This is a genomic window from Nocardia caishijiensis NBRC 108228, from assembly GCF_001612825.1.
Lineage (GTDB): Bacteria > Actinomycetota > Actinomycetes > Mycobacteriales > Mycobacteriaceae > Nocardia > Nocardia caishijiensis.
On record NZ_BDBE01000054.1, the window covers coordinates 1 to 56861 of the forward strand.

Here is a 56861-nt window from a genome sequence, read left to right on the forward strand (position 1 = left end):
AACAAACACAGCCCAATACCTTTGTGGTGCACAAAACACCGAGGTAGTGCGGTGTGGCTGGGAGTGCGGTAGGTGGCGCACTCGAGTGATGCTGTGTGGCCGGGAATGCGGTAGGTCGCGGACTCGAGTAGCGCCGTGTGGCCGGGAATGCGGCAGGTGGCGCACTCGAGTAGCGCCGTGTGGCCGGGAACGCGGCAGGTGGCGCACTCGAGTAGCGCCGTGTGGCCGGGAACGCGGCAGGTGGCGCACTCGAGTAGCGCCATATGACCGGGAACGCGGCAGGTCGCGGACCCAAGTGAACCGCACGACGGCAGCAGACCCGAGCGGCCACTCGACTGGCAGTGCGGTAGGTGGTGCGCACCAGCAGCCCCGGGTGGCTGGCAACACCGCCACCCACAGGCAACGCACCCTCTCAGCGAATGACCCCCCGATACACCTCGACCGTCTGCTCCGCGATCCTCGCCCAATCGAACTCCGCGATGGCTCGCGCACGACCCGCCTCGCCATAGCGCCCAGCCAGGTCCGCATCCCCCGCCACCGCGTTCACCGCATCGGCGAGGGCGCGTTCGTACTCACCCCCGGCGACAGGGTCGTAGTGGACCAGCCGCCCGGTGACACCGTCGGCGACCACCTCGGGGATTCCGCCCACATCCGAGGCGACGACGGCAGTCGCGCATGCCATCGCCTCCAGGTTCACGATGCCGAGGGGTTCGTATACCGACGGGCACACGAAAACTGTTGAGGCAGTGAGGATTTGGCGGACCTGTTCGGTGGGCAGCATTTCCTTCACCCAGTACACGTTGCCGCGACGGCGCTGCAGCTCGTCGACAGCCGCGGCCACCTCCAGCTCGAGTTCCACGGTGTCGGCCGCGCCTGCGCACAGCACCAGCTGGATGTCGGGGTCGAAATCGGCGGCGGCGGCCAGCAGGTGGCCGACGCCCTTCTGCCGGGTGATACGGCCGACGAACGAGACGATCGGTAGGTCGGCGCGCACACCGAGCCGGTCGAGCACCGGTTGTTCGGCGCCGACGGGCTGGCCCGGATGCCATACGCCCGCGTCGATGCCGTTGTGCACCACGTGGACTCGGGTGGGGTCGATGGCGGGGTAGGCGTCGAGGACGTCGTGGGCCATGCCTTCGCTCACCGCGATCACGGCGTCGGCCTGCTCCATGGCGTTGCGCTCCGACCACGACGAGAGGCGGTAGCCGCCGCCGAGCTGTTCGGCTTTCCACGGCCTGCGCGGTTCGAGCGAATGCGCGGTGAGCACATGCGGGATGCCGTACAGCGCACCGGCGAGGTGCCCGGCCAGGCCCGCGTACCAGGTGTGCGAATGCACCACGTCGACCGCGCCGACGGCATCGGCCATCCGCAGCTGGGCCGACATCATCTGCAACGCGGCGTTGGCGGCGTACAGCTCCGGGTCGGGCCGGTGCACCACCGCGCCCGTGCGCGGCGCGCCCATGCAGTGCACGGTGACCTCGCTCAGCGCGCGCAGCCGCGCGGTGAGTTCGGTGACGTGCACGCCCGCACCGCCGTACACCTCGGGCGGATACTCCCGGGTCAGCATGGCAACCCGCAACGGATCCGCGATCGCTCGTTCCCCGTCGGTGCCATCACTCACGCGGTCCAAATTAGACGCTCGGGTCGACATGGGCCACCGGGTGCGCGTGGGGCCTGTACTTTGACAGGGTGAGGAGCCAGCCGCACGTACTCGGGATCGTGCTCGCCGGTGGCGAGGGCAAACGACTGTTTCCGCTCACGGCCGACCGCGCCAAGCCCGCGGTTCCGTTCGGTGGGGCCTATCGGCTGATCGATTTCGTGCTCAGCAACCTGGTCAACGCGGGATACCTGCGCCTGTGCGTCCTCACCCAGTACAAGTCGCACTCCCTGGACCGCCACATCTCCCAGACCTGGCGGCTGTCGGGTTTCACCGGCGAGTACATCACCCCGGTGCCCGCGCAGCAGCGGCTCGGACCGCGCTGGTACACCGGCAGCGCCGACGCGATCATGCAGTCGCTCAACCTGATCTACGACGAGGACCCCGATTACATCGTGGTCTTCGGCGCCGATCACGTGTACCGGATGGACCCCGAGCAGATGGTGGCCAGCCACATCGCCTCGGGCGCGGGCGTCACCGTCGCGGGCATCCGGGTGCCGCGCAGCGAGGCGAGCGCGTTCGGCTGCATCGATTCCGACGAGTCCGGCCGCATCACCCAGTTCCTCGAGAAACCCGCCCATCCGCCCGGTACACCGGACGACCCGAACATGACCTTCGCGTCCATGGGCAACTACGTGTTCACCACCCGCGTGCTCGTCGACGCGATCCGTGCCGACGCGGAGAACTCCGATTCCGATCACGACATGGGCGGCGACATCATCCCGTCGCTGGTCGCGGGCGGGCAGGCGGCCGTCTACGACTTCGCCGACAACGACGTACCGGGCGCCACCGAACGCGACCGGGGCTACTGGCGCGATGTCGGCACCATCGACGCCTTCTACGAGGCGCACATGGATCTGGTGTCGGTGCACCCGGTGTTCAACCTCTACAACAAGCACTGGCCCATCCGCGGCGCCGCCGAGAACCTGCCGCCCGCCAAGTTCGCTCGGGGCGGGCTCGCGCAGGAATCCATCGTCGGCGCGGGCTCGATCCTGTCGGCCGCCACCGTGCGCAACTCGGTGCTCAGTTCCAACGTGATGATCGACGACGGCGCGACGGTCGAGGGCAGCGTGCTGATGCCCGGTGTGCGCATCGGGCGTGGCGCGGTGGTGCGCCACGCCATCCTCGACAAGAACGTGGTGGTCGGCGAGGGCGAGATCATCGGGGTGGATCTGGATCGCGACCGGGAACGATTCGCCGTGAGCAACGGTGGGGTGGTCACCGTCGGCAAAGGGATCTGGGTCGGCTGACCTACCCGCGCGACGCGCAGAGCAGTCCGTCGCCGATCGGGATCAGGACGCTGGTGAGCTCGGGATTCTCCGCGATCGCCCTGGTCGCGGCGCGCACGGCCTGGGTGGCCGGGTCGCGCTGGGTCGGGTCGGGGACGCGTCCGCCGAGCAGCGCGTTGTTCAGGATGAACGCACCACCCTCGCGCAGTAGTCGCACACCCTGCTCCACGTAGAGCGGGTGTTCCATCGGGGAAGCGTCGACGAATACGAGGTCGTAGGCGCCGTCGGCCAGTCGCGGCAGCACATCGAGGGCGCGACCGTTGATGAGGCGGGTGCGCGCGGGCGCGATCTCGCCGGTGCGGAACGCCTCCTTGGCGGCCCGCTGATGCTCGGGTTCGGAGTCGATGGTGGTGAGGGTTCCGTCCTCGCGCATGCCGTCGAGCAGCCACAATCCGCTCACACCCGCGCCGGTACCCACCTCGACGACCGAGCGGGCACCCAACATCTGCGCGTACATGCTCAGCAGCGCGCCGACCGAGGCGGGCACGGGTGCGGCGCCCAGTTCGGTGGCCCGCTCGCGCGCGTCGAGGAGGACTTCGTCCTCGACGACGGACTCCTCCACATAGGCCAGGTTCCGCTCCACGTTCGATGCCACAGCTAAGAGGCTATGTCACCGACCGGGTCTGTGTATTCAGCGAAGCCGCCGACCCGGGGTGAGTGTCGCCGCGCGCGCCAGGATTCTCAGGCGCCACTCAGGGTCTCCACACCTGCGCCATATCGCGACAGGAAATAGTTGCCTCACCAGCCGATCACGGCGGGTACGAGACGCGGGAACAACCACAGACATCCGCTGGTTGACCCGAAGACAAGGTTCGCTGACCCGGACCGGATCGGTCTCGTGCCGGCGGTCCCGAGTAGGAGGTGTCCCATCCCGATGGTCGACACGGCGCGTTCCGACGCCACACTGCCCGCCCAGCCTCTGCCCACCGACTTTCCGCCGCCCGTCGAGGACGATCTCGATGCCGAACTCACCGGCACCGCGGCCTTCGACGCCACCGGTGACCGCACGGTGATGCCGTCGTGGGACGAACTGGTCCGCGAGCACGCCGACCGGGTCTACCGCCTCGCCTACCGGCTCTCCGGCGACGCCCAGGACGCCGAGGACCTCACCCAGGAAACCTTCATCCGGGTGTTCCGTTCGCTGCAGAGCTACCAGCCGGGCACGTTCGAGGGCTGGTTGCACCGCATCACGACGAACCTGTTCCTCGACATGGTCCGCAGGCGCAACCGCATCCGGATGGAGGCCTTACCCGAGGACTACGACCGGGTGCCCGCCGAGGGACCGACGCCCGAGGACGCCTACCACGACTCCCGCCTCGACCCCGACCTGCAGAAGGCGCTCGACGCCCTCGCGCCGGAGTTCCGCGCGGCCGTGGTGCTGTGTGACATCGAGGGTCTGTCCTACGAGGAGATCGGTGCCACGCTCGGCGTCAAGCTCGGCACCGTGCGCAGCCGCATCCATCGTGGGCGCCAGGCACTGCGCGACTACCTTGCGCATAATGGAATCGAGCAGCGATACTCCGCTGACACCTTCGCAGGGTGACGGCCGCGAGCGGCCACACCCGGCCTGGTCGGGTCGATGTCGGTCGGAAGGAAGAACTCCGCATGAGCGTGGATCCAGCATCCTCAGGTCGCGCACCGCGCTTTCAGCCCACCGAGCATCTGGCCAGCGAGGCGATCGCGGCCTACGTGGACGGCGAGCTGCGCATGAACGCCTATCTGCGCGCCGCCCAGCATCTTTCGGTGTGCCCCGAATGCGCCGCCGAGGTCGACGCCCAGCAGCAGGCGCGGATCGCGCTGCGCCGGGCGGGCGAAGTCGCGGTTCCGCGCAGCCTGCACGACAGTCTCAGCCGCATCCCGCTGGCCGAACTGCCCACCGGCACACCCGAACCTCCCCGCCGTAACGAGGCATTTCTCGGATTCCTGACCGATTCGTTCCCCGCAGCCCGGTGGACTACGTGGCGGCGCAAGTAGAGTCACGGGCGTGACAGGCGAATCGACGAATCCCGGATCGACCGACAACTCGGATTCGGCGGCGTCACGGGGGAATCTGCGGCCCTCCGACGCGCCGACCCTCGGCCCGCGTCCGGTGTACCGGCCGCACATCGACAGCCATACCGCACACGCGTTCCGCCGCCCGAACGGTCAGACGGGTTCGTTCGCCCCGCACGACCCGCTGCGTGCCGGTAACCGTGCCGACGAGGGCGAACTGGTCGATCGTCGCCCGCCCGACGGCGTGCTCGCGGAGGCGTTCGCCCGGCCCGAGGACTCCGACGAACTGTTGCAGCGCGAACCCGGATCCGGGGAACGCAAGATCGTCGTTGCGGGTCCGGTCGACCCGTGGCGCGATCCGGCCGCGGGCGCGCGCCTCGGCGCTCCGGCGATCGAGACCCCGGAGCCCGCCCCGCTGCCCGTCGCGCCCAAGCTGTCGGCGCGTGAGGTGCTGTTCGGTTCCCGGGTCGCGCCGAAGGCGCTGGCCCTGCTGGCCGTGATCGCGCTCGGCATCGCCGTCGTCGGCGGGCTGGTCGGGCGGATCACCGCCGAGACCGCGTCCACCCTCACCTCGCGCAAGGTCACCCTTCAGCAGAGCGAGAGCTCCGATTCCCCGCACGGCAAGATCGCGGCGGTCGCCGACGCGGTGCTGCCGTCGGTGGTGTCGATCCAGGTCATCATCGGTGACGGCGGCCCGTCCGGCTCGGGTGTCGTCCTCGACGCCGAGCAGGGCTACATCGTCACCAACAACCACGTGATCTCGGCGGCGGCCACCGACAAGTCCGGCAACGCCAAGATCCAGGTCGAATTCTCCGACGGCACCCGGGTGCCCACCCAGATCGTCGGGCGCGATCCCAAGACCGATCTCGCCGTGCTCAAGGTCGACGCCGACAACCTCACCGAGGCGAAACTCGGCCGCTCCGACGACGTCCAGGTCGGCGACGACGTGCTGGCCATCGGCTCTCCGCTCGGCCTGGAGAAGACCGTCACCTCCGGCATCGTCAGCGCGCTGCACCGCCCGGTGAGCCTCGGTGGTGAGGGCACCGACACCAATGCCGTGATCGACGCGGTGCAGACCGACGCGTCGATCAACCCCGGCAACTCCGGTGGTGCCCTCGTCGACATGGAAGGCAGGCTGATCGGCGTCAACACCGCGATCAAGAGCAACACCGGTAACTCGGTCGGCCTCGGGTTCGCCATCCCGATCGACGTGGTCACCTCCATCGCGCAGACCCTGATCCGCGAGGGCAAGGTCAACCACCCGCAGCTGGGGCTGAGCGCGCGCACCAAGGCCGTCGCCAACGAGTTGCGCAGCGGTGCCGCCGTGGCCGACGTGGTCGCGGGTGGACCGGCCGCCAAGGCGGGCATCGTCGAGGGCGACGTGATCGTCAAGGTGGGTGATCGCGAGGTGGAGGGCCCCGACGAACTGGTCGTCGCGGTGCAATCGCACAAGATCGGGGAGCGGGTGAACGTGCAGTTGATCCGCGATGGCAGGCAGGTGGACGTGCCGGTCACCCTCGAATCCGACTGAGCTGCGGCAACGCGCGACGGGTAACCTGGGATCGTGTTCAGCAACATCGGGTGGAGCGAGATGATGATCCTGCTCGTCGCCGCCCTCGTGATCCTCGGCCCGGAGCGCCTGCCCGGGGCGATCCGCTGGACCACGTCGTCGCTGCGTCAGGTGCGCGACTACGCCAGCGGGGCCACCTCCACCCTCAAGAAGGAGCTCGGCCCGGAGTTCGACGAGCTGCGCAAACCGCTCGCCGAACTCAACGAGCTGCGCGGGATGACGCCGAGGGCCGCCGTCACCAAGCACCTGCTCGGTGGCGACGACACGGTGCTGCGCGACCTCGAGAAGGCCGTGCCCGACCGCAAGGAACTGTTCGGCACGAACAGCGGGATGCCGGGCGGCGGGCCGTCGCTGCCGAAGCCGTTGGAGCACAACGAACGCCCGCCGATCGACTCCGACGCCACCTAGCAGACCGCACGGTCGTCATTTGCCACCGGATCGCGCGCGCGGCCGATGTCCGTGTCGACCTCGCGGTCTTTGTGGTTGCCGACATGACGGACCCGATCGGCGTTGTGCGGCAAGACATTCGATGTCAATCGTTATAGACACGATTCGCCGTCCAGCTGTCTAGACTTCGCACATGTCGGCCGATGACGTGGCACGAGTCTTCGCGATCGAAGACAAGGTCGAGAGACTCAAAGCAGCCACCGATGGGGTGGCGGCTGCCCAGCAGACCATCAACGAACTCACCAGGATCCGCCGCGCCGTGATCCGCGAACTCCACGCCGAGGGCTGGACGTTCGCCCGCATCGGCGCCGCCGCGGGCTTGTCGCGGGCGCGCATCCACCAGGTGAGCACCCAGGGGCCGGTACCCGAGGGCCTGTTCTTCGGGCACGGCACGCTCACCGTGCTCGCCCCGGAAGTCCGTACGGGAAGACTGCTCGGCGCGCCGGATCCGGCGGCCGCGCAACGACTGGCCGAGTTGCTGCGTCAGCTCGGTTTCGTGGCGACGGTCGAGACATTCCTGCCGGGCAGGCCCCTCGACCTCAACCGCGACGGCCTGGTGGTACTCGGCGGCCCCGAGCTGTCGCCGAGCCTGCGTCAGCTGGTGGTGGCCGACCCGCGACTGCGCCGCACCGTCACCCGCGCGGGCGACACCCGGCGCGGTATCGAGGACCGGGCCGCGCGCCGTGTGTACCGTCCCGGCGGCACCGAACCGCACGATATCGCGTACCTGGCCCGGCTGCCCCGCCCCGACCGGCGCGGCACCGTGATGCTCATCGACGGGCTGCACCCACCCGGCTCGCTGGGTGCGATCAGGTTGCTGGCCACCCGGCTGGCGACCCTGCACGAGCGGGCGAGCACACACTTGTTCTCGGTCCTCATCGCCGTGCGATACGACCGCACGACAGGTGAACCGGTCGATGCGGACCTCCTCACCCCGGTTTATCGCCATGAAACCGACCAAAAGTCCGCTGCGAACCGGACTCGCCCATAACTGCATCTAAACTACGGACACTTTGTGACTTGCATCACGATAATGTTATGGATCACAACCTGAGCCCGATGGTTAGATTGCTAGCGAGTAACCGAATGTGAGTAGGTGAGCTTCACATGTTCTCGTCTCCCGAGGCCAACGCCTGCCGGGTGCTGCCCGTGCGCGCGGCAGGCACCGCGGGCCCCCGTCCCGTTTCCGCGTCCGACATCGAGGCCGTCGGCGGCGAGGTGGTCGTGACGACCCACCGCGTCACCTACAGCGACCGTCTGAAGGTCTTCATCGGCCCGCACGAGGACGTGGACAGCTTCCTGCGCCCGTTGCGCCGGATGGACGGTCATCAGCGCTTCGCGCTCGATCTGACCGTGCTGCCCGAACCGATGCCCGCCACCGAGGTGACGTCGTCGGTGAGCGCGGCTCGCGGTGATCTCGCGCTGCGCTGCGCGGGCTCGGCCGACGCGATGACGCTGCAGCTGCGCACGACGGTCGACCACGTCACCCACCGCTACACCCTCGGGTTCCCCGGCAGCCGCCTCGGCCTCCCGACGGTGTACGTCCCGCACGGCGACGACGACACCTACGTCTACCCGGAGGAGGTCTTCACCGCCGAGCACGCGGCGCAGATCTTCCACGAGTTCTTCCACGCGGGTGTGGTGCCCGCCGGGCTGCGGCACCGCGAGATCCTCGACTGAGTTTCTCGCCGCGCCGGGATGCTCGCGGTTAGCTAGGCTGGTCCGAAAGGTCACAGTCGGTGGAGAGGCCGGTGGGCGATGCGCGATCTGCTCGGACAGGTGCTCGACCTGCTCGCCGACGGGCCGGTGGCGCTGGCCAGGATCGTCGACCGGAGCGGAGCCGGGCCGCGCGACACCGGGGCCGCGATGGTGGTCACCCCGGCGGGCCGGGTCCTCGGCTCGCTCGCGGGCGGATGCGTCGAGGCGGCCGTCCTGGCGACCGCCGAACAGGTGCTCACCGACGGCACGTCCTGTACGGAACGGTTCGCGGCGGCCGACGAGCTCACCGTCGGACTGCCGTGCGGCGGGGAGATCGAGGTCTTCGTCGAACGGCTCGACCACGCCGACCTGCCGCTGTTGCGCGAGCTGCGGTCAGCGCTGGACGCACACCAGCCGATCGCCTACGCGACGACTCTGGAAGCCACCCCCGATCGTCGCCTCCTGCGACCCGGGCAGATCACCCCGTGGCGCGATCTCGATCAGGATGCCGCCGCCCTGCTCACCGCGGGCCGCAACGGCTCGGTCGGCGCCGAGGACTGCACCCCGGCCGCCGCGACCCGCCCCCGAACCTTCGTCCAGGTCTTCCGTTCCCCCGCCCGGATGATCCTGGCGGGCGCCAACGACTACACCCGCGCCCTCGCCACGGCGGCCACCCAGCTCGGCTACCGCGTCACCGTGGTCGATGCCCGCGAGACCTTCACCACACCGGCGCTCTTTCCCGCCGCCGACGAGGTGGTCGTCGACTGGCCACACCGCTACCTCGCCGCCGAGGCCGCGGCGGATCGCGTCGACGACCGTACGGTCGTGTGCGTCCTCACCCACGACCCCAAATTCGACGTGCCGATGCTGACCGCCGCGCTCGCCCTTCCCACGATCGGCTTCATCGGCGCCCTCGGCTCCCGCCGAGCTCACACCGATCGCGTCGCCCGCCTCCGCGAACAGAACCTGTCCCCCGCGTCCATCAGCCGCATCCACAGCCCCCTCGGCCTGGACCTGGGCGCGCACACCCCGGCCGAAACCGCCGTTTCGATCCTCGCCGAGATCCTGGCCGCCCGAACCGACGCCTCGGCACGCCCCCTCTCCACCCTGACCGGCCCCATCCACGCCGAGCCGAGCACGCGACCACCACGCGAATGACCGCCACGTCGGCCGCTCAGTTGCGTGGTCCGACGCAGACGACGAAATCGCGTTCGGTGTGGGCGTGCAGCGTCGTCGGCAGCCCGGCGCAGTCGGAGGCATCCGCGGGATCCGACGCCGAGCCGACCACTTTGCGCAACACCCGTCCCGCCGCCGCAGGGTCGGAGCACGCGACCTTCTGCCAGCGAACCTCGTCACGGAACCAACCGACCGTCATCGGGCCGACACATTGCCCGGCGGTGACCCGCTGCATCGACTCCTCGACAGCGACCTGGTCACGCAGGTACACCGTGTACACGATTCCGAGCACGGCGAGAAACGGGATGGCGAACCCGAGAGCACCGACCCGCCGGAACAGTGGTTTGCCCGGGTCCATCGGCCGCTGCCCCCACGCGGTCTCGGGCGGGGGCAGAGCGGCGATATGACGACGGGTCCTGGCGTTGACGACGAATCCACCCAGGTTGTAGAACAGCGATTGCACGCCCCACCACCCGAACCACGCGCTGCCGACGGTGATCTCGCGGTAGGTCGCCAACCCGCAGTCGCGACAGAACGGGCCTTCCTCCGTCGTTTCGACTCGGAAGAGGAGCAGACCCCAGTGCCCGACGAGATCCACATCGATGGCCGGTGACGCTCCGCAATGCCGACACCGGACGCAGCCGTTCCACTGAACCTCCGACACCACTGAACTTCTTCTCCCGCACGCTGATTCACCAGAACCGGCCAACAGTACGGATCAACAGCGGCGTGAGCAAGGGGCCCGCCTCTTCGTCGGACGAGGAGGCGGGCCGGGTGGGTCAGGCGGCGACTTGTTCGGGGCGAAGGGTTTTCATCGGGGGGCGGTCGTCGAGGGAGACCTCGGTGGTGTGGGGGATGAATTCGCCCGCGATGAGGGGGAATTGGGTGAGGGGTGCGCCGGAGTCGGGGACGCCGCTGCGGCGCAGGGCGGTGCCGAGGATCTGGCGACTCATCACACCCAGGTCGGACAGGGGGCGGTTGCGGTGGGTGCGCACGCCGAGGTTCACCTGGGTGATGGCGTCGAGGCCGAGGCGGTCGTAGGTGTCGAGCAGCAGGCCGATCTCCACGCCGTAGCCGGGGGCGAAGGGGACGGCCGTGAGCAGTTCGCGGGTGCCCGCGTATTCGCCGCCGAGCGGTTGCAGCACCTGGACCAGTTCGGGACGCAGCGCCGCCAGCAGGGGCCGGGCGACCAGCTCGGTGACACGGCCGCCGCCGTTGGCGTCGACGGACTCGCCCTGCCGCAGCGGGCGCCGGTAGTAGGCCTTGGACAGGTGGGTGCCGGGCATGGTGAGCAGCGGACCGAGCAGCTTGGGTACGAACGCCGGGTCGGGGTCGATGAGATCGGAATCGACGAAGGCGATGAGATCACCGGTGGTGCAGGCCAGCGACCGCCACAGCGCCTCGCCCTTGCCCGCGACGGGTTCGAGTTCGGGTACGGCCTCCTCCCGGCTCACCACCTCGGCGCCCGCGCGGCGGGCCCGTTCGGCGGTGGCATCGGTCGACCCGGAGTCGAGCACGACCAGTTCGTCGACCAGGGTGCCGAGCAGCGGCCGGATGCTGGCCACGACGTCGGCGACGGTGTCCTGTTCGTTGAGAGCGGGCAGCACGACCGAAACCGTGCGTCCCGCTTTGGCGGCGACCAGGTCGCCGACCGTCCAGTCAGGGGTGTCCCAGGTGTGGGTAGTGGCCCAGGCGGGCTCGCGGTGTTGGATTTTCATGCCAGACCTCGCAGAGTTCGTGCGGGGGGCCGGATGCCCTGGATCGCGGCGATCATGTCCACGACCCGCCGGGTTTCGGCGACTTCGTGGACCCGGAAGACCCGAGCGCCCGCGGCGGCCGACCATGCGGTTGCCGCCAGTGTGCCCTCGACCCTTTCCGTCAGACCTACCCCTAGAGTCTCCCCGATAAAGTCCTTGTTGCTCAGGGCCATCAGGACTGGCCATCCGGTTTTTACGAGACTGTCGATTCCGCGCAACAACTCGAGCCCGTGATAGGTGTTTTTTCCGAAATCGTGGGTGGGATCGATCACGATTCCGTCGCGGCGCACCCCGGCGGCGGCCGCGCGGTCGGCCGCGGCGGCCACGGTGGCGGTCACCTCGGCCACCACGTCGGCGTAGCGGACCCGGTGCGGGCGGGTGCGCGGCACGGCGCCACCGGTGTGGCTGCAGACGATGCCGACGCCCAGCTCGGCGGCCACGTGCACGAGCTCGGGGTCGGCTCCGGCCCAGGTGTCGTTCACGAGGTCGGCGCCTGCCGCCACGGCGTCCCTGGCCACCGCGCCGCGCCAGGTGTCCACACTGATCAACAGGTCCGGGTACTTCTCGCGAATCGCCGCGACGAACGGAACCACCCGTCGCGTTTCCTCGGCGGCGTCGACGGTGTCACCCGGCCCGGCCTTCACACCCCCGATGTCGACCAGGTCGGCGCCTTCGTCGACGGCGCGGGTGACGCGGTCCATCGCGGCCCGGTCGGTGAAGGTGGCGCCCCGGTCGTAGAACGAGTCGGGCGTGCGGTTCACGATCGCCATCACCAGCGCGCGATCGGTCGGCACGGGCCGACCACAGAAGGTGGTTTCCGGCATCGCTATCGCGGAGCTCTACCCGCGGCGACATCGTCGGCGTAGTCGTCGTAGGCCGGAACGTAGCCCTCGGTCGGGCCGCTGAGCACATACAGCTGCCCTTCGGCGTCGGCGGCGTAGCCCTGCTTGCGAAGTTCTACCTTGCGGCTCTTGAAGGTGGAGGTCTGCTCGAGTTCGGCGACCACCCGCACGAACAGCGGGACCGCGTAGAGCGGCAGCCGCTCGTAGACGGTGCCCGCCAGCCCCTTGCCGTCGAACTCGGCGTCGGGGCGCAGGGTGATCGCGGCCATGCCCGCCTTGCCGTCGGTGCCGGGGATGTCGACGCCGAACACCACCGCCTGCTCGACGCTCGGGTGCTGATCGAGCGCGCCCTCCACCTCGGTGGTCGCGACGTTCTCGCCCTTCCAGCGGAAGGTGTCACCGAGCCGGTCGACGAACGCGATGTGCCAGAAGTGCTGATCGCGCACCAGGTCGCCGGTGTCGAACCAGCAGTCGCCCTTCTTGAATCCGTCGCGGACCAGCTTGGATTCGGACGCTTTCGCGTCGGTGTAGCCGTCGAAGGGCTGACGGTTGTTCACCTTCGCCAGCAGCAGTCCGACCCCGCCGGAACGCACCCGCCGCAGTTTGCCGTTCGCGCCCCGGCGCGGCTCACCGGTCTCGTCGTCGTATTCGACCACCGCGTACGGCAGCGGGCACAGCCCGGCCGTGCGGTCCACACCGAAGGCGTTGACGAACGCCAGCGGCGCCTCGCTCGACCCGTAGAACTCCACCACCCGGTCGATGCCGAAGCGGCGCCGGAACTCGTCCCACAGTTCCGGTCGCAGCCCGTTGCCGACGACGAGCCGTACCCGGTTGTTCTCCTCGCCGGGCCGCACTGGCTGGTTGAGCAGGTAGCGGCACAGCTCACCGATGTAGATGAAGGCCGTCGCCTTCTCGCGGTCGATCTCGGCCCAGAATCCCGAGGCGGAGAACTTCCGCGCGAGCACGTAGGTCGACTCGCCCGCGAGCACCGCCGACAGCGCCACCGTGAGCGCATTGTTGTGGTACAGCGGCAGGCAGCAGTACAGCGCGTCGTCGGCGCGCAACCGCACGCCGAGCCCGCCGAGCCCGGCCATGCTCTTGGCCCAGCGCAGATGCGTCATCACGCTGGCCTTCGGCATGCCGGTGGTGCCGGAGGTGAAGATCAGGAACGCGCGTTCGCCCGCCGTCACCTGCTCACAGACCGCCGGGTCGGAAGCCGTTGCGCCACGCGCGGATTCGGCGAGCTCCTCGGACATCAGCACGTTCGCCGGTGCCTCGGGCAGCGAATCGAGCGCTTCCAGGCATTCCTCGCCGACCACGACCAGCACGCTGTCGAGCAGACCGATGCTGTGGGCCAGCACCTGATCGCGCTGGTTGTAGTTGAGCAACCCGACGGTGGCGCCGAGTTTGAGCATCGCGAGGACCGTGAACAGCGTCTCGGGGCGGTTGGTCATGAGCACGCCGACCACGTCACCGCGATCGACGCCGCGCGCGGAAAGCACTGCGGCGTACCGGTTCACCTCGCTGTTGGCGGCGCGGTAGGTGTAGGAGCGGCCTTCGAAGCGCAGGAACACCCGGTCGGGGCGCCGGTGGGCGAGCCGCTGGAAGTACTTGCCGATGGACGCTTTGTCCTTGGGCCCCACCAGCATTCCCGGCGCGTTGCGCAGCATGCGCGGTGCGTCCATCGCCATCCCCGGCAGCTTCTTGGCCAGGTCGAACACGCTGACGGTGTCGCGGGCGTCGTTGCTCACGTCGATCTCCTACCCTCGGGCCGCGGCCGGTGTCAACGCGGCGAACGCGGCTGGCAGGTCGGCGGCCACGACGATGCGGTCGCGCGCCTGCTGTGTGACAATCTTGCGCTCGAACAGCTCGTCCAACCAGCCGAACAGGCCACCGTAGAAGCCGCCCGCGTCGAGCACGACCACGGGTTTGGTGTGTTCACCCAGGTAGCCGCCGGTCCAGGTTTCGAAGAACTCCTCGAGTGTCCCGACGCCGCCGGGCAGGGTGAGGAAGGCGTCGGCGCGTTCCTCCATCAGCTGTTTGCGCTGGCGCATGGTGTCGGTGACGAGCAGTTCGTCGGCGTCGACATCGGCGACCTCGCGGTGCACCAGATGCTTGGGGATCACCCCGACCGTGTGCGCGCCGCCCGCCCGCGCGGCCACCGCGACCGCGCCCATCATCGACACCCGGCCGCCGCCGGACACCAGTTGCCAACCGCGACGGGCGATTTCGGTACCGACCTGGGTGGCCAGGTCGATCAGTTCCGGTTCGGTCGTGCTTGCCGAGCAGTAGACGCAGATCGAGTAGCTCACCACTGGTCCTCGGTGCCGAGCCGTTCGATGTCGGCGCCGCGCCCGCCGGTCGCCTCCTTGACGATGCGCACCACGTCTTCGACGCTGTCGGTGACCTGGATGAGGTCGATATCCTCCGGCGAGATCTTGCCCGACCCGGCCAGCGAAGTACGCATCCACTCCACCAGCCCGGACCAGTAGGCCGTGCCGAACAGGATGATCGGGAAGCGGGTGATCTTGCGGGTCTGCACCAGGGTGAGTGCCTCGAACAGTTCGTCGAGGGTGCCGAAACCGCCGGGCAGACAGACGAAGGCCTGCGAGTACTTCACGAACATCGTCTTGCGGACGAAGAAGTAGCGAAAGTTGATCCCCAGGTCCACCCAGTCGTTGAGACCCTGTTCGAACGGCAGCTCGATGCCGAGCCCGATCGAGTACCCGCCCGCTTCCGACGACCCACGGTTGGCGGCTTCCATGGCACCGGGGCCGCCGCCGGTGATGATGGCGAAACCGGCGTCGGTGAGCGCCGAGCCGATCGCCCGTCCCGCCGCGTACTCGGGGTGGTCCACCGGCGTGCGGGCCGAGCCGAACACCGTGACGGCGGGCGGCACCTCGGCCAGCGCGCCGAAGCCCTCGACGAACTCGGCCTGGATCCGCAGCACCCGCCACGGATCGGTGTGCACCCAGTCGCTGTCCTGCCGGGTGTCGAGAAGATTGCGGTCCGCGGTCCGTGCTCCCGGCTTGCGTTCGCGCCGGAACATCACCGGCCCCCGGAACTTCGGTTTGGCCTTCCCCACCTGTTCATCCACGGAATCGCTCGACATGCCCTCCACGCTACTGGGACCGCCCGGTGAGGTAGGTGCGCAGCATGGCGGTGACGGCGGTGATCTGGCTGAGCGGGACGTGTTCGTCGCGCTTGTGGGCGAGGTTCGGGTCGCCGGGGCCGAAGTTCACGGCGGGAATGCCACGGGCGGCGAAGCGCGAGACGTCGGTCCAGCCGTACTTCGCGCGCACGCCCCCGCCGCCGTGGGCGTTGACCGAGTCGATGAGGCTGCGGGCGGCCGGTGCGGTGAGCCCGGGCAGTGCGCCGGGCGAGGAGTCGGTGACCTGGAAACCCACGTCGAGCCCGTCGAAGACCTCGCGCACGTGGGCGACGGCCTGCTCGACGGTGCGGTCGGGGGCGTAGCGGAAGTTCACGTCCACCTCGGCCACGTCGGGCACCACATTGCCCGCGACGCCACCGGAGACGCGCACCGCCGAGAGCCCCTCGCGATAGACGCAGCCGTCGATGTCGACCTGACGTGCCTCGTAGGCGGCCAACCGTTCCAGTACCGGCGCCAGCGCGTGAATCGCGTTCTCCCCCAGCCACGCCCGCGCCGAATGCGCCCGCACACCCGAGGTGCTCAGCCGCACCCGCAGCGTGCCCTGGCACCCCGCCTCGATCCAACCGCCCGACGGTTCGCCGAGCACGGCGAGGTCGCCGTCGAGCCAGTCGGGCATGTCGCGTTCGATGTGGTTGAGGCCGTTGAACTCGGCGGCGATCTCCTCGCCGTCGTAGAAGATGAGGGTGAGGTCGTGGGCCGGGTCGGTGATGGTGGCGGCCAGGTGCAGGAACACCGCGTCACCGGACTTCATGTCGACGGTGCCGCAGCCGAACAGCACCGGCTCGCCGTCCACCTCGGCGGGCCTGCTCGGCACGTTGTCGGCGATGGGCACCGTGTCCAGGTGCCCGGCCAGGATCACCCGGGTCGGCAGGCCGAGGGTGGTGCGCGCCAGCACCACATTGCCGTGCCGCTTGATCTCGAAGCCGGTGGTCTGATCGCGCAACGCCTGCTCGACCAGATCCGCGATGGCGGCCTCGTCGCGGGAAACGCTCGGGACATCGACCAGGGCGGCGGTCAACTGGATCGGGTCGGCGCGCAAATCGAGAGTCACATATCGAGACTAGTACGCCGGTACGACACTGTGTCCTGGTGCGGGAATCGGACCGGGTGGTCCATCGCACAGCCCCCGCGCCACCTCGACCTGGACCGAGACGGCAAAATGTGGTCCCGTGAGCACTCAAGGAGCAAGCGCAGTCGGTATCGCCACCATCACCTCGGACGGCACCGTCCTCGACACCTGGTACCCGAGCCCGGAGCTGGGCGAGTTCACCGAGACCGGCTCGCGGCGCCTGGACGCGGCCGACGCACCGGAGTTCGCCGACCTGCTCGGCCCCGACAAGGCGCGCGGCGTCGAGGTGGTCGCGGTGCGCACCACCATCGCCGACCTGTCGGCGGCCCCCACCGACGCCCACGACGTGTACCTGCGCCTGCACCTGCTCTCGCACCGCCTCGTCCAGCCGCACGGCCTGAGTCTGGACGGCCAGTTCGGCCTGCTCAGCAATGTGGTGTGGACCAACCACGGTCCGTGCGCGGTGGAGGGTTTCGAGCAGACCCGGATCAAACTGCGCGCCCGCGGCCCGGTCACCGTGTACAGCATCGACAAGTTTCCCCGCATGGTCGACTACGTGGTGCCCTCGGGCGTGCGTATCGGCGACGCCGACCGTGTCCGGCTCGGCGCGCACCTGGCCTCGGGGACAACCGTCATGCACGAGGGCTTCGTCAACTTCAACGCGGGCACCCTGGGCAACTCGATGGTCGAGGGCCGTATCTCGGCCGGTGTCGTGGTCGGCGACGGCTCCGACATCGGTGGCGGCGCCTCGACCATGGGCACCCTGTCCGGTGGCGGAACCACCGTCATCTCGGTCGGTGAGCGCAGCCTGCTCGGCGCCAACGCCGGTCTCGGTATCCCGCTCGGCAACGACTGCGTGCTCGAGGCGGGCCTGTACCTGACCGCGGGCACCAAGGTGACCGCGCCCGACGGCACCGTGGTCAAGGCCGCGACGCTGGCCGGACAGAACAATCTGCTGTTCCGTCGCAATTCGACCACCGGCGCGGTGGAAGTGGTGCCGCGCTTGGGCACCGGTATCGAACTCAATGCCGCGCTGCACGCCAACGACTGAATTCCGCATTCGGCAATATCGCATATATTGCGGTTTCTTGACGACGGGTATCCCGGTGCGGCAAGGCATTTCACGTCCGATAGCTTGAATTCGCCACCCCAGCCGGGGGGCTTTCGAATGTGGAGGGATTCAAGAATGAAGTTCGGAAAGTTCACTACCGCTGTTGTGATGTCGGTTGTCGCGGTGGGCATCACCGCGGCCACCGCCAACGGTCAGCCCGCCGTGGCGACCGAACAGCCCGCGGTGGTGGCTGCGGGGGGCGTGACTTCGGGTGTGAGCAACGGGATCAACTACACCACCTCGGTGTCGCCCGCCGACAAGACCATCACCTGGGCGGTCGACAACGGTCGCTTCGAGCTGGCGGCCGACGGCTCGGCCGTGCTGCTGCGCAACGCCGAGGGCGTCACCGTCGACCAGACGGCGCTGCGCTCGGAGGTCGCCGGTCTGCCGATCTCGGTGAGCCCCGAGATCGCCCAGGACGGGCGCAGCGTGAAGCTGGCCGCCTCGATGACGCCCGCGGATTCGGCGAAGCTCGGCGATATCGCCGAGCTGAAGGACATCAGCTCCTACGACCGCCTGATGGCGCAGGTCAACAAGAACCTGCCCGGTATCGCGATCGGCGGCATCATCGGTGCGTTCTTCCCGTTCCTGTGGCTGATCACCATCCCCGCCGGGATGCTGATCGGCGGTTACGTGATGGGTGGCCAGGAGTTCCTGGACGCGGTGATCGCGTTCGCGACCGGCCAGCCCTGATCCACTGATTCGACAGGCCCCGCACTCCACCGAGTGCGGGGCCTTTTCGTTGTCCGGGTGACGAAGCCGATACTCGACGCCGCTGTCGACGCGGGGTACCGTCAGCTGTTATACGGAGCCGTATAACAGGAGGATCGGTATGGCACTTCTTCCCCCGGGCCAACGCGCCGTCGACGGGTTTCCCCGCTTCGGCACGCACCTGCACCACCCACCGCCGTCGGTCCCCCAGCATCCGGTGATCGACGTCGGCGGCGCGGTGGTCGAGCCCGTCACGGTCCCGCTCACCGAACTCGCGCGGCTGCCGCGTCGCGAGCAGACGGCCGACTTCCATTGCGTCGCCGGGTGGTCGGCGACCGGTCTGCGCTGGGAGGGCACCCCGTTCCTGGACTTCTACCGACTGGTGATCGAGCCCGCGCTCGCGCCGGGCGCCACGATCACGCACCTGAGTTTCGAAGGGCTCGACGGGTTCCGATCGGTCGTGCTGCTCGAGGACGCGCTCGGCGACGACGTGCTGATCGCCGACCGGCTCGACGGTCGGCCACTCGACAGCGACCACGGCGCGCCGGTGCGGCTCGTGAGCCCCCAGCAGTACGGCTTCGTCAACACCAAACACCTGTGCCGCGTCGAGGCGCACACCAGCGCCCCACCCGACCCGGACAAGTGGTCGCCGCTGGCCTCACACGCCCGGGCGCGGGTGTGGGCAGAGGAACGGCACCGGTACCTGCCCGGGCGCGTGGTCCGCCCCGTGTACCACGCACTGATCGGACCGATCCGGCGGCTGAGCGCACGCGGCAGTCGGGAGCGTTAGGTCAACGACTTCTTCTGGACCTTGCCCATGGCATTGCGCGGCAGCGCCGCGACGAAGCGGATCTCGCGGGGGCGTTTGTGTACCGAAAGCTGTTCGGCCACATGGCCGGTCAGCTCGGTCGCGAGATCGTCGGTGCCGGTGTCACGGGCGACGACGAAGGCGACGATCCGCTGCCCCAGATCGTCGTCGGGCAGCCCGACCACCGCGACCTCGGCGACCGCGGGATGCCCGAGCAACGCGGTTTCGATCTCGCCCGCGCCGATCCGGTATCCCCCGGACTTGATGAGGTCGATGGACTCTCGGCCGACGATGCGGTGGAACCCGTCGGCGTCGATCACGGCGACATCGCCGGTGCGGAACCAGCCGTCCTCGGTCCACTCGCGCGCGGTGGCCTCGGGACGACCGAGATAGCCGTCGAACAGCATCGGGCCGCGTACCTGCAGGGCACCGATGCTCTCGCCGTCGTGCGGGACCGGATCGCCCGCCTCGTCGCGCAACCGGGTCTCGACGCCGCGGACCGGCGTACCGACCCAGCCCGGCCTGCGTTCGCCGTCGGCCCTGGTCGACAGCGTGATCATGGTTTCGCTCATGCCGTACCGCTCCACCGGCGCGTGCCCGGTGAGTTCGGCCAGCTTCTCGAAGACCGGGACCGGCAGCGGCGCACTGCCCGACACCAGCAGCCGCGCCCGGCTCAATTCCTTTGCCGCTTCGGGCTTCTCGGCGATGCGCGACCAGACCGTCGGCACGCCGAAGTACAGGGTTCCCTCGGCGGCGGCATAGGCCTCGGGGGTCGGCTTGCCAGTGTGGATCAGGCGGCTGCCGACGCGCAGGGGCCCGAGCAGACCGAGGATCAGGCCGTGCACGTGGAACAGCGGAAGCCCGTGCACGAGGGTGTCTTCGCGGGTCCAGTTCCAGGCCCCGGCCAGCGCGTCGAGCCCGGCGGCGATGGCGCCGCGACTGAGCAGCACCCCTTTGGGGGCGCCGGTGGTACCGGAGGTGTAGAGGATGAAGGCGATGGCCGCCGGATCCGGCTCAGGATAGGTGTGCCAGGACCTGGCGTGCAGACGCACCGGAACCACCGGGAGGTCGGTGTCGGCGGGCGCGGCACCGAGCCAGGCCTGGGCCCCGGAATCACGCAGAATGTGTTCGCGCTCAGCGGTTCCCGCGTCGGGCGGCACGGGCACGACCGTCACCCCGGCGATCAGGCAGCCGACCACCGCGAGCACCGTCCGCAGGGTCGGCTCGGCCAGCACCGCGACCCGCTCGGCCCGCCCGATCCGTTCGGCGACCGAGGTGGCCGCACCGAGCAGGTCACCGCGCGAGACGGTGGCATCATCGATGGTGACGGCGTCGGGAAGGTCGTCCCCGGCGGCGACGGCGAGCGGATTCAACGAGGCGAGCAGCAGCGGCGGACCGTAGGGCATCCGTCCACGCTAGCCCGGCGCGTCCCGTCGGCCCACGCCACCGCCCGTTGACACCCTGACGACAGAGTGAGACATTCAACCTACAAGTCTCTCACCGACGAATTGGGGTCAACGATGACCAGCCTCGCGCATTCGCGGTCCAGCCACGCCGGACCCGCAGAGTTCGACATCCGGGATCACGTGGACGGCTCATCCGTCTTCTTCGGCGCAACGGCGAATGTGATCATGCAGCTCAGTCTGGCTCCGGTCGGCTACGGCGTGGCGGAATCGCGCGTGCACAGCGGCAGCATCATGAAGCACCCCTTCAAACGGACCAGGACGACCATCACCTATCTGTCGGTGGCGATGATGGGCACCGACGAGGACCGGGCCGCGTACCGCGCCGCGATCAACGGCGCGCACCGGCACGTGCACTCCACACCGCAGAGCCCGGTGAAGTACAACGCCTTCGACAAGAACCTGCAGCTGTGGGTGGCCGCCTGTCTGTACTGGGGCTCGGTCGACCTGATGGAGCGCCTGCACGGCCCCGCCGACGACGTCACCGCCGACACCTACTACGACTACGCCCACCGTTTCGGCACCACCCTGCAGGTGCCGCGCGAGATGTGGCCCGCCGACCGCGCGGCCTTCGCGGAGTACTGGACCGCGAACCTCGCCGCGACCCACGTCGACGACACCATCAAGGCGTACTTCGACGACCTGCTCGACCTGCGCATGCTGTACCCGCCGCTGCGCCTGGTCTTCGCCCGCTTCCACCGCTGGTTCACCACCGGCCTGCTCCCGCAGCACCTGCGTGACGAACTCGGCCTCACCTGGACCGAACACGACGAACGTCGCCTCAACCGCCTCCTGCGCACCACCGGCGCGGTCTGGGGCCGCCTGCCGCGCCCCCTCCGCAACTTCCCCTTCAACGCCACCCTCGCCGACATGCGCCGCAGGCAGCGCCGGGGCAAGCCACTGATCTGAGCACAGCGCGAGCTGCCCGTCACCGGCAGCTCGCGCACTGTCGGATGCCCTCGGTGATGATCCGTTCGACGAGGGCGGACGTGGCGGTGGTGACACTCAGAACGGGGCTTGTTCGAACCAGGAGGCGTAAGTCTCGTCGAAGGTGTGGCCGGGCCAGGAGACTTCGATGAGGATCTCGGCGGTGGCGCTGTGACCGCGCTCCCCGACCGCAAGGGTGAACGGGGCGCCGGGGTCGTTCGGGCGGGCGACGGCGATGGTCGAGTTCCGGTCGGGGCGGGTCCGCGAATCGTGGGCGAGGGTGTGGCGCGCGAGATAGTTCTCGACGTCGGCGGCGGACCCGTAGGCGGTGAACCAGGAGACGACGCCGTCGGCGTCGGTGCACGAGATCTGACGCACGGGCGTGGGATCGCCGGGAGCGACCACGAACGTAGACGTCGGCGCACAGGCGGCCTCGCGCCAGCCACGTCCGACCGGTGTCGTCGGGATCAACCCGGGGAACGCCGTCGCGATCGCGGCATGCTCACCCCAGGTCGGGGCCGGTGGAACTCGATGGGGGCGAATGAATTTCCAGTAGACCGCCCCCACGCCGACCACCCCGACACCGGCGATCATCGCCAGCACGAGCAGGCTCACGGCGAGCGCCCGCCATCGCGACGAGACAGCATTACCCGCAACCTCGGTCGCGTGCGGACGCGTCGCGCGCGCACCCGGCGGAGCAGCGACAACCGTTCGCAGGTCGACTGGAGTGGTGGAAGTTCCGGCGGGAGCACTCGACGGTGCGGCGGACGCACTCATGGCCGGTTCCCTGGTCGACAGGCCCGGTCCGGTGCGCTGTGGGGCGCCGATCAGCGCCGGGGCGACAGCCGCGCCGTCCGATGCCGCAGCCGCCGCCTGACCGAATTCGGCGCAACTGCCGAACCTTTCAGCCGGGTCCTTGGCCATGGCACGGCCGATCACCGCGTCCAGGCCGGGCGCCAGACCGCTCACCCGGTCGGAGGCCCTCGGCACGGGCTTGGTCAGATGCGCGGCGACGACAGCACCGGGATTGTCTGCGGGAAAAGGGCTTTCGCCAGTGAGCAAGGTGTACAGGGAACAACCGAGCGAATATTGGTCGGATCGGTGATCCACAGTCGCACCGGACAATTGTTCGGGCGAGGCGTAGGCCAGGGTGGCGAGGAAGTCGCCGGTGCGGGTGAGCTGACGGGCGTCACCGCGCAGGCGAGCGATCCCGAAATCGGTGAGCAGCACGCGATCCCGACCTCGGCCCGCGGCGAGCAGGATGTTGGCGGGTTTCACGTCCCGGTGCAGCACGTCGCGCTCGTGGGCGTAGTCGAGCGCGTCGGCGGTCTGGGCGATGATGTCGACCGCGCGGGCCGGATCCAGCGGGCGACCGCGGAACACCGAGGCGTCGGTGCCGTCGACGTACTGCATGGAGATCCACATCAGCCCGTCTTCGACACCACGATCGAGCACCGACACGATGCCGGGATGGTCGAGGCGGGCGGCCACGTCGGCCTCACGTTCGAAGCGGGCCCGCACCTCCTGTTCCGCGTACAGGTCGCGATTCAGCAGTTTCAGCGCCACCTGCCGGGGCAGGCGTGGGTGCGCGGCCAGGTACACGGTGCCCATTCCGCCGCGCCCGAGCAGGCGCTCGATCCGATATCCGGCGAACACCGTGCCCGCGACCAAACCCACCCCGTGCATGTGTTGCGAGCCTTCCGATCCTGTTCGCGCCGAATTCGACTGTGCGGACACTAACCGATTCGCGGGCGAGACAGGATGCGGGGCAACCGGACCCGGCGTCTCAGGCCAGCCGGGCAACCGCTTCGGCGATGCGCTCGTCGGTGGCGGTGAGGGCGATGCGGACGTGTTCGGGGGAACGGGGGCCGTAGAAGTCGCCGGGGGCGGCGAGGATGCCGCGCTCGGCGAGCCAGTCGAGGGTGACCCGGCAGGCTTCACCACGGGTGGCCCACAGGTAGAGGCCCGCTTCGGAGAAGTCGATGCGGAAACCCGCCTGCTCCAAGGCATTTCGCAGGATGGTGCGACGGGCGCGGTAGCGCTCGCGCTGTGCCGCCTCGTGGGTGTCGTCGGCGAGGGCGGCGGTCATGGCGGCCTGGATGGGGAAGGGCAGCATCATGCCGGAGTGTTTGCGCACCTCGAGCAGTTCGGCGACCAGGGTCGGGTCGCCCGCGACGAAACCGGCGCGGTAACCGGCCAGGTTCGAGGTCTTCGACAGCGAATGGATGGCCAGCAGGCCGGTGTGGTCGCCGTCGCAGACGCGCGGGTCGAGGACGGAGACCGCCTCCCCCTCCCACACCAGGCCGAGGTAGCACTCGTCGGAAGCGACGATCGCACCGCGTTCCCGCGCGAAGGCGACGACCTTGCGCAGGTGTTCGATCGGGAGCACCTTGCCGGTGGGGTTCGACGGCGAGTTCACGAAGATCAGCGCCGGGTTCTGCGGGCCGATCTGGGTGAGGCCGTCGGCACGCCACGGCTTCGCACCGGCCAGCAGGGCGCCCACCTCGTAAGTGGGGTAAGCGATCTCGGGGATGACGACGAGGTCGTCGGCGCCGATGCCGAGCAGGCGCGGCAGCCCGGCGATGAGTTCTTTGGTGCCGATCACTGGCAGCACGGCGGCCGGGTCGACACCGGCGATGCCGAATCGGCGCGCCAGCGCGTCGACCGCGGCGGCGCGCAGCTCAGGGGTGCCGTGCGTGGTCGGGTACCCGGGGACGGCCGCGACCGAGCTCAGCGCGGCCTGGATCAGCGGGTCGACCGGATCGACCGGCGTACCGACCGACAGGTCGACCAGCCCACCGGGATGCGTCGCGGCCTTCTGCTTCACCCCGGCGATGGTGTCCCACGGGAAATCGGGCAGCAGACTGCTCACCCGGGCACGGGTCGGCACCCCTGCGCTCATTCTTCGGCCATGGGGGGCAGCGCCTTGATGAAGGCCGGGTCGTAGTCGACCTTGCCCACCTTGGTCGCGCCGCCGGGCGAGCCCAGCTCGTCGAAGAAGTCGACGTTGGCGTTGATGTAGCCGCTCCACTGGTCCGGGGTGTCGTCCTCGTAGAAGATCGCCTCCACGGGGCAGACCGGCTCACACGCACCACAGTCAACGCACTCGTCGGGTTGGATGTAGAGCATGCGGCCACCCTCGTAGATGCAATCCACGGGGCATTCCTCGATGCACGCCTTGTCCTTCACGTCAACGCACGGTTCAGCGATGATGTACGGCACTGCCGTTCTCCTAGTCTGTCCACTGCTGCGGGGGCCAACTCCGCCCCCCGAACCCTATCCCGAACTACACGCTACCCCCAGGTCAGCCTGCCCTAACTAGTTCATCGAACCTGCTCAGGCCCATGGGTCCACCACCGGCACTCCGGCCGCGACGAACGGAGAGCCGTCCCGGGTGGCGACAGACATTCCCGCCGCGGTGGCGATTGCCGCGATATAGCCGTCGGCCGCCGCGATCGCACATCCGCGTGTGCGAGCCGTCGCCATGAGCTCGGCGTACGCCGCCGACGCGGAGAGGTCGAAGGGCAGCACGCGACCGGCGAACAGCGGCAACACCTTCGACTCCACCCGTTCCGCCAGAAATTCGCGACGACGGCCCGCAGGCATGGCCGCGATGCCGAAGCGCAGTTCGGCGACAGTAACCGCCGAGAGGTAAAGGGTGTGCAGCCGCTGGGTATCGAGCCACTTGACGACTCGCGGATCGGGCGCGGCGCGCAGCGGCTCGGACACCACGTTCGTGTCGAGGACGATCATCCGAGTTCCAGCGGAGTGGCGGGAGTCCGGTCTCGCGCGGCGAGCCGGTCGACCTCGTCGTCGGTCAACGTCGCTTCGCGGCCGATGTCGGCGAGCAGCGAACCGATCTGCACCTGGGTGCCGGGAAATACCACGTCGATGAGGATCTGACGCACTTCGGCCTCGGTGCTGCGCCCGTGCTGCGCCGCGCGCACTCGCAGCGCTTCCCGGACATCGTCCGGTAGATCGCGAACCGTCAATCTCGCCATCGCAACCTCCCCGAGATGCAGTCATTGGCGCCAATGTGGTCGTTGACGCCAAGACTACTCCCCGTGCGTACCTTTGACCAGCGTCAGCTCACTGTCAGTGGGAGGGCGTGGGGCGTGTGGTCGACGGCGCCGTAGGTGGTGGTTCGTTCGCGGACCGGGCGGTCGATGCCCGCGGCGATCTCGGTGAGTTCGGCGACGGTCTTGGCGGAGCCGTGCTGGGAACCCGCCATGCGGGAAATGGTTTCCTCCATCAGCGTTCCGCCGAGGTCGTTGGCGCCGCCCGAAAGCATCATCTGGGTGCCGACGGTGCCGAGTTTCACCCAGCTGGTCTGGATGTTGTGGATGCGGCCGTGCAGCATGACGCGCGCGAGGGCGTGGACGGCGCGGTTGTCGCGGTTGGTCGGGCCGGGGCGTGCGGCGCCCGCGAGGTAGAGCGGGGCGCTCTGGTGGACGAACGGCAGCGGCACGAACTCGGTGAAACCTCCGGTGCGGTCCTGGATTTCGCGCAGCACCCGGAGGTGACCCACCCAGTGTTTCGGGTTGTCGACGTGCCCGTACATCATCGTCGAGCTCGACGGGATGCCGAGCTCGTGCGCGGTGGTGATCACCTCGATCCACGCGGAGGTGGGCAGTTTGCCCTTGGTGAGCACCCAGCGCACCTCGTCGTCGAGGATCTCGGCGGCCGTGCCGGGGATGGAGCCGAGTCCGGCCTCCTTCAGCGCCGCGAGCCAGTCGCGGATGCTCTGCCCACCACGGGAGGCACCGTTGACGATCTCCATCGGACTGAACGCGTGCACGTGCATCGACGGGACGCGGGCCTTGATGGCGCGGACGAGGTCGGCGTAGCCGGTGACGGGCAATTCCGGGTCGATGCCGCCCTGCATGCAGATCTCGGTGGCACCGTCGACGTGGGCTTCCCAGGCGCGGTCGGCGACCTCGTCGGTGCTCAGGGTGAAGGCGTCGGCATCGCCCTTGCGCTGGGCGAACGCGCAGAAACGGCAGCCGGTGTAGCAGATGTTGGTGAAGTTGATATTGCGATTCACCACGTAGGTGACCTCGTCGCCGGACACGTCACGTCGTAGCTGATCGGCAAGGGCCGCAACGGCATCCAGTGCCACACCGTCGGCGGTGGCGAGGGCGAGGTACTGGTCGTCGGTCAGGCCCGCCGGGTCGTTCTCGGCGGCGCGCAGCGCGTCGAGCACCTCGGAGTCGAGCCGCTCGGGGGCGGTGACGGCCAGGTCGCGGGCGTGTTCGCGAATGGTCTCCCAGTCGCCGAACGCGCCGACCACCTCCTGGCCGAGGCCGGAGTCGCTGCGGCTGTCGGTGATGCGTCCCTCGGAGTCGATGGCGGTGTTGAGGTCCACCCGGCCCGCCGAGTCCCACGACTCGTCGGGTTCCTGCCAGGCGAGGCCGACGGGCATCGCCTCGGACCTGGCCAGCCCGGTGGCCGGATCGGTGAGCGCCGCGACGTGCGCGCCGATGCGCGGATCGATCCACGGATGGCCCGCGCGCACATACTTCGGATGGGCGGAGGTGCGTTCGGCGAGGGTGAACCCGGCCGCCTCGGTGATCTCGCGGAGCGTGTCGAGATTGGGCCAGGGACGTTCGGGGTTCACGTGGTCGACCGTCAACGGCGACACGCCACCCCAGTCGTCGATTCCCGCGTCGATCAGGGCGCGGCAATCGCTGTGCGACACCAGGTTCGGCGGCGCCTGCACCGGAACATCCGGGCCGAGCAGCAGCCTGGTCACCGCGACCGTGGCGAGGAACTCGGCCACATCGGCATCGGGCGCGTCGCGCATAGCGGTGTCGGACTTGGCCCGGAAGTTCTGCACGATCACTTCCTGGATGTGCCCGAACTCGCGGTGCAGCTTGCGGATCGCCATGATCGAGTCGGCGCGTTCGGCCAGTGTCTCACCGATACCGACCAGGATGCCGGTGGTGTAGGGCACCGAAAGCCTGCCCGCGTCGGTGATGGCCCGCAGCCGCACGGCCGGGTCCTTGTCGGGGCTGCCGAAATGGCAGGCACCCTTCTCGGTGAACAGCCGGGTGGCGGTGGTCTCGAGCATCATGCCCATCGACTGGGCGACCGGCTTGAGCCGCGCGATCTCGTTCCAGCTCATCACGCCGGGGTTCAGGTGCGGCAGCAGGCCGGTCTCCTCGAGCACGAGGATCGACACGGCGCGCAGGTAGTCGAGGGTGGAGTCGTACCCGCGTTCGTCGAGCCACTGGGCCGCCTCGGGCCAGCGGTCCTCCGGGCGATCGCCCAGCGTGAACAGTGCTTCCTTGCAGCCGAGCGCCGCGCCCTGACGGGCGATCTCCAGCACCTCGTCGGGTTCGAGGAACATCCCCTTGCCCTCGGCCCGCAGCTTGCCCGGCACAGTGACGAAAGTGCAGTAGTGACACTTGTCGCGGCACAACCGGGTGAGCGGGATGAACACATTGCGCGAGTAGGTGATGGTGCGTGGCCTGCCCGCCGATTCGAGACCGGCGTCGCGGACCCGGGCGGCGCTGGCACACAGGTCGGCCAGGTCGTCGCCGGTGGCGTGCAGCAGGACGGTCGCCTCGTCGACGTTCAACGTGACGCCGTCGCGGGCCCGTCGCAATGCCCGGCGCATGGCCGAGGCACTCGGCGGGTTCGGCGGAACGCTCGGCAGTGGAAGGTCGCTCACCCCGTCGATCATGCGCTACTTTTCTCCCGAACGTGTGGTCGGCTGGTCACGCCGCCCGTTGCGGGCGCGCGAGGGTCGTGCTTCTTGGCCACAACCTCGGCGGCGCGGGCACATATTCCCGAGCCGGGCGAACTCGTCGGACCCACGTGTCACGATGGCTGCATGTCGTTGCCGCGTTCAACCATCCTCGCCGAACCGGCCTGGCGGCCGAGCCCGAGGGCGAAACTGCTCTGGGCACTGGAGAACGCTGTCGGCGTCGTCGTGCTCGCGGTGGTGCTCGGCGTGTGGATGTTCGTCGACGACCGACGCGGCTGGCAGGCGGTCGCCGGGCTGGCGCTGCTCGCGCTCGCCGTGCTGGGGTCGGTCGTCGTCCCGCTGTGGCGGTACGCGGTGCACCGGTGGGAGGTCACCGACGAGGCCGTGTACACGCGGGTGGGCTGGCTGGATCAGGAATCGCGGGTGGCGCCGATCTCGCGGGTGCAGACGGTGGACACCGAGCGCGGCCCGCTCGAGCGGATGCTCGGATTGGCCACGGTCACGGTGACCACGGCGTCCTCGGCCGGGGCGGTGAAGATCAGCGCGTTGGATCTCCCGGTCGCCGAACAGACAGTGCTGCGGCTGACCGCCATCGCCGCCCAGCATCGCGGCGACGCCACATGAGCGAGACAGCCTGGCAGCGGCTCGACCCGCGCATGCTGCTGGTGTACCCGGTCACCGAGATCGTGAAATACATTCCGGTGCTGATCGGTTCGGTGATCGTCGGCACCACCAGCGGCAATCCGCTGTGGAGCTCGATCCCGGTGCTGCTCGTCGCCGCATTCGGTGTCCTGCGGTGGTTCACCACGACCTACCGCATCGATGCCGATCATGTGCAGTTGCGCACCGGCATCGTCGGCCGACGGACGCTGTCGGTGCCGCGGCCGCGCATCCGGTCGGTGGATGTGGAAGCCGATCTGCTGCACCGGGTCCTCGGCCTCGCCGTGCTCACCATCGGTACCGGGACCGACGCCGCCAAGGACGAGGAGTTCAAACTCGACGCGCTCGACACGAGCCGCATCCCCGCCTTGCGGACCGAATTGCTCTCCCACACCACGCGATTCGACGAGCAGCCCACCGGCGACCTGGCACCGACACCGGAATCCGGTGTCGAGATCGGGCATTGGCGAGCCGCGTGGGTGCGGTACGCGCCGCTGTCGCTGACCGGGCTGGCCATCGTCGCCCCGATCGCTGGCTTGGCGGCGCAGTACGGTGTGCTCGAGTGGATCGTGAAATCCGATCCGGTCCAAGGGATCGGGCACGACAGCGTCGCCGCGATCGCGGTGGTGATCGCGGCGATGATCGTGCTCACCCTGCTGCTGGTGAGCTTCGCCGCCTGCGGGCAGTACCTGGCCACCTGGTACGGACTGCGCGTGCTCGACAACGGCTCGACCCTGCACCTGCGCCACGGGCTCTTCACCACCCGCCAGATCACCCTCGACCTGGCCCGCTTCCGTGGTGCCACACTCAACGATCCCCTGCTGTTGCGCGCCGCCGGTGCCGCACAGCTGGAAATGATCATGACCGGCGAGAATTCGCGTCAGAAGGTACTCCCCCAGGCCCCACGAGCGGCCGTCGAACGCACCTTCGACGAACTCCTGCGCACCCATCGGCGACCGAAGGACATCGACAGCAGCGCATTCGAAAAGACTTGGGCGCCAGCATCAGCCGCGGAGACCGGCATCGCACAGCACGAGCAGACCGGCATCGCCGCACCCGAACAGACCGGCATCGCCGCACCCGAACAGACCGGCACCACGCAACACGAGCACACCGGCAACGTCCCACCCGAACAGACCGGCACCACGCAACACGAGCACACCGGCAACGTCCCACCCGAGCAGACCGACATCGCCCCGCCCGAGCAAGGAGGCCTCGTCCGACCCGGACAGGGAGGCACGGCGGCGGCGGTGGATGCGCCGGATGCCGAGCACAGGACGAGCGGTGGCGAGGAGCTCACCACGACGCGCTCGCCGCTGAAATTGTCTGCGGTGCAGTCTATTTCGGGTACCACACTCGGAACGATCGGCCTGATTCCGCACGGTCGCGCGGCACGCCGACGGCGGTATGTGCGGGCGGCGTGGCCGGTGGGCATCCTTCTCGTCGCCATGATCGTGTCGGCCGCACTCGAAAGCCCTCTCCCCGCGTGGATCTGGGTGGTTCCCGTGCTGTTCGCCGCACTGATGGCCGCCCTCGCCGAGGACCGCTACCGCAGCCTCGGCCACCGTGTCCTCCCCGCCGACAACGGCCCCACCTGGCTCATCACCCGCCGCGGCAGCCTCGACCGCAATCGCGACTGTCTCGAAGCTCCCGGCATCATCGGCTGGACCATCCGCCAGACCTTCTGGCAACGCCGCTCCGGCCTGGCAACGGTGGTCGCCGCCACGGCCGCGGGCAAGAAGGCCTACCTGGTGGTCGACATCCCCCACGACGACGCGGTCGCCCTGATCGACGCCGTCACCCCTGGCCTCCTGGGCAGCCGCTGACCTTTGCGACGCCGCGCGGTACGTCGCGGAGACAGCCTGATGGCGACAGTGGTCGCGGCCACCGCCGCAGGCGAGAAGGCCTACCCGGTGGTCGACATTCCCACGACGACGCGGTCGCCCTGATCGACGCCATCACCCCTGGCCTCCTGGGCAGCCGCTGACCTTTGCGACGCCGCGCGGTACGTCGCGGAGACAGCCTGATGGCGACAGTGGTCGCCGCCACGGCCACGGCCGCAGGCGCCAGGCGCAGGCGCCCGGCGAGAAGGCCTACTCGGTGGTCGACATCCCCAATGGCGACACACTCGCCCTGATCGAGGCCGTCACCCCGGCCTCCAGGTCAGCCGCTCAACCACTTGTGACGTCATGCAGCCCGCTCGGAGAACTCCTGAGCCGTAGGCTCACCTGACTTCACTGCCCGACGGCAGCCGGAGTCGCGAGCCTTCCCCGGCACGGACGCAAGCACACCCGCCCTGCCCAGGTACCGCGCTTGAAAGCACAGCGCCAGGGGTGCAGCGGCTCAGGCCGCGAGGCGCTACCCAACTCTGATGGCGCCACACCGGCCGGGAGTCGAGAGACTCCCGGCCGGTGGTGTTGTCAGGCGCCCCGAGGTGGCGACCGCGGCCGACGGCGCGGCCGGACCGGGCTGGCCCCGCCGCGGGCGAAACATCGGTCCGCGATGTCAGACGCCCACCGCCTCCTCAGCCGAATCCGCTTCCCCAGCCGAATCCGTCTCGGCAGCGGATCTTTTCACATCACGCATCAATACCACTGCCAACACCGCCGCAGCGAGCGAGGCGAGCGCGCCCACGCCGAAGGTGACCTGCATGGCGGTGCAGAAGGCCTCGCGGGCCAGGCCGATCACCCCGGTGTCGCCGGTACCGAGCGCACCCGCGATGGATTCCCGTGCCGCCGTCGGCGCGGAGTCGGGCATGGCGCCCGCGAAGGTGCCCGCCAGGATCGCGCCGAGCACTGCTACGCCGAGTGCGGCGCCCGCCTGCTGAATGGTGTCGTTGAGCGCCGAGCCCACCCCCGCGTGGTCCTCGGGGACCGCGCTCATCAGCGCCCCGATCGCGGCGGGCATGGCCAGACCGCCACCGGCACCGAGCAGCGCCATCGCCACGGCGGGCAGGGTGAAGCTCGCACCGGCGTCGAGGGTGGCGAGGACCGCGAATCCGGCGGCGACCACGACGAGTCCGGCGATGGTGACGATCCGCGCCCCCAGTTTCCCGACCAGCACCGCGCCGATTCCGTTGGCCACCAGCAAGGTCACCGCCATCGGGGTGAAGGCGAGCGCGGTGCGCATCGGGGTGTAGTCGAGCACGAACTGCAGGTACTGGGTGAGCACCAGGACGAGTCCACCGTTGGCGAAGGTCACCAGTACCAGCGAGAAGCTCGACCCGGTGAAGGTGCGGTCGCGGAACAACTGCAGCGGAACCATCGGCGAATCGGTGCGCAGCTCGCGCACGACGAAGGCGCCGAGGGCCACGACCGTCACGGCGAAACCGGCGAGCACACCGGAATCGGTCCAGCCCGCGTGCGGCACCGAGATGATGGTCCAGACCAGCGCCGTCATACCGACGATGGAGGTGAGCATGCCCGGGAAGTCGGGCGTGCGCCACGGACCCTTCGACTCGGGCATGAGCACGAGCGCGGCGGCGAGCGCGACGACGACGATCGGCACGTTCATCACGAAAACCGAACCCCACCAGAAGTGTTCGAGCAGCACACCGCCGACCACCGGCCCACCGACCAGGCCGACGGTCGCCACCGCGCTCCACGCGCCGATCGCCTTGGGTCGTTCGTCGTCGTCGAAGACGGTGATCAGGATCGACAGCGTGCTCGGCATGATCAGTACCCCACCGATGCCCATCAGCGCACGCCCGGCGATCAGCATTTCCGGGCTGCCCGCATAAGCACCGAGCAGGGAGGCCGCGCCGAAGATCACCAGGCCGATCACCATCACCAGCTTGCGGCCGAATCGATCGGAGAGGCTGCCGGAGGTGAGCAGCAGTCCGGCGAAGACCAGCAGGTAGGCGTCGATGATCCATTGGATCTGCTGGGCGCTGGCGCCGAGGTCGGTGGCGATCTGCGGAATCGCGACCGTGAGCACCATGTTGTCCACGACCAGCACCAGACTGCTCAGGCACAAGACGATCAGGATCAGCCAGCGGCGCGGATCGCGCACTTTCGTGAGCGTTGACATCGTGCTCCCCTTCCCGAAGCTTTCCGCACAGTGTGCGGTTGATGCGCACACTGTACGGTCTATGGAACAGCGTGCGCAATAGGGACGATGTACGGCAGCCGAACACTGTTCAGGAAGCGGCTATGCTTGACGAGACCCGCCACAGATGAGGAGGCAGCGATGGCAGCGAGCCCGACCGGGATTCCGTCGGTGTGGACCAAGCCGCCCCGTGAGCGACGCGACCAACCAGCGCTCAGCCGCGACCAGATCGTGGCCGAGGCGATCCGCCTACTCGACGAGGAGGGCTTCGACGCGCTGAGCATGCGCAAACTCGGCGCCAGGCTCGGCGCGGGCGCGACCTCGCTCTACACCCACGTCGCCAACAAGGACGAGCTCCTCGAGCTCGTCGTCGACCAGGTGATCGGCGAGGTCCCCGTCCCCACTCCCGACGGCGACCGCTGGCGCGAGGTCATGCACGAACAGGCCGCGGGCGTGCGCACGACGCTGCTCGCGCACCCCTGGATCACCGTCGTCCTCAGCACCGCGGCGCTGATGTACCTCGGTCCCAACATGATGCGACTCACCGACTCGATGATCGCGATCCTCGATGCCGCGGGCCTGCCCGACGACGTGGTCGACATCGCGGGCAACGCGGTCTTCCAGTTCGTCGTCGGTTCCTGCGGCGGCGAGGCCGCCATGCTGATGACCATCGCGCAGAGCGGCCTGTCGAGCGAGCAGTGGGCCACCCAGGTACTCGCCGCCAGCGAGGCCGCCGCCCGCCCGTTCCCCCGCCTGCACCAGCGCTACACCGACCAGCTCGCGCGGCTGCGCGACAACCCCGACCCGGCCGTGTTCGACAAGTTCACCCGCGAACTCGACCTCATCCTCGACGGGATCCAGACCCGCCGCAGATGATCAGCCCGGCTGCCGGGCGCGGGGCGAATTCGCCCGGAAATACAGATAACCCATGGGCGCGAGCACCCCGCAGGCCAGCAGCAACAGGGTGCGCCCGTCGTCGCCGAGCATCACGTCACCGCCCGGGCCGCGCGAGGCGCACAGCAGAAAACCGAAGAGCCACAACACGATCGGCGCGAAGATGAAACCGAGCCGGTCGGTGACGGTCGCCATCCCGTACACCAGCCCGACATTCACCACCCCGGCGACCGGCGCCGCGATCGGCAGCGGGACCGAACCGATGTACAGCGGCAGGAACAGCACCTCGAGTGCGAGCGTGATGAGCGCGTCGACCAGCAGCAGCACGACGATGAGCCCGGCCACGAGCGGATCGGGCGGCGCGGGCAGACGAACGCCGCGACGCACAGCGGTCGGCGGGGCTGCGGACTGGTCGGAGTCGGTCACCATAGGGGCGAGTCTATTCGGGCGGTCAGCTCATTCGAGGCCGGCGAACAGGTCGTGCTCGAAGCCGTCGTCACCGACCGGCCCCCGGGTGCCGCGCACCAGGGTGAAGTGTTCCTCCGGCAGCACCGGAAGGGCGATGTTGTTCGACAGCGCGAATTCCCGGCCGCTCGGCGCGAGGGTCACCTGGGTGGCGTGCGCGCGCAGGGCCGCCCGCTTGGCCGCGAGCACATCGGAGACGTCGACCACGGTGCTCACCCCACCCGTCGACATCGCCGCAAGCTCGGCCTCCACCGGCAGCCGCCAGCCCGCGGGCAGAGCGCCGGGCAGCCCGTCGACGGTGCGGCGGGCGAGGGCGGCGGTGTGCTGGCGCAGCAGGTCGGCATCGGTGACGGTCCAGTAGAACTTGGGCACGTCGAAGCCCTGTTCGGCGGCCACGGCCACGGCGGCGGTGGTGACGTGATGTGCCCGGATGTGGTCGGGATGGCCGTAGCCGCCGCGCGGGTCGTAGGTGACGACCACGCGCGGGCGCAGCTCGAGCAGCACCGCGACGAGCTCGTCGACCGCGGCGTCACCGGAGTTCACGAACGCGCGCGGGTGCTCGGCCGACGGCGTGCCCGCCATCCCGGAATCGCGCCAGCGCCCCGGCCCACCGAGGAACAGCGGCTCAGCCACGTCGAGCGCGGCGAGGGCGGCGGTGAGTTCGCTGATGCGATACCCGCCGAGCTGGTCGGCCTCGGCGGCGACCAGGCGGGCCAAGCGCTCGCCGATGACCTCGCCTTCCTCGCCGAGCGTGCAGGTCACCACCGTCACCGGCTCCCCGCGACGGCGATAGTGCGCGATGGTGCCGCCGGTGGTGAGGGTTTCGTCGTCGGGGTGGGCGTGCACCAGGAGCAGGCCGCCGATCTCGCGTGTCATGGGATCCTCCGCCACTGTGCCGTGTCACCGAAGATGCCGACCTGGATGGCGCCCGACAGGGACACGCCGTCCACGCGCGGGCCCGCCGCCGCGACGACGTTGTCCTGCACGATCGGCAGCACGGTGGACAGCTCCCACAGTTTCGGTTCGGCTTCGGCCACGATCCGGCCGACGTCGATCCCCCGCAGCGCCTCATCGATCGACGGTTGCACGCTCGGATCGCAGACTCCGCCGATGTTGCTCGGCGCCTGTCGGTAGGCCTCGGCCGCGGCGAGCACCGGCCCGTCGGCACCCGGCGGCTCCACCGGCGGGCAGCCGTACCGGGAGGCCAGGACCGTCGCCGGATCGCCGCCCGCGAGTTCCCAGCCGACGATCGCGTCGACCGCCGACTCGGTGAGCTCGCGACCGTACAGTTCGTCGGCGGCCACCCCGCGCACGGTGGCATCGATTCCGGCACTGCGCAATTGGTCGGCGGCGGTATTGGCCACCGCCAACGCCGCCTCGTCCTCGGCGACCGCACCGATGCGCACCGAAAGCCCCTTGCCGTTGCGGGCAACCGAACGTGGTTGCGGTGCAGGCGAAGTGGGCGAACTCGTCTGCGGCGCCTCTGGGGCGCGGCCGAAACCGGCCTCGGCCAGCAGCGCGAACGCCTCGTCGGCACTGAGCCGGGGCGGAGCGGTCGGCAGATAGCCGGGGCTCGACGGCGGAAGCACCTGGGCGCGAGCGGGTTCCACCCAGCCACCGCTCTGCGCGCCGACCGTCGCGAGCAGCGCGGGATCGAGCAGGGCGAGCAGCGCTTTGCGCACCCGCACATCAGTGAGGTCGCCGGAGCGACCGTTGAGGGTGAGTTGCAGTTCGCGTGCCTGCGGCATGATCGTCGTTCGCACCGACGGAATCGCCGCGAGCTGGGCCTGGGTGGCGACACCGCCGTGCACCAGCGCCATCTGCGCGTCGCCGGTGCGCAGTGATTCGGCGAGTTGGGATGCAGATCCGCCGCGCCGCAACAGGATCTGATCCGGTGCGGCGGGGGTGCCCCAGAAACGGTCGTTGCGTTCCAGCAGGATCTCGTCGCGGCCTCGGTCGACGGACTTGATCGTGAAGTTGCCGCCCGACACCGGGATCCGGTCCACGAGCCCACTGGTGAACCCGCCCGGCGAGTCCTTCACCAGGTGCGAGGGCAGCAGGTTCGTGAACAGCTCACGCCACGCCGGGTACGGCTGGGTCAACGTCACAGTGACCGTTTTGCCGCCACCCGAGGACGCCACGTCCGAGATCAGCCGGTACCCCGCCGGATCGACCACGCCCGGTTGGGAGATCATCTGCTGCCACAGGAACCGGAAGTCCTCGGCGGCGATCGGCGCACCGTCGGACCAGTTCGCCTGATTGCGCAGGGTATAGGTGATGGTGAACGGTTCCTGCACGGTCACCTCGGCCGACACGATCAGCGCCGAATCGGGCACGAAATCCACCACGCCGGGGTGCGCGGGGTTGGGCACCGGCCGGAACGGGCTCGGCAACACCATCGAACTCACCGCGTTGGTCGCGGGCGACTGATCCGACCGCAGATGCGGATTGAACCCGATCCCGATGTCGTCGATGGCGACGACCACCGTGTTCTTGCCCGGCTTGGCCTGGGTGGTCTTCGGGGAATCGGTGCTCTCGATCGGCGGGGGCGGATTCGCGGTGCACCCGGCCACGACCACCGTCGAGGCGATCATCGCCAGCACCGACACGCGCACCCTTGCGCACCACCCCGGACTCACCACGCCCCGCACTCTACCTTTCTGATTTGCGGCTGGCGCCGCGGGTTTCGGGCCTGAACCCCCACCTCTTCCCTCCTTCCGGGCACTCCTTCGTCGCACCCTCCGGTCAGTCCAGAGGTGGGGGACGGCCCGAAACCACAAAAGTGGGGCGACACCGAGATGTCGCCCCACTTTATTCTTGCGCCTTAGTTAGAGGCTGCGGCCTTGTCTCGGGCTTTGCGGCGGGACAGGTCGCGGGCGCGCTCGTTGGCGCCGAGGACGACCTTGCGCACGCGGACCACCTCGGGGGTGACCTCGACGCACTCGTCACCGGCACAGAACTCCATCGCCAGCTCGAGGTCGAGCTGCAACGGCTTGGCCATGGTCTCGAAGGTGTCCGCGGTGGCGCTGCGCATGTTGGTCAGCTTCTTCTCGCGGGTCACGTTGATGTCGAGATCCTCGGCGCGCGGGTTGATGCCGACGACCATGCCCTCGTAGGTGTCGGCACCCGGCTCGACGAAGAACTGACCGCGGTCGGCCAGCTGGATCATCGCGAACGGGGTGACGGTGCCCGCGCGGTCCGACACCAGCGAACCGGTGTGGCGGGCGCGGATCTCCCCGGCCCACGGCGCGTAACCGTGCGAGACGGCGTTGGCGATGCCGGTGCCTCGGGTCTCGGTGAGGAACACGGTGCGGAAGCCGATCAGGCCACGCGAGGGGACGATGAACTCCATGCGCACCCAGCCCGCGGCGTGGTTGCTCATCTGCACCATCTTGCCCTTGCGGGCGGCCAGCAGCTGGGTGATCGCGCCCAGGTACTCGTCGGGGCAGTCGATGGTCAACTCTTCGAACGGCTCGTGCACCTTGCCGTCGACCTGCTTGGTGACCACCTGCGGCTTGCCGACGGTGAGCTCGAAGCCCTCGCGGCGCATCTGCTCGACCAGGATCGACAGCGCCAGCTCACCGCGGCCCTGCACCTCCCAGGCGTCGGGGCGGCCGATGTCGAGCACGCGCAGCGACACGTTGCCGATCAGTTCCTGGTCCAGGCGGGCCTTCACCATGCGGGCGGTGAGCTTGTGGCCCTGCACCCGGCCGACCAGCGGCGAGGTGTTGGTGCCGATGACCACCGAGATGGCGGGCTCGTCGACGGTGATGCGGGGCAGCGCGACCGGGTTCTCCACGTCGGCGAGGGTGTCGCCGATCATGATGTCGGGGATACCGGCGATGGCGACGATGTCACCGGCGACGGCCACCTCACCGGGCTGACGCTCCACACCGACGGTCTGCAGCAGTTCGGTGATCTTGACCTGCTTGGCACCCTCGGCATTGATCCAGGTGACGTTCTGGCCCTTGCGCAGCTCGCCGTTGTGCACGCGGACCAGGGCCAGACGACCGAGGAAGGCGGAGGCGTCGAGGTTGGTGACGTGGGCCTGCAGCGGCGCCTCGGGGTTGCCCTTGGGCGCCGGGATGTTCTCCATGAGCACCTCGAACAGCGCGTCGAGGTTCTCGGCGTCGGGAGCCGAACCGTTCTCCGGCTGCTCCTTGGACGCCTTGCCCTCACGGCCGGAGGCGTAGAGGACCGGCAGATCCAGTGCCAGCTCGGCGGCTTCGGCGGCCTCGTCGTCGAGGTCGGAGGCCAGGTCGAGCAGCAGATCGTGCGACTCCTCGACGACCTCGGCGATACGAGCGTCGGGCCGGTCGGTCTTGTTGACGACCAGGATCACCGGCAGCTTGGCCGCGAGCGCCTTGCGCAGCACGAACCGGGTCTGCGGCAGCGGACCCTCGGAGGCGTCGACGAGCAGCACGACACCGTCGACCATGGACAGGCCGCGCTCGACCTCGCCACCGAAGTCGGCGTGGCCCGGGGTGTCGATCACGTTGATGACGGTGACGGAACCGTCGGAATGGTGCCGATGGACGGCGGTGTTCTTGGCGAGAATGGTGATGCCCTTCTCGCGCTCGAGGTCACCGGAGTCCATCACTCGGTCGACCAGTTCGGCTCGCTCGGCAAACGCGCCCGACTGACGAAGCATGGCGTCGACCAGCGTCGTCTTGCCGTGGTCGACGTGGGCCACGATGGCGACGTTGCGAAAATCGCGTGTAGACGACACGCCTCAATCCTCCTGCTGTTGATGTATTTGGCGCGCATTCATCTGGCATCGCGGCCTGTTACATCCTACGGGTACCGGTGTGGCACGCACGTGTCAGCCTTTGTACTTAGGGTAAGCTAACCCGCGTGGGCAAGGTAAAGGCGAAGAAGGTCTCCAGCCTCAAGCCGAAGAAAAAGTGCTGCAGAAAGAAGACGCGCTGCTTCAAGTGCCCCGTCGTCATCATGCGTATGAAGAAGGCCGAAGCCGCCGGTCTGAGCGGTAAAGATCTCAAAAAGGCCCTGAAACAGGCGCGCGCCGCCTGAGCATCCGACGACGGGCGATGCGCCGTGCCCCGAGGAGGCGTAGAACTGCAGTCATGGGTACCCCGCTGCTCTCCGATCCCGAGATCACCATCGCCCTGGCCACCCTGCCGGACTGGTCCCGCGACGGTGACGCCATCACCCGCACGGTGCAGGCACCGACCTTCCTCGACGGAATCGAACTCGTCCGCAAGGTCGCCACCGCCGCCGAGCAGGCCGATCACCATCCCGACATCGATATCCGTTGGCGCACAATACGTTTCACCCTGAGTACGCATTCGGCCGGTGGTCTCACCGGACAGGACACGGCGATGGCGCACGTGATCGACGACCTCGCCGCGGGCTGAGTCAGCCCGCCGGAACCTCCGCCGCGCGACGGCCACGCACCTGCGCGGCGAGCGTGTCGCGGCCGCGCCACACCAGCCAGCCGAGCAGTACGAACACCCCGATCACATCCACCGCGCCGAGCCAGGCGAGCGGCCACGGGCGCGGGATCTCCCAGATCGTCGGCTGCGCGAACGACAGCACCCACGGCACGCCGATCAGCATCGTCGCCACCCAGAAGCCCGCGAGCACGCGTGCCACGCGTTCGGCCTTCAGCGGGCCGTAGAGCAGCCACAACACGGTCGGGATCAGCCACACCCAGTGGTGGGACCAGGAGATCGGCGAGATCATCAGGCCGAAGAGCTGCACCAACACCAAGGTGCCGAGCCGGTCGTCGGGTCCGAGCGTGCGCCAGGCCAGGAACGCCAGCACCGCGGTGACCAGCACGCCCGCGATCCACCAGGGACCGGACCCCACGTCGTCACCGAGGATGCGGCTCAACGCCCCGCGCAACGACTGATTCCAGACCGAACCCACCGGACCGATCCGGTCGGCGTCACCGAGCAACGTGCCGAAATACCGCTTCGCCTCGTGGGCATTGATGAGAAAACTCACAGCAACCGTCAGGCCGAACGCCGCCGCCGACCACAGCACGGTCGCCCAGCGCCGCCGCGCGACGAAATAGAGACCGGTGATCGCGGGCGTCAACTTGATCCCGGCGATCACCCCGACCAGCCCGCCCGACACCCACCACCGGGAACTACGCACCGCGAGCATGGCACCGAACACCAGGAACACATTCACCTGGCCGTAATCGATCGTCGTGCGCACCGGCTCGAGCCAGACACCGAGCGCGGTCCAGCCAACAGCGGCGGTGACCCAGGTGGTCTCCCCGGCCGTCTTCGCACCGAGCAGCAACTGGAAACTGATCGCGATAACGCCGTAGAGCGCGGCGACCGTCGCCAGCATCCAGCCGACCGCGACGAGCGGAAACGGCAGATAGTGCAGAGGGAAGAAGACCAGCGCGGCGAACGGCGGATAGGTGAAAGGCAGCGGAAAGTCCGGTGTCTTCTCCGCATAGGTGAAGTCGTAGAGGCGATCGGTGAGCAGCGAGGCCGAACCGTCGACGTACACGTGCAGGTCGACGACATTGAGCCCGTTGGGCGCGAACAGCATCCAGGCCAGCCGGGCGAGCACGGACAATCCGAGCAGAGCGAGAGCCCATCGGAGGTGTCGGTTCAAGGCCGTGCTTTCGGTCGTATGAAATGGCGCGTGCGCGGTGCCAGATCACAATAGCTGTGTTGGATTGGCGGCTGGCGCCGCGGGTTTTCGGCCCTGGCGGGCCTCGATTCTTCACTCCTCCGCTCAGTCGCTTCGCTCCTTCGCTCCGTCGCTCCAGAATCGAGGCGGGCCGAAAACCGGGAGTCGGCTGGGCGCTGTGGCGCGACACTGCTGGTCACAGTTGCATCAACGTCCCCACGTGTAACACGTCACAGGGTTAGCTTCGGGGCAGAGTATTTTCGGCCGGGACGCCCGCACGGGCCCGGCGGCTGTACAACACGGCAGCGTTGTCCTTAGAGTGACCCCGTCATGGGGACCGACAACCCTCGCCCATCGCAACACCGAGGTAAGGACGGCTGGACCAGTGCTTCGTAGCCGAGCATCGCGGATCGCAACGACCGCTCTCGCCCTCGCGGCAGGCGCCATGCTCGCCGTGCCCGCGTCGACCACGGCCGCGCCCGCCACGCAGGCGGCTCCGATCAGCGTGCCGATGGTGCCCGAGGGCGTCCCGGTCGACGCGCTCGCCGCTTTCGCGCCCGCGGTGACCGGCCTGATCGCCGGACCCGCCGACGTCGCGAGCCCACAGACCGCCCTGCTCGACCAGGCGCGCGTCCTGCTGGCGACCGTGAATCTGCCACCCGCCATCAAGGCGACGCTCGAGCGGATCATCACCTTCCTCGACGGCAGCGGCGGCGGTGGCCCCGAACTGCCCGAGGACGGCCCGGTCATCGCGCAGTTCCTGTACCCGACCATCGGCAAGGCCTGCATCGGCGACAGCGCCGACTCGGTGGGCACCGCGCTCGCGGTCGCCGGTCCGGCACAGCTGCCCCCGCCCGGCCCCGCCGCCGGACAGGCCGGTTTCGTGTTCACCGCGCTCGGCACCAAGGCGCCGACCGCCGAGCAGAACCCGCCGATGACGGTGCAGTGGCTCAACCTCGACACCCGCCAGTCGGGCGTGCAGACGCTCACCGACGAGGCGAAGATCAACCCCGGCGGGCCCGCCACGCTGTCGACCATCGCCGACACCGGTCACGGCCGAGTCGTCGCGGTGGTCTCCGGCTCGCTGACCACTGCCGCCGAGGGCGCCGCACCGCGCACCTGCAACTTCATGCCGACCCTCGGTTTCTTCACCGTCTAGGTACGCAGCACTCGAGCCCGGTCCCGTTCTCGCGAACGGCGCCGGGCTCGAGTTCGTTCAGGGGGTCACCACTGGCCGTAGTCCGAGGCCAGGACGGTGTTCACGTCGACGCCGACGCCGTCGATGGCACGCTTGTCGATCTCGAACTGGTGCAGGTGGGCGTCGTCGTGCACGAAACCTCTCGGGGTGCCCCAATTGTGCTGCCAGAACCAGGAACCGAGGCCCGCGTCCAGGGCGCGGTCGATCGTCGGCGTGTTGGCGTAGATTCCGACGAGGTCGGGGCCGAGTACCGACTGCCAGCCCTCGATGTAGGGCGCGATCATCTCGTCGAACTCCTGCTCGGAAGGGTTGTCGTCGATCGAGGCGTAGATCGGGGCCGTATCGGGGCCACCTGCGGCGGTGTGCAGTTCCCAGCCGCGCTCGGCGTGCTGTTTGCCCGCTTCGAGCCCACCGCGCCAATCGGCGGTCGGTCCCTTGCCGAACTGGTAGTTCGACACGATCGACAACCCGTGTTCCCACAGGTCTTCCACCTCGGCGGGCAGCAGCGGTTTGCCCGCCATCCACTCGGCGCCCGGCCTGCGGTCGGAGACGTAGCGGATCACCCCGATATGGCCCGCGGCTCTGATCGCCTCGGCGGACGGGACACCGGCCGCGTAGTCGACGAGGGTGCCGTAGGACTGCGCCGCGGCGGGCGCGGCGGCCAGCCCGAGGCCGAGAGTTGTCGCGGCGGCGGCGAATCCGAAGAACTCACGCCGGGTGACCGAAACCGAACGCATCACAGGACTCCTTCGCGCAACCCGACCACAACCGGCAAGCGAGCCCGGCGCGTCAACCCCGTACGCGCCGGGAGCCTAGAACGTGCGACTCATTTCACCACAGCCCACAGTGGTACCGCTAGACCCACTGTTCACAGCAGCACCAAAGGCCACAGCTCAGGCGGCACCGTCGATGGCGGCGCCGACGTCGATGGTCCGGCCCGTCGGGTCGGCGAGTTCGGTACTCACCACGGCGACGACCTGGGCCATCACCTGCTTCTTGATGCCCGCCAGCCGACCGAGCGTCGCGGCCCGCAGACCCTTCGCGGTGAACTCCATCGAGATGTCCTCCACAGCGGGCGGCGGTACCTCGATGACGATCTGCAGCGGTTCGGCGGCGCGCGCGGTGAGGACGAGGGGGATCTCGAGGTCGGCGCGGTAGTGGTTGGCCTTGAGCACGTCGACGGTGATGTCGAGGCCAACCGGCAGAGTCATGTCGAACACCCGTAGCTCGCCGGGCACGGCCGCACCGCGCTCGACCACACGCGGTTGCTCGATGGCGCCGCGCACGGTCACCGTCGCGGCGCCGCGCGGGCCTTCCGACAGCGGCCCGATCGCGATCTCCCCGCCCGCCATCTGGGCGACTACACCGTGCACGCGGTCGCGGGTGACGATCTGGGTGAAGAAGCGCAGACCGAATTCGCGGTGGTCGATCCAGTCGAACACGGTGTCGTTGCGGTGCGGGGAACGGTATCCGTCGAGGATCGCCTCGATGTCGAACACCCGCTCGGCGCGCGCCTTGGGGTCGCTGATGATGGCGTTCACCCGGCCCGCGACCTCGCGCTGAACGAGTCCGGCGATGGGGTCGAGCAGCATCTCCCAGGCCGTGTCGACGGCCTCGGCGCGCAGGGTGAAACTCACGTCCTTGGCCGTCACCGGGGCGACGTCCATGACGAGCAGCAGCGGTGCGGCGGTGCGGGCATGCAGGGTGAGGGCGATCTCGACGAGGGCGGCCACGCCGAGTTTGCGACCACCGATGGTCAGGTTCACCGCGAGTTTCAGCGGCACCTTCACCCCGAAGGTGACCGCGTCACCGGAATTGCGGGTGACCACAGGAGTACCGAGGGTGCCTTCGGCGGCGAAGCCCGCCAATCCCGCCGGTCCGAGAGAGAACGGTCCGATCTGCACACCACGCCCCGTCATGCCCGCGACGGCGGCGGCGATCCGGTCCTCGGTCACCGCGTACCGGACGAATCGCTCGCCGAAATCGGCGTACTCGATCCACTTCGGGTCACGACGTGCTTCTCCGGTCACCTTCACACGCACATCGAACACGGTACGTGATCGGAATCGGCACCCAGGCCTCGGCGCGACTCCCCCGTCCTGCCGATGAGGGGGAAGCAGGACGGAGGGTCGCCTGCGACGCTGCCGGGCGCCGCCTGCTCCATCGTACGTGCACCGGTCGGGTCGCGCCGCCCCGACGGGATCGGTTGCCTTGCGCGACAGCGACTTTCAGAATCTGCCGTACCCCACGAGGTCGGGTGTTTCGCTCACCTTGATCGTGCGGACCCGGATGGTTCCCATCTCGTTGCCGCCGATGGTGGTGATCGAGTCGCCCTCGGCCTTCAGAACGATGTTGGTGTGCTGACCGAGCGGGCTGTCGGGACCGTAGAGCACCACGTCACCGGTGCGCGGCCGGTAGCCGACATCGGGCCGGGTGAACCGGCCGACGGTCTCGTAGTACTCCTGCAGCGTGTACACCCCGGGGATCCGCCAGGAACCGGAGTTCGGGTTGCTCAGCGGCCTGCCCGCTTCGCGCATGGTCCAGCTGACGAAGTCGGCGCACCACGCCTCCTTCACGCCCTCGGCGTACTTGGGGCCGTCGCCGGGCTTCTCGAATTCGCGACGCAGCACGTCGACCAGCGCGATCTGCTGTTCGTCGAGGCGCTCGCTGTCGAGTGCCGGGAACTGCTCACCCCAGTCGTGCTGCCACCACACCAGCCCGACGACCAGCACGGCCGTGGCCGCGAGCACGCCGGAAATTCCCAGAGTCCATGCCGAGGCACGCCCGGTCCGCCTGGTTCGAAGCTGCGTCATCGCCCCCCACTTTCTTCGGTCTCTGCTTCATTAGACGAATCGGGAGTGGCGGTGGTTCCCGCTGTGCGCGAGAATCTCGCGGTGTGGTTCCGGAGCGGACAGGAACCGTGATCACCGGGTGGACCCCTGCGCCACCCGGGTACCTACGGTCGGGACCCGACGATGCTCTCGGCGCGCGCGGCAACCGCGCGTGCCGTCCCCTCCGGCGGCCGTTCCGCTCCGGAACTACTAATTGGTAGCCCGACGCTGCCCCGCCTGGCTGTACGAATTTTCGCGAACACCGTACGGTCGGTCAAGCTAGACGACTGTCCCAGTTTGTCCCACTGTTCGAAAGAGGAAAGCGACGTGGAAGACCCGCACCTGCCGATCGCCCGGTACCTGCGCGAACGTCGTGAATCGGCCGGACTGACCCGCGCCGCGCTCAGCGTCGCGGCGGGCATCTCCCCCGCCCTGATCCAGAAGATCGAACAGGGTTCGCGCACACCGACTCTGGAGGCGCTCACCGCACTGTTCGACGCCCTCGACGTACCCGCGCTGTTCCGCGATCACCTGGTGTCGTTGTCGCTGGCCGATCGTTACGGCAGCCCGGCCGCCGACCTCCCCGTCGACATCCCCACCGCCGATCTGGTGCTGCTCAACTCGATCTCGTATCCGGCGAGCCTGCAGATGTACACGACCTACGACGTGGTCGCCACGAATTCCGCTTGGACACGGTACTTTCCCGGCCTCGACACCAGCACCACCCTGCTCGAATGGATGCTGCTCGACCCACGCTCGCGCGAGGTGATGCTCGACTGGGACAAACAGGTCCACCTGTGCGTCTACGGATTCCGGGTGATGAGCCCCGGCGTGGTACCCCAGGAAAGGATCGATCGCCTGTTCGCGGTGTGCTCGGTCGCCGATGAATGGGAACGGTTCTGGACCACCGAACCGGACGTCCCCTCGCACCTCGACCGGCCCGTGCAGCGGATCCGACACCCCGACACCGGCGCCGCCGTGGCGATGACCATGCAGGTGCACGACTCGATCGTGCCCCGGCGCGAGTGGTCGCTTGTCACCTTCTGCCCACTTCTCGACGGCTCGGTCCGAGACACCGCAAACCGGTAGCTGATTGGGTTAAGCTGCGGCCGTGGCCACGCAACGGACAGCGCGCCCAGGCTGGTTGGCCTGGGACAACTACTTCGTCGGCGTCGGCGGGCTCGTGCTCGGGCTGTGCTTCGGAACGTGCGCGGCGCTGATCGCCGGTCCCGGCCGCAACCTCGCCGCGATCATCCTCGTCGTCCTCGCCGCGCTCTGTGTGCTGCCCGCGTTGTTACGCGCGCTCGCCGAACTCAGCGTGTGGGTGCGGCTCGCGGTGCTGGCGGTCGGGTTCGCCCTGCTGCTGCCCGCGATCCTGGTGAGCCCCGATGTCCGCGACTGGGCCGCCGAGCGCTGGGAACGAGCCTGGAAGTAGTCGCTAGCGCAGGTTTCCCTGCGGCAGCGACAGCAGGAACCGCAGGGTGTTCTGCAGGAACTGCGACGACTGCCAGGCGAAGTAGCCGCCCGCGGCACCCGTGTCCGACGACCCCGCCGCCGAACCCGTGGCCAGGTGGGCCGACCCGGTGGCCGACCCCGTCGCCAGATCCGCCGACCCGCTCGCCGAACCCGAGCCGGGTAGCGCGGCCGCCTGACCGGCCGAACCGAGCACTCCGATCGTCACCGCCGCCGCGACGAGCGCGACTCGAACGGCATACGGCTTGGACGTTTCACGACCGGACAACATCTGATGAATCCCACTCTCCGAAAACGACTGCGAAAGCCCAGTATTCACACCTGAGCACGACACCAAACCCGATTTGCCGGGATTCCCCGATCTCCCGTGCGAGTTCCATGCTCCGCCATGCGGGATGCGGCGGACAGACCACGGATATCGGGGCAGGTATTTGTGGGGATCTCCAAGGTCTACCGGCTTGCGGCCCGATACGACAACCGCCGCACCGGCTGGATCCCGGTGCGGCGGTCGAGTTCAGTCGGGCTATCGGCGGGCCGAACGCTCACGGACGGCGGATGCCGTGGTGGACGTGGTCTTTTCGACGAGATCCGCGAGATCGGCCGCGGCGGCGGGGAGACGGCGCTTGCCGTTGGTCAGCTCCGAGCCGCGTTCGCGGGCCAGCTCGGCGGCGTACTTGCCGCGAAGCTTCGCTTCCTCGCCGCGTTCACGGGCGAGCTTGGCGGCGTACTTGCCGCGAATCTTGGCCTCCTCACCACGGTCTCGCGCGACCTCGGCCGCTCGCGCCCCACGATCACGGGCGACTTCGGCCGCCTCCGCACCGCGTTCCCGCGCGACTTCGGCCGCCTGCGAACCACGTTCGCGCGCGACCTCGGCCGCCTGCGTCCCACGGTCCTTGGCGATTTCCGCCCAGTGCGCGCCGCGTTCCTTGGCGACCTCGACCAGGTGCGAACCGCGTCCGCGCGCCTCGTCGGCCACCTCGGGTCCACGGTCGCGGGCCACCTCGGCGAGGTGGGCACCGCGTTCACGGGCGGCTTCGGCGATCTGCGGGCCACGCTCCCTGGCCAGTTCGGCCAGTTGCTCGCTGCGGGCGCGGGCCAGTTCCGCGAGCTGGGGGCCGCGTTCCTTGGCGACCTCGGCCAGTTGCGAACCGCGCGTCTTGGCGGCGTCGAGAACGACGACCCCTTCGTCGCGCACCTGCTCGGCCAGGCTCGGGCTGCGGTCGATCAGCTTGTGCGCGGCGCGGCGGCCGCGCCAGCCGAGCGACGGCTTGCCCTCGGTGTCGGCCGCCGCGATCAGCAGGCCGCCGAGCAGACCGAGGTCCTTGAGGAACCCCGCCCGCTTCACCGCCTTGCGATCGGGATCGGACTCCGACCAGAAGTCCTGTTCGGTGACAGTGCCGGGCACGACGGTGGCCGCGAGCAGGAACGCGGCGGGGCGGGGTGCGCGACCGCTCGCGAGCAGCAGACCGCCTGCCACCTGCACCATCGCATTGATCTGCACCATCTTGCCCGGGTCGTCGGGGACCTTGGCGGCCAGTGCGTCCGGCAGACTGTCGCGGCCCTTGTCGGCGAGGGCGGTGGCCGCCTCGGCACGTGGTTTCGGATTCATCAAACCGTTCACACCGGTGGCGATGAACGTCGTCCCCAGCAGTGTGCGGGCTATGCGGCGGACAGGCCTGATCGGCATCGTCGGGTCCCTTCGTCTGGCTTGTCGGTTCCTCGCTTCCCGCCTTACCCTGTCCCCCTCGGCACAAACGGACAACAGACCGTTCACCCTGTTTCGCGTTGCTACGGTCACAGGGTGGTAGACGACACCGTCCGCGCGGCCTACAGCGACCTGCACGAGCTCTACATCGAGGTCTGCGGCTTTCCCGCCGCCGTCGATCCCGTCGACTCCGGCTTCGTTCTCCGTCATCTCACCGAGGGTCCCGTTCTCGATCTCGGCTGCGGGCCGGGACACTTCACCCACATACTCACCGAGGCGGGGATCGCGGCCAGAGGCCTGGACATGGTCCCCGAATTCATCGAGCACGCTCGCGCGACCTACCCCGGCATCGCGTTCGACATCGGGTCGCTCCGCGCGGTCGACGCACCGGACGGGTCCGTCGCCGGTCTGCTCTCCTGGTTCTCCCTCATCCACCTGCCACCGGACCAACTCCCCGCCGCCCTCACGGAATTCCGACGAATCCTTCGCCCCGGCGGACGGCTCGTCGTCGGCTTCTTCACCGACGAGACCGCCGTCGAACCGTTTCCGCACAGGGTGACCACCGCTTACCGATGGCCCGTCGACATGTTCGCCGATGCCCTCACATCCGTGGGCTTCACCGAACTCGACAGGCTCACCTTCGCTTCCGACACGTCTCGCCCCTACGGAGCCCTGGCTGTCACATAACACTCGGCGGACACTCACCAGCCGGCCACGTTCTCTGGCCAGTACACCTTGGTGGCGAACACGAACCCCCGTGTTCAGCGCGAACCACCCTCAGGTCCGTATCCCCGATCGCTCCCACGACGTTGGATCGATGTACCCCCCGATCCCACCCGCAGGAGCCCCGATGCCGATCACGAAACTCGCGACGACCACCCTGTTCATCGCCGCCCTGACCGCCCTCGCCCCCACAGCGCACGCCACCAACGGCGTCGACGGCAGCATCACCAGCCCGGCCCCCGGCACCGTCACCCTCAGCTGGCAGGTCTACATCCCCGCGGGCAGGACCGCCGCGTGCGGCATGTCGGTCGAGAACAGCGCGAACACCACCGGCACCTACCGCGAATTCGACTACACCGCCATCGGCGGCTCCCTCAACCACCAGGGCCGCTGGGTCAGCGACTCCTTCCAAGCCCCCGCCCCCGCGGGCAGCACCGCCTACGGCAACGTCAACTGCACCATCCTCGACCCGACCACCGGCCAAGCCACCGTCGGCTACTGGCAGGGCTCGACCCGGGTCGAACTCCCGGTGAAAACGATCGTCCCGACGGTTCCCCCGAGCGGTGGAGTCGGCTGACCAACCGGGCCAACTCCGTCCATCACCCGCCGCCCGGCACTACGCCTCGAGTGCCGGAGTCGGCTCGTCCCGCGTCCACACAACCGCCTGAGCCACCACAACCCGCTCCCCGTCATGCGTCGCAGCGGGCCCACCGTGCAACTCGTAACCCAGATCCAGCGCCGCACTGACCCGCCGACAGAAACTCGAGTCGTCGGGCCCGGTCAGCAAGCGGTAGCGAGGTAAGCGTTCGTCCACAGGGCCTGTCAACGCTAGACGTTGAAGCGGAATTCCACGACGTCGCCGTCGGCCATGATGTAGTCCTTGCCTTCCATGCGGACCTTGCCCGCGGCTTTGGCGGCGGCCATGGAGCCCGCGTCGACCAGGTCGTCGAAGGCGACGATTTCGGCTTTGATGAAGCCGCGTTCGAAGTCGGTGTGGATGACGCCTGCGGCCTTGGGGGCGGTGTCGCCCTGGTGGATGGTCCAGGCTCGGGCTTCCTTGGGGCCTGCGGTGAGGTAGGTCTGCAGGCCGAGGGTGTGGAAACCGGCGCGGGCGAGGGCGTGCAGGCCGGGTTCGGTCTGGCCGATGGACTCGAGGAGCTCGAGGGCGGATTCGTCGTCGAGCTCGAGGAGTTCGGCTTCGACCTTGGCGTCGAGGAAGACGGCGTCGGCGGGGGCGACGGCGGCACGCAGTTCGGCCACCTTGGCCTCGTCGGTGAGGACGGATTCGTCGGCGTTGAAGACGTAGAGGAACGGCTTGACAGTGAGCAGCGACAGTTCACGCAGCAGGTCGGCGTCGATCTTCTTGCCCGCGGCGAACAGCGTGGTGCCCTCGTTGAGGAAACCCTCGGCCACCTTGGCGGCGTCGAGCAGCGGCTTGCGGTCCTTCTTGACGCGTGCTTCCTTCTCGAGGCGCGGGATGGCCTTCTCGAGGGTCTGCAGGTCGGCGAGGATGAGCTCGGTTTCGATGACCTCGATGTCGGCGGCGGCGTCGACCCGGCCGTCGACGTGGATCACGTCGTCGTCGGCGAACACCCGCACCACCTGGCAGATCGCGTCGGCCTCACGGATGTTGGCGAGGAACTTGTTGCCCAGGCCCGCGCCTTCGGAGGCGCCCTTCACGATGCCCGCGATGTCGACGAACGACACGACGGCGGGCACGATCCGCTCGGAGCCGAAGATCTTCGCGAGTTCGTCGAGCCGCTTGTCCGGCAGCGGGACCACGCCGACGTTGGGTTCGATGGTCGCGAAGGGGTAGTTCGCGGCCAGCACGTCGTTCTTGGTCAACGCGTTGAACAGGGTCGACTTTCCGACGTTGGGCAGGCCGACGATTCCGAGGGTGAGGCTCACAAGGACCAGAGTCTACGGGTCTGCCCTCACGCCGCGACCCCGCCCCGACAGACCTTGTCTCGCACGGACCTGGGTAACTCGTCGGGACGGGCTCACCTGCCCCATACGCTGCCGCCGGTAGCAATCTCCACGCACCTGAATCAGGCCGGAGTCGCGGGGAGGCGGAACAGCTCAGGGGACCAGGACGACCTTGCCCAGGTTGGCGCGCTGTTCGATGACGGCATGAGCGGCGGCCGCGTCGTCGAGGGGGAACTCGGCGTGCACGACGGGGTGCAGGAGTCCGGCCGCGTAGTGCTGCCACACCTCTTGGCGCAGGTCCTCGTAGCGGGCGGGGTCGCGCTGGGCGAGGCGGCCGATACGGAAACCGGTGAGGGTTTTGCCGCCCGCGAGCAGGTCCTCGGTGTCGAGGACGCCGCTGCTGCCGTAGGTGACGGCGCGACCACCCTCGGCCAGGCCGGTCAGGGCGGTGGCGAGGCCGCTGCCGCCGACGCCGTCGAGGGCGTAGTCGGCCTGCTTGCCGCAGTGCAGCTGGTCATAGACGAACACCTCGTCGGCGCCGAGTTCGCGGACGAAGTCGGCTTTGCCCTCGTCGGAGACCGCGGCGACCACCCAGCTCGCGCCGCGCACGCGGGCCAACTGGACCGCGAGGTGTCCGACACCGCCCGCGGCGGCGGTGACCAGCGCGGTCTCGCCCTCGCGCGGTGCGACGGTGTCGAGTGCGCCGAGGGCGACGAGCCCACTGCGCATCAGCGCGACGGCGTCGACGGCGGAGGCGCCGTCGGGGATCGCGGAGGCCTGGTCGACCGAGAGCAGCACGAACTCGGCGTAGGCGTCGGCGGCGCACACGCCGACCACGCGGTAGCCCTCGCTGTACCCGTCGACACCGTCACCGACGGCGACGACCTCACCGGCCACTTCGGCCCGCGACGGCTGCGCCTCGCTGATGCGCCGGATCGCCGACAGGGTGACCCCGATCGCCTCGACCCGAACCAGCAGCTCACCGGCACCGGGCACCGGCACCTCGGCCGCGACGACCTCGAGCACCCCCGGACCACTGCTGCGCTCGTACTGAACCCGCCGCATGACACCTCCTACAGATTTGGACGAAGGCGCAAGATTAACCGGCTGACCTCGCGTTTCCACACGCTCCGCACCCCCGAGTGCGATATCTCACCGCGCTGGCGACGGCGCGGAGAGCACCTTCTCGGTTCGGTTACCCGGCGACGAGCACCACGACACTCCTCCGCCTCTCCGCGATTCTGGCCTGATTCAGGTGCGTGGGGATTGTCGTGGGCGGCCGGCGGTGGCGGATAGGGTCAGGTGAGCCCGTGCCCGGTGAGTTACCCATGTGCTTGCGGGACAGGGTCGCAGCGCGGGTGGTCGGCGTAGCGTGGCGTTTATGGAGGCGACCACGGAGGTGGTGACCGCGGCGCCCGCGCCGGTCTTGGCGGCGTTCATCGACCGGTACGTGGGCTACCGCATGACGGGTTTCGAACCGGGCCTGCACCGTGGACTGCCTTCGCGACACATGACCTTCATCGTCGCCGTCGGTCCGACGATCGATGTCGTGGAGCAGACCGACCCGCGTCAAGCGCCGGGAAGTTATCGCTGTGTCCTCAGCGGATTGCAAGCCGCCCCGGCGATGATCGCGCACACCGGTTTTCAGGAAGGTGTCGCCATCGAGCTCACCCCGCTCGGCAGTCGCGTGCTGTTCGGGATGCCCGCGAGCGAGATGTGGGATGTGACCATCGAATGTTCGCAAGCTCAGCGGAATCTGGGCGATCAGCTCGCCGATGCCGTTCACGCGCAGCCTGATTGGCCGAACAGATTCGCCGCCTGCGACCGCGCGCTCACGGCAGCGGCTCGCACCGAATCAGTCCTCGGACCCGAATTGACCTGGGCGTGGCGCACTCTCGTGCACACAGGAGGAACTGCCCCGATCAGTCCCCTGGCCGCACGCATCGGTTGGAGCAGGCAGCATCTCACCCGCAAGTTCACCGCCGAATTCGGCGCAAGCCCGAAACTGGCCGCGCGCATCATCCGCTTCGAGCGGGCCCGCCGCATGCTGACCAGCACCCCCTCCTACGTTTCGATCGCCCAGATCGCCGCCACCTGCGGCTACTACGACCAGGCCCACCTGAATCGCGACTTCGCCGAACTTGCCGGGGTGGCCCCGACCGCCTGGCTGGCCGAGGAGATTCCATCCGTCCAAGACCCGGAAGCGGCCGAAGCACGAGGCTGAGAACATGACTACTTCCACCGAAACCCACAGCGCCGTCTGGCCGTGCCTGGCCTTCACCGACGCCCGCGCCATGATCGAATACCTCACCACCACCTTCGGTTTCGAGGCGACCGCCGTGTACGCCCGCGACGACGACCCGTCGATCGTCGAACACGGCGAACTGCGTTGGCCCGAAGGCGGCGGCATCATGTTCGGCTCCACCGGCCGCGACGACTCACCTTTCGGCACCCGCCCACCCGGCGTCGCCAACATCTACCTCGTCACCGACAACCCGGACGCCCTCCACACCCGCGCAACCACCGCAGGCGCCACCATCATCCGAGACCTCCGCGACGAGGACTACGGCTCCCGAGGCTTCAGCGCCCAAGACCCCGAAGGCAACCTCTGGAGCTTCGGCACCTACAAAGGCGAGTGACCACCCGCATATACCCCGCACGACCCGACCCCGAGGAGGGTCCGCCGCGCAGCGGCGGTTCGCGGCCGTCCCGACGATCAGGTGCCGTTGCGTACGCGACGAAGGAGCAAGCAACGGCACCTGATCGTCGGGACATCCGGGGCCGCGAACTCGAGCGCGCCAGCGCTCCAACAAACACTGAACAAAATTTCATTCTGGCCGCGACCGTGTGTGATCCTGTCCGGCGCGTCGCGCTGATCGGCTACGTTGTCGATGCTTCACGCTCTGCGCGGTGACAGGAGAGTTGAGTTCATGGTGACCCTCGACAAAGCGGCGAATATCGAATATCTGCGGACCGACCCGGACTTGCCTCCGGTCGGTGTCGTCGATCGCACGCCGATCACGCCTGCCAAGAAGGCCGTGTTCGCGGGGATCGGCGTGCTCGGCGCCGGTGCGTGGACGTACTTGGCGATAGCGCGCGGGGAATCCGTGAACGCGGTGTGGATCGTGATCGCGGCGGTGTGCACCTACATCATCGCGTACCGGTTCTATGCCCGGTTCATCGAATGGAAGGTGACCAAGCCGCGCGACGACGTGGCCACCCCGGCCGAGATCTACGACAACGGCAAAGACTTCATGCCGATGGATCGGCGGGTGCTCTACGGTCACCATTTCGCCGCCATCGCCGGTGCCGGTCCGCTGGTTGGGCCGGTGCTCGCGGCGCAGATGGGGTATCTGCCCGGCACCATCTGGATCGTGGTCGGCGTGGTCTTCGCCGGTGCGGTGCAGGATTACCTGGTGCTGTGGGCCTCGACCCGCAGGCGTGGCCGCAGCCTCGGCCAGATGGCGCGCGACGAACTCGGTGCCGTCGGTGGTGCCGCGGCGATCGTCGCGATCCTGGCCATCATGACGATCCTGCTCGCGGTGCTCGCGCTGGTCGTCGTGAACGCCCTCGGGGAGAGCCCGTGGGGCGTGTTCTCCATCGCAATGACCATCCCGATCGCGCTGTTCATGGGTGTGTACCTGCGGTATCTGCGTCCCGGCAAGGTCGGTGAGGTCTCCGCGATCGGCATCGTGTTGCTGCTGGCCGCCATCGTCGGCGGCGGTTGGGTGTCGGAAACCGACTGGGGCGCCGACTGGTTCACCCTGTCGAAGACCACCATCGCGTGGTGTCTGATCGCCTACGGTTTCTTCGCGTCGGTGCTGCCGGTGTGGTTGCTGCTCGCCCCGCGCGACTACCTGTCGACGTTCATGAAGGTCGGCACGATCGTGCTGCTCGCGGCGGGCATTCTCATCACCATGCCGGTGTTGAAGGCGCCCGCGGTGTCGGAGTTCGCCACCAGCGGCACGGGTCCGGCGTTCGCGGGCAGCTTGTTTCCGTTCCTGTTCATCACCATCGCCTGTGGTGCGCTGTCGGGTTTCCACGCGCTGGTGTCCTCGGGTACCACGCCGAAGCTGCTGGCCAAGGAGTCCAATGCCCGCATGATCGGCTACGGCGGCATGCTGATGGAGTCGTTCGTCGCGGTGATGGCCATCATCACCGCCTCGATCATCGACCAGCATCTGTACTTCGGCATGAACGCCTCGGCCGGGCTCACCGGCGGAACCCCGGAGAAGGCCGCGGCGTACACCAATTCGCTCGGCCTGGGCGGTGACCCCGCCACGCCCGCGCTGTTCGCCGACGCGGCGTCCGATGTCGGGGAGAACTCGATCATCTCGCGCACCGGTGGCGCCCCGACGCTTGCGGTCGGCATCTCCGAGGTCTTCCACAAGTTCCTCGGCGGCGAATCGATGAAGGCGTTCTGGTACCACTTCGCGATCATGTTCGAGGCGCTGTTCATCCTCACCACCATCGACGCGGGCACCCGCGTGGCGCGGTTCCTGGTGTCGGACGCGCTTGGCAACTTCGGTGGCGGCTTCAAGAAGTTCCGTGATCCGTCGTGGCGGGTCGGCGCGTGGGGCTGTTCGCTGCTCGTGGTCGCCGGGTGGGGTGGCGTGCTGTTGATGGGTGTGAACGACCCGTTCGGCGGCATCAACGCGCTCTACCCGCTGTTCGGTATCGCCAACCAGTTGTTGGCGGCGATCGCGCTGACGGTCGTGCTCACCATCCTCGTCAAGCGTGGGCAGTGGAAGTGGGCGTGGATTCCCGGCATTCCGCTGGTGTGGGACCTGATCGTCACCATGACCGCGTCCTGGCAGAAGATCTTCTCCGCCGATCCCAAGCTCGGTTACTGGAAGCAGCACAGCCTGTGCCAGGCCGCCAGGGACGCCGGGAAGGGCTGTCTGACGGCCAAGACCCCGGAACAGGTCGACATCGCGATCCGCAACACCTTCATCCAGGGCACGCTCTCGATCGTGTTCGCGGTGCTGGTGCTGATCGTGACGGTCGTCGGTGTGCTGGTGTGCGTGCGCGCGATCCGCACGGGTGAGGTGAGCAGCACCGAGTCCGAGGAGCAGCCGTCGAAGATCTTCTCCCCCAGCGGTTTCGTGGCGACGAAGGCGGAGAAGGACGTGCAGAAGGAGTGGGACGCGCTCATCGCCGAGGGCAAGGTGGCCGCGCCCGGATCGGCGCACGTGTCGTGAGTTCGGCCGGGGATACGGGCGGGCGGTCCATCGGATCGGCCGTCCGCGCCCTCGCGCAGCGCGCCTGGACGGGCGCGCGGGCGGTGGCCCGGTGGTACAGCGCGATCAATGGTGGCCAGGACTATCAGCGCTACGTCGACCACCTGCGGCGCGACCATCCGGACCGCCCGGTCCCGTCCGAACGCGACTACTGGCGCGAACGCTATGCCGAAGCCGAACGCAATCCCACCAACCGCTGCTGCTGAATAGGTGGCCGATTTCCGCTAGCACCGGGCTCGGCCCGCTGTCATCGTGGACAGTGTGACCATCACGGCTTTGGATTTCGAGCGCTGCTACCGGGCGGTGTCGACCCGCGATTCCCGTTTCGACGGACAGTTCTTCACCGCGGTCCGCACCACCGGCATCTACTGCCGCCCCTCCTGCCCGGCCATCACTCCCAAGCGCACCAACGTGTCGTTCCTGCCCACCGCCGCCGCGGCCCAGCAGGCGGGGTACCGGGCGTGCCGACGCTGCCTGCCCGATGCCGCACCCGGTTCACCGCTGTGGAATGTGCGCGCCGACCTGGCCGCCCGCGCCATGCGCCTGATCGGTGACGGGGTGATCGAGCGGGGTGGGGTGCCCGAACTCGCCGCGACACTCGGCTATTCGCCACGGCAACTGACCCGGGTGCTCACCACCGAACTGGGTGCCGGGCCGCTCGCGTTGGCCAGGGCGCACCGCGCGCACAC

57 protein-coding genes (1 of these 57 running past the window's edge) are annotated in these 56861 nt (G+C 68.8%); 27 read left to right on the forward strand and 30 right to left on the reverse strand.

The window, feature by feature from the left end; all coding sequences use genetic code 11:
• Window positions 1-412: 412 nt before the first annotated feature.
• Window positions 413-1579 (reverse strand): glycogen synthase, encoded by a 1167-nt coding sequence (glgA, locus tag NC7_RS27265; RefSeq protein ID WP_067988701.1) that lies wholly within the window; start codon window positions 1577-1579, stop codon window positions 413-415.
• A gap of 110 nt (window positions 1580-1689) precedes the next feature.
• Between glgA and glgC the strand changes: the two genes are divergently transcribed.
• Window positions 1690-2907: a glucose-1-phosphate adenylyltransferase gene (gene glgC, locus NC7_RS27270; protein ID WP_067988562.1), complete on the forward strand. Its 1218-nt coding sequence runs from the start codon at window positions 1690-1692 to the stop codon at window positions 2905-2907.
• Window position 2908: 1 nt separating this feature from the next.
• Here the strand turns inward: glgC and NC7_RS27275 are convergent, their stop codons facing one another.
• Window positions 2909-3541, reverse strand: coding sequence for an O-methyltransferase (locus NC7_RS27275; RefSeq protein WP_067988565.1), 633 nt, complete (start codon window positions 3539-3541; stop codon window positions 2909-2911).
• Between the two features lie 279 nt (window positions 3542-3820).
• On the opposite strand from NC7_RS27275, the gene sigE reads away from it, so the two are divergent.
• The 7 genes from sigE to NC7_RS27310 all read left to right on the forward strand — a co-directional run bounded on the left by sigE (window position 3821) and on the right by NC7_RS27310 (window position 9811).
• Complete coding sequence (gene sigE / locus NC7_RS27280) at window positions 3821-4489, forward strand: RNA polymerase sigma factor SigE (protein ID WP_236573472.1); 669 nt, start codon at window positions 3821-3823, stop codon at window positions 4487-4489.
• Window positions 4490-4551: 62 nt separating this feature from the next.
• Entirely contained in the window at window positions 4552-4920 is a 369-nt protein-coding gene (locus tag NC7_RS27285) for a zf-HC2 domain-containing protein (RefSeq protein ID WP_067988705.1), read from the forward strand.
• A 10-nt stretch (window positions 4921-4930) separates the two neighbouring features.
• Window positions 4931-6469: a S1C family serine protease gene (locus NC7_RS27290; protein ID WP_067988566.1), complete on the forward strand. Its 1539-nt coding sequence runs from the start codon at window positions 4931-4933 to the stop codon at window positions 6467-6469.
• 33 nt (window positions 6470-6502) lie between these two features.
• On the forward strand, window positions 6503-6916 hold the full coding sequence (gene tatB, locus NC7_RS27295) for a Sec-independent protein translocase protein TatB (RefSeq protein ID WP_067988572.1): 414 nt from the start codon (window positions 6503-6505) through the stop codon (window positions 6914-6916).
• A 172-nt stretch (window positions 6917-7088) separates the two neighbouring features.
• Window positions 7089-7946, forward strand: coding sequence for a hypothetical protein (locus NC7_RS27300; protein WP_067988578.1), 858 nt, complete (start codon window positions 7089-7091; stop codon window positions 7944-7946).
• A 116-nt stretch (window positions 7947-8062) separates the two neighbouring features.
• On the forward strand, window positions 8063-8635 hold the full coding sequence (locus NC7_RS27305) for a hypothetical protein (RefSeq protein WP_067988581.1): 573 nt from the start codon (window positions 8063-8065) through the stop codon (window positions 8633-8635).
• A 78-nt stretch (window positions 8636-8713) separates the two neighbouring features.
• Window positions 8714-9811: an XdhC family protein gene (locus tag NC7_RS27310; RefSeq protein ID WP_067988584.1), complete on the forward strand. Its 1098-nt coding sequence runs from the start codon at window positions 8714-8716 to the stop codon at window positions 9809-9811.
• Window positions 9812-9827: 16 nt separating this feature from the next.
• Here the strand turns inward: NC7_RS27310 and NC7_RS27315 are convergent, their stop codons facing one another.
• From NC7_RS27315 to dapE, 7 genes are all read right to left on the reverse strand, one after another.
• Window positions 9828-10493 carry a hypothetical protein gene (locus NC7_RS27315; RefSeq protein WP_157102194.1) on the reverse strand — a complete coding sequence of 222 codons (666 nt, stop codon included), beginning with the start codon at window positions 10491-10493 and terminating at the stop codon, window positions 9828-9830.
• A 115-nt stretch (window positions 10494-10608) separates the two neighbouring features.
• Window positions 10609-11547, reverse strand: coding sequence for a glucosyl-3-phosphoglycerate synthase (locus tag NC7_RS27320; protein ID WP_067988591.1), 939 nt, complete (start codon window positions 11545-11547; stop codon window positions 10609-10611).
• Window positions 11544-12410, reverse strand: coding sequence for a dihydropteroate synthase (gene folP, locus NC7_RS27325; protein ID WP_067988594.1), 867 nt, complete (start codon window positions 12408-12410; stop codon window positions 11544-11546). The genes NC7_RS27320 and folP overlap by 4 nt, the downstream gene beginning before the upstream one ends.
• Window positions 12411-12412: 2 nt before the next feature.
• Window positions 12413-14179 (reverse strand): long-chain-acyl-CoA synthetase, encoded by a 1767-nt coding sequence (locus NC7_RS27330; protein ID WP_067988596.1) that lies wholly within the window; start codon window positions 14177-14179, stop codon window positions 12413-12415.
• Window positions 14180-14188: 9 nt separating this feature from the next.
• Window positions 14189-14743 (reverse strand): LOG family protein, encoded by a 555-nt coding sequence (locus NC7_RS27335; protein ID WP_067988599.1) that lies wholly within the window; start codon window positions 14741-14743, stop codon window positions 14189-14191.
• Entirely contained in the window at window positions 14737-15540 is an 804-nt protein-coding gene (locus NC7_RS27340) for an LOG family protein (protein ID WP_067988708.1), read from the reverse strand. Before NC7_RS27340 ends, NC7_RS27335 begins: the two co-directional genes overlap by 7 nt.
• A gap of 10 nt (window positions 15541-15550) precedes the next feature.
• Complete coding sequence (gene dapE / locus NC7_RS27345) at window positions 15551-16651, reverse strand: succinyl-diaminopimelate desuccinylase (RefSeq protein WP_067988602.1); 1101 nt, start codon at window positions 16649-16651, stop codon at window positions 15551-15553.
• 118 nt (window positions 16652-16769) lie between these two features.
• On the opposite strand from dapE, the gene dapD reads away from it, so the two are divergent.
• From dapD to NC7_RS27360, 3 genes are all read left to right on the forward strand, one after another.
• On the forward strand, window positions 16770-17720 hold the full coding sequence (gene dapD / locus NC7_RS27350) for a 2,3,4,5-tetrahydropyridine-2,6-dicarboxylate N-succinyltransferase (protein ID WP_067988605.1): 951 nt from the start codon (window positions 16770-16772) through the stop codon (window positions 17718-17720).
• 135 nt (window positions 17721-17855) lie between these two features.
• Complete coding sequence (locus NC7_RS27355; RefSeq protein WP_067988607.1) at window positions 17856-18473, forward strand: DUF8020 domain-containing protein; 618 nt, start codon at window positions 17856-17858, stop codon at window positions 18471-18473.
• A gap of 139 nt (window positions 18474-18612) precedes the next feature.
• Window positions 18613-19281 carry a molybdopterin-dependent oxidoreductase gene (locus tag NC7_RS27360; protein WP_067988609.1) on the forward strand — a complete coding sequence of 223 codons (669 nt, stop codon included), beginning with the start codon at window positions 18613-18615 and terminating at the stop codon, window positions 19279-19281.
• Here NC7_RS27360 and NC7_RS27365 read toward each other — a convergent pair.
• Window positions 19278-20705, reverse strand: a complete 1428-nt coding sequence (locus NC7_RS27365; protein ID WP_174550275.1) for an acyl-CoA synthetase — start codon at window positions 20703-20705, stop codon at window positions 19278-19280. The two genes, NC7_RS27360 and NC7_RS27365, sit on opposite strands and share 4 nt — an antisense overlap.
• A gap of 66 nt (window positions 20706-20771) precedes the next feature.
• Between NC7_RS27365 and NC7_RS27370 the strand changes: the two genes are divergently transcribed.
• Complete coding sequence (locus NC7_RS27370) at window positions 20772-21671, forward strand: oxygenase MpaB family protein (RefSeq protein ID WP_307613995.1); 900 nt, start codon at window positions 20772-20774, stop codon at window positions 21669-21671.
• Between the two features lie 96 nt (window positions 21672-21767).
• On the opposite strand, the gene NC7_RS30400 is transcribed toward NC7_RS27370, so the two are convergent.
• From NC7_RS30400 to NC7_RS27400, 6 genes are all read right to left on the reverse strand, one after another.
• Window positions 21768-23375 (reverse strand): serine/threonine-protein kinase, encoded by a 1608-nt coding sequence (locus NC7_RS30400; RefSeq protein ID WP_067988615.1) that lies wholly within the window; start codon window positions 23373-23375, stop codon window positions 21768-21770.
• A 100-nt stretch (window positions 23376-23475) separates the two neighbouring features.
• Complete coding sequence (dapC, locus tag NC7_RS27380) at window positions 23476-24579, reverse strand: succinyldiaminopimelate transaminase (RefSeq protein ID WP_373861282.1); 1104 nt, start codon at window positions 24577-24579, stop codon at window positions 23476-23478.
• Window positions 24580-24587: 8 nt separating this feature from the next.
• Complete coding sequence (gene fdxA / locus NC7_RS27385; RefSeq protein ID WP_022566345.1) at window positions 24588-24911, reverse strand: ferredoxin; 324 nt, start codon at window positions 24909-24911, stop codon at window positions 24588-24590.
• A 114-nt stretch (window positions 24912-25025) separates the two neighbouring features.
• Entirely contained in the window at window positions 25026-25442 is a 417-nt protein-coding gene (locus tag NC7_RS27390; RefSeq protein WP_067988620.1) for a type II toxin-antitoxin system VapC family toxin, read from the reverse strand.
• Window positions 25439-25690 carry a FitA-like ribbon-helix-helix domain-containing protein gene (locus NC7_RS27395; protein WP_067988622.1) on the reverse strand — a complete coding sequence of 84 codons (252 nt, stop codon included), beginning with the start codon at window positions 25688-25690 and terminating at the stop codon, window positions 25439-25441. Before NC7_RS27395 ends, NC7_RS27390 begins: the two co-directional genes overlap by 4 nt.
• An 83-nt stretch (window positions 25691-25773) precedes the next feature.
• Entirely contained in the window at window positions 25774-28374 is a 2601-nt protein-coding gene (locus NC7_RS27400; RefSeq protein WP_067988625.1) for a bifunctional FO biosynthesis protein CofGH, read from the reverse strand.
• 150 nt (window positions 28375-28524) lie between these two features.
• Here NC7_RS27400 and NC7_RS27405 point away from each other — a divergent pair, with 150 nt between their 5' ends.
• Entirely contained in the window at window positions 28525-29022 is a 498-nt protein-coding gene (locus tag NC7_RS27405; protein ID WP_067988628.1) for a PH domain-containing protein, read from the forward strand.
• Window positions 29019-30884, forward strand: a complete 1866-nt coding sequence (locus NC7_RS30355) for a PH domain-containing protein (protein WP_236573470.1) — start codon at window positions 29019-29021, stop codon at window positions 30882-30884. The genes NC7_RS27405 and NC7_RS30355 overlap by 4 nt, the downstream gene beginning before the upstream one ends.
• Before the next feature lie 679 nt (window positions 30885-31563).
• Here NC7_RS30355 and NC7_RS27420 read toward each other — a convergent pair.
• Window positions 31564-33087, reverse strand: a complete 1524-nt coding sequence (locus tag NC7_RS27420; protein ID WP_067988631.1) for an MFS transporter — start codon at window positions 33085-33087, stop codon at window positions 31564-31566.
• A gap of 159 nt (window positions 33088-33246) precedes the next feature.
• Here NC7_RS27420 and NC7_RS27425 point away from each other — a divergent pair, with 159 nt between their 5' ends.
• Entirely contained in the window at window positions 33247-33981 is a 735-nt protein-coding gene (locus NC7_RS27425) for a TetR/AcrR family transcriptional regulator C-terminal domain-containing protein (protein ID WP_067988634.1), read from the forward strand.
• Here the strand turns inward: NC7_RS27425 and NC7_RS27430 are convergent, their stop codons facing one another.
• The 4 genes from NC7_RS27430 to typA all read right to left on the reverse strand — a co-directional run bounded on the left by NC7_RS27430 (window position 33982) and on the right by typA (window position 39193).
• Entirely contained in the window at window positions 33982-34428 is a 447-nt protein-coding gene (locus NC7_RS27430) for a hypothetical protein (protein WP_067988636.1), read from the reverse strand.
• Window positions 34429-34455: 27 nt separating this feature from the next.
• Window positions 34456-35340 (reverse strand): N-acetyl-1-D-myo-inositol-2-amino-2-deoxy-alpha-D-glucopyranoside deacetylase, encoded by an 885-nt coding sequence (mshB, locus tag NC7_RS27435; RefSeq protein ID WP_067988713.1) that lies wholly within the window; start codon window positions 35338-35340, stop codon window positions 34456-34458.
• Window positions 35337-37058, reverse strand: a complete 1722-nt coding sequence (locus tag NC7_RS27440) for an ABC transporter family substrate-binding protein (protein ID WP_067988711.1) — start codon at window positions 37056-37058, stop codon at window positions 35337-35339. The genes mshB and NC7_RS27440 overlap by 4 nt, the downstream gene beginning before the upstream one ends.
• Window positions 37059-37288: 230 nt before the next feature.
• Window positions 37289-39193: a translational GTPase TypA gene (gene typA, locus NC7_RS27445; RefSeq protein ID WP_067988639.1), complete on the reverse strand. Its 1905-nt coding sequence runs from the start codon at window positions 39191-39193 to the stop codon at window positions 37289-37291.
• Between the two features lie 125 nt (window positions 39194-39318).
• Here typA and NC7_RS29685 point away from each other — a divergent pair, with 125 nt between their 5' ends.
• Together NC7_RS29685 and NC7_RS27450 are read left to right on the forward strand one after the other, a co-directional pair.
• A complete protein-coding gene (locus NC7_RS29685) occupies window positions 39319-39495 on the forward strand; it encodes a hypothetical protein (RefSeq protein ID WP_166655726.1) in 177 nt (58 codons plus the stop codon).
• Between the two features lie 53 nt (window positions 39496-39548).
• A complete protein-coding gene (locus tag NC7_RS27450; RefSeq protein ID WP_067988642.1) occupies window positions 39549-39839 on the forward strand; it encodes a 4a-hydroxytetrahydrobiopterin dehydratase in 291 nt (96 codons plus the stop codon).
• Window position 39840: 1 nt separating this feature from the next.
• Here the strand turns inward: NC7_RS27450 and NC7_RS27455 are convergent, their stop codons facing one another.
• Window positions 39841-41058 carry a mannosyltransferase gene (locus NC7_RS27455; protein ID WP_067988645.1) on the reverse strand — a complete coding sequence of 406 codons (1218 nt, stop codon included), beginning with the start codon at window positions 41056-41058 and terminating at the stop codon, window positions 39841-39843.
• A gap of 403 nt (window positions 41059-41461) precedes the next feature.
• Here NC7_RS27455 and NC7_RS27460 point away from each other — a divergent pair, with 403 nt between their 5' ends.
• The gene (locus NC7_RS27460) at window positions 41462-42235 is read left to right on the forward strand and encodes an Rv1157c family protein (protein ID WP_067988648.1); all 774 of its coding nucleotides are present in this window, start codon (window positions 41462-41464) and stop codon (window positions 42233-42235) included.
• Between the two features lie 65 nt (window positions 42236-42300).
• Here NC7_RS27460 and NC7_RS27465 read toward each other — a convergent pair whose 3' ends face one another.
• The 3 genes from NC7_RS27465 to NC7_RS27475 all read right to left on the reverse strand — a co-directional run bounded on the left by NC7_RS27465 (window position 42301) and on the right by NC7_RS27475 (window position 45087).
• A complete protein-coding gene (locus tag NC7_RS27465) occupies window positions 42301-43011 on the reverse strand; it encodes a DUF1906 domain-containing protein (protein ID WP_067988652.1) in 711 nt (236 codons plus the stop codon).
• Between the two features lie 156 nt (window positions 43012-43167).
• A complete protein-coding gene (locus NC7_RS27470; RefSeq protein ID WP_236573469.1) occupies window positions 43168-44316 on the reverse strand; it encodes a hypothetical protein in 1149 nt (382 codons plus the stop codon).
• 186 nt (window positions 44317-44502) lie between these two features.
• A complete protein-coding gene (locus tag NC7_RS27475) occupies window positions 44503-45087 on the reverse strand; it encodes a CHAP domain-containing protein (protein WP_067988655.1) in 585 nt (194 codons plus the stop codon).
• Window positions 45088-45432: 345 nt separating this feature from the next.
• Between NC7_RS27475 and NC7_RS27480 the strand changes: the two genes are divergently transcribed.
• Window positions 45433-46194: a helix-turn-helix domain-containing protein gene (locus NC7_RS27480; protein WP_067988659.1), complete on the forward strand. Its 762-nt coding sequence runs from the start codon at window positions 45433-45435 to the stop codon at window positions 46192-46194.
• 22 nt (window positions 46195-46216) lie between these two features.
• A complete protein-coding gene (locus tag NC7_RS27485) occupies window positions 46217-46540 on the forward strand; it encodes a hypothetical protein (RefSeq protein ID WP_157102195.1) in 324 nt (107 codons plus the stop codon).
• A gap of 3 nt (window positions 46541-46543) precedes the next feature.
• Here NC7_RS27485 and NC7_RS27490 read toward each other — a convergent pair whose 3' ends face one another.
• Entirely contained in the window at window positions 46544-46849 is a 306-nt protein-coding gene (locus NC7_RS27490; RefSeq protein WP_067988666.1) for a hypothetical protein, read from the reverse strand.
• A gap of 252 nt (window positions 46850-47101) precedes the next feature.
• Complete coding sequence (locus tag NC7_RS27495) at window positions 47102-48265, reverse strand: DoxX family protein (protein ID WP_084458832.1); 1164 nt, start codon at window positions 48263-48265, stop codon at window positions 47102-47104.
• A 114-nt stretch (window positions 48266-48379) separates the two neighbouring features.
• On the opposite strand from NC7_RS27495, the gene NC7_RS27500 reads away from it, so the two are divergent.
• Together NC7_RS27500 and NC7_RS27505 are read left to right on the forward strand one after the other, a co-directional pair.
• On the forward strand, window positions 48380-48970 hold the full coding sequence (locus NC7_RS27500) for a class I SAM-dependent methyltransferase (protein WP_067988668.1): 591 nt from the start codon (window positions 48380-48382) through the stop codon (window positions 48968-48970).
• Window positions 48971-49133: 163 nt separating this feature from the next.
• Entirely contained in the window at window positions 49134-49583 is a 450-nt protein-coding gene (locus tag NC7_RS27505) for a hypothetical protein (protein ID WP_067988669.1), read from the forward strand.
• 39 nt (window positions 49584-49622) lie between these two features.
• Here NC7_RS27505 and NC7_RS28770 read toward each other — a convergent pair whose 3' ends face one another.
• From NC7_RS28770 to NC7_RS27515, 3 genes are all read right to left on the reverse strand, one after another.
• Window positions 49623-49820, reverse strand: a complete 198-nt coding sequence (locus tag NC7_RS28770) for a DUF1737 domain-containing protein (RefSeq protein ID WP_218017654.1) — start codon at window positions 49818-49820, stop codon at window positions 49623-49625.
• 14 nt (window positions 49821-49834) lie between these two features.
• A complete protein-coding gene (gene ychF, locus NC7_RS27510) occupies window positions 49835-50914 on the reverse strand; it encodes a redox-regulated ATPase YchF (protein WP_067988672.1) in 1080 nt (359 codons plus the stop codon).
• A 171-nt stretch (window positions 50915-51085) separates the two neighbouring features.
• On the reverse strand, window positions 51086-51997 hold the full coding sequence (locus tag NC7_RS27515) for a quinone oxidoreductase family protein (RefSeq protein WP_067988673.1): 912 nt from the start codon (window positions 51995-51997) through the stop codon (window positions 51086-51088).
• Between the two features lie 316 nt (window positions 51998-52313).
• Here NC7_RS27515 and NC7_RS27520 point away from each other — a divergent pair, with 316 nt between their 5' ends.
• From NC7_RS27520 to NC7_RS27540, 5 genes are all read left to right on the forward strand, one after another.
• Window positions 52314-53156, forward strand: a complete 843-nt coding sequence (locus NC7_RS27520) for an AraC family transcriptional regulator (RefSeq protein ID WP_067988675.1) — start codon at window positions 52314-52316, stop codon at window positions 53154-53156.
• A gap of 4 nt (window positions 53157-53160) precedes the next feature.
• Window positions 53161-53571 carry a VOC family protein gene (locus NC7_RS27525; RefSeq protein ID WP_067988677.1) on the forward strand — a complete coding sequence of 137 codons (411 nt, stop codon included), beginning with the start codon at window positions 53161-53163 and terminating at the stop codon, window positions 53569-53571.
• A gap of 291 nt (window positions 53572-53862) precedes the next feature.
• Window positions 53863-56133, forward strand: a complete 2271-nt coding sequence (locus NC7_RS27530; RefSeq protein ID WP_067988679.1) for a carbon starvation CstA family protein — start codon at window positions 53863-53865, stop codon at window positions 56131-56133.
• Window positions 56130-56378 (forward strand): YbdD/YjiX family protein, encoded by a 249-nt coding sequence (locus NC7_RS27535; protein ID WP_084458834.1) that lies wholly within the window; start codon window positions 56130-56132, stop codon window positions 56376-56378. The genes NC7_RS27530 and NC7_RS27535 overlap by 4 nt, the downstream gene beginning before the upstream one ends.
• 55 nt (window positions 56379-56433) lie before the next feature.
• On the forward strand, window positions 56434-56861 hold the beginning of the coding sequence (locus tag NC7_RS27540) for an AlkA N-terminal domain-containing protein (protein ID WP_373861283.1). It continues 1042 nt past the right edge of the window; only the first 428 of its 1470 coding nucleotides appear in the window; the start codon lies at window positions 56434-56436; the stop codon falls past the right edge of the window.

Coding starts and splice junctions, on each gene's coding strand:
- sigE (WP_236573472.1), top strand. CDS start 3,821: ATGGTCGACACGGCGCGTTCCGACGCCACACTGCCCGCCCAGCCTCTG.
- NC7_RS30355 (WP_236573470.1), top strand. CDS start 29,019: ATGAGCGAGACAGCCTGGCAGCGGCTCGACCCGCGCATGCTGCTGGTG.
- NC7_RS27360 (WP_067988609.1), top strand. CDS start 18,613: ATGGCACTTCTTCCCCCGGGCCAACGCGCCGTCGACGGGTTTCCCCGC.
- mshB (WP_067988713.1), bottom strand. CDS start 35,340: ATGACACGCGAGATCGGCGGCCTGCTCCTGGTGCACGCCCACCCCGAC.
- NC7_RS27505 (WP_067988669.1), top strand. CDS start 49,134: ATGCCGATCACGAAACTCGCGACGACCACCCTGTTCATCGCCGCCCTG.
- NC7_RS27395 (WP_067988622.1), bottom strand. CDS start 25,690: ATGGCGAGATTGACGGTTCGCGATCTACCGGACGATGTCCGGGAAGCG.
- NC7_RS27525 (WP_067988677.1), top strand. CDS start 53,161: ATGACTACTTCCACCGAAACCCACAGCGCCGTCTGGCCGTGCCTGGCC.
- NC7_RS27300 (WP_067988578.1), top strand. CDS start 7,089: ATGTCGGCCGATGACGTGGCACGAGTCTTCGCGATCGAAGACAAGGTC.
- NC7_RS27365 (WP_174550275.1), bottom strand. CDS start 20,705: ATGCCCTACGGTCCGCCGCTGCTGCTCGCCTCGTTGAATCCGCTCGCC.
- NC7_RS27530 (WP_067988679.1), top strand. CDS start 53,863: ATGGTGACCCTCGACAAAGCGGCGAATATCGAATATCTGCGGACCGAC.
- NC7_RS27420 (WP_067988631.1), bottom strand. CDS start 33,087: ATGTCAACGCTCACGAAAGTGCGCGATCCGCGCCGCTGGCTGATCCTG.
- NC7_RS27520 (WP_067988675.1), top strand. CDS start 52,314: ATGGAGGCGACCACGGAGGTGGTGACCGCGGCGCCCGCGCCGGTCTTG.
- NC7_RS27305 (WP_067988581.1), top strand. CDS start 8,063: ATGTTCTCGTCTCCCGAGGCCAACGCCTGCCGGGTGCTGCCCGTGCGC.
- NC7_RS27440 (WP_067988711.1), bottom strand. CDS start 37,058: ATGATCGCCTCGACGGTGGTCGTGGCCGGGTGCACCGCGAATCCGCCC.
- NC7_RS27390 (WP_067988620.1), bottom strand. CDS start 25,442: ATGATCGTCCTCGACACGAACGTGGTGTCCGAGCCGCTGCGCGCCGCG.
- NC7_RS27425 (WP_067988634.1), top strand. CDS start 33,247: ATGGCAGCGAGCCCGACCGGGATTCCGTCGGTGTGGACCAAGCCGCCC.
- NC7_RS27490 (WP_067988666.1), bottom strand. CDS start 46,849: ATGTTGTCCGGTCGTGAAACGTCCAAGCCGTATGCCGTTCGAGTCGCG.
- NC7_RS27465 (WP_067988652.1), bottom strand. CDS start 43,011: ATGCGTTCGGTTTCGGTCACCCGGCGTGAGTTCTTCGGATTCGCCGCC.
- NC7_RS27320 (WP_067988591.1), bottom strand. CDS start 11,547: ATGAAAATCCAACACCGCGAGCCCGCCTGGGCCACTACCCACACCTGG.
- NC7_RS27495 (WP_084458832.1), bottom strand. CDS start 48,265: ATGCCGATCAGGCCTGTCCGCCGCATAGCCCGCACACTGCTGGGGACG.
- NC7_RS27405 (WP_067988628.1), top strand. CDS start 28,525: ATGTCGTTGCCGCGTTCAACCATCCTCGCCGAACCGGCCTGGCGGCCG.
- NC7_RS27355 (WP_067988607.1), top strand. CDS start 17,856: ATGAAGTTCGGAAAGTTCACTACCGCTGTTGTGATGTCGGTTGTCGCG.
- NC7_RS27475 (WP_067988655.1), bottom strand. CDS start 45,087: ATGACGCAGCTTCGAACCAGGCGGACCGGGCGTGCCTCGGCATGGACT.
- NC7_RS27400 (WP_067988625.1), bottom strand. CDS start 28,374: ATGATCGACGGGGTGAGCGACCTTCCACTGCCGAGCGTTCCGCCGAAC.
- NC7_RS27340 (WP_067988708.1), bottom strand. CDS start 15,540: ATGTCGAGCGATTCCGTGGATGAACAGGTGGGGAAGGCCAAACCGAAG.
- NC7_RS30400 (WP_067988615.1), bottom strand. CDS start 23,375: ATGCACGGGGTGGGTTTGGTCGCGGGCACGGTGTTCGCCGGATATCGG.
- NC7_RS27310 (WP_067988584.1), top strand. CDS start 8,714: ATGCGCGATCTGCTCGGACAGGTGCTCGACCTGCTCGCCGACGGGCCG.
- NC7_RS27515 (WP_067988673.1), bottom strand. CDS start 51,997: ATGCGGCGGGTTCAGTACGAGCGCAGCAGTGGTCCGGGGGTGCTCGAG.
- NC7_RS27285 (WP_067988705.1), top strand. CDS start 4,552: ATGAGCGTGGATCCAGCATCCTCAGGTCGCGCACCGCGCTTTCAGCCC.
- NC7_RS27430 (WP_067988636.1), bottom strand. CDS start 34,428: ATGGTGACCGACTCCGACCAGTCCGCAGCCCCGCCGACCGCTGTGCGT.
- folP (WP_067988594.1), bottom strand. CDS start 12,410: ATGCCGGAAACCACCTTCTGTGGTCGGCCCGTGCCGACCGATCGCGCG.
- NC7_RS27450 (WP_067988642.1), top strand. CDS start 39,549: ATGGGTACCCCGCTGCTCTCCGATCCCGAGATCACCATCGCCCTGGCC.